Origin of the sequence: Streptosporangium fragile (assembly GCF_039534445.1) — a bacterium.
GTDB lineage: Bacteria > Actinomycetota > Actinomycetes > Streptosporangiales > Streptosporangiaceae > Streptosporangium > Streptosporangium fragile.
The window spans coordinates 1-57,671 of the sequence record NZ_BAAAVI010000042.1; the positions used below are offsets into that span (position 1 = coordinate 1).

At 72.5% G+C, this 57,671-nt stretch carries 44 protein-coding genes, 1 tRNA gene and 1 riboswitch (1 of these 46 running past the window's edge); of the genes, 19 read left to right on the plus strand and 26 right to left on the minus strand.

All coding sequences use genetic code 11. The features are described from left to right. Positions 1 to 81 precede the first annotated feature (81 nt). From ABD841_RS25375 to ABD841_RS25390, 4 genes are all read right to left on the minus strand, one after another. Complete coding sequence (locus ABD841_RS25375; RefSeq protein ID WP_344976741.1) at positions 82 to 333, minus strand: hypothetical protein; 252 nt, start codon at positions 331 to 333, stop codon at positions 82 to 84. Between the two features lie 148 nt (positions 334 to 481). Then, positions 482 to 1,963, minus strand: coding sequence for an alpha/beta hydrolase family protein (locus ABD841_RS25380; RefSeq protein WP_344976744.1), 1,482 nt, complete (start codon positions 1,961 to 1,963; stop codon positions 482 to 484). Continuing rightward, entirely contained in the window at positions 1,960 to 3,546 is a 1,587-nt protein-coding gene (locus ABD841_RS25385; protein ID WP_344976747.1) for a peroxidase family protein, read from the minus strand. The genes ABD841_RS25380 and ABD841_RS25385 overlap by 4 nt, the downstream gene beginning before the upstream one ends. A gap of 2 nt (positions 3,547 to 3,548) precedes the next feature. After that, positions 3,549 to 4,856: a cytochrome P450 gene (locus tag ABD841_RS25390; RefSeq protein WP_344976750.1), complete on the minus strand. Its 1,308-nt coding sequence runs from the start codon at positions 4,854 to 4,856 to the stop codon at positions 3,549 to 3,551. 249 nt (positions 4,857 to 5,105) lie between these two features. On the opposite strand from ABD841_RS25390, the gene ABD841_RS25395 reads away from it, so the two are divergent. The 4 genes from ABD841_RS25395 (at position 5,106) to ABD841_RS25410 (ending at position 11,252) form a co-directional block, all read left to right on the plus strand. Continuing rightward, entirely contained in the window at positions 5,106 to 6,053 is a 948-nt protein-coding gene (locus ABD841_RS25395) for an acyl-CoA desaturase (RefSeq protein WP_344976753.1), read from the plus strand. A 226-nt stretch (positions 6,054 to 6,279) separates the two neighbouring features. After that, the gene (locus ABD841_RS25400; RefSeq protein ID WP_344976917.1) at positions 6,280 to 6,750 is read left to right on the plus strand and encodes a nuclear transport factor 2 family protein; all 471 of its coding nucleotides are present in this window, start codon (positions 6,280 to 6,282) and stop codon (positions 6,748 to 6,750) included. A 165-nt stretch (positions 6,751 to 6,915) separates the two neighbouring features. Further along, complete coding sequence (locus ABD841_RS25405) at positions 6,916 to 7,824, plus strand: magnesium transporter (RefSeq protein WP_344976756.1); 909 nt, start codon at positions 6,916 to 6,918, stop codon at positions 7,822 to 7,824. Positions 7,825 to 8,030: 206 nt separating this feature from the next. Next, positions 8,031 to 11,252 carry an NB-ARC domain-containing protein gene (locus ABD841_RS25410; protein ID WP_344976759.1) on the plus strand — a complete coding sequence of 1,074 codons (3,222 nt, stop codon included), beginning with the start codon at positions 8,031 to 8,033 and terminating at the stop codon, positions 11,250 to 11,252. 105 nt (positions 11,253 to 11,357) lie between these two features. On the opposite strand, the gene ABD841_RS25415 is transcribed toward ABD841_RS25410, so the two are convergent. Further along, complete coding sequence (locus ABD841_RS25415) at positions 11,358 to 13,406, minus strand: hypothetical protein (protein ID WP_344976762.1); 2,049 nt, start codon at positions 13,404 to 13,406, stop codon at positions 11,358 to 11,360. Between the two features lie 422 nt (positions 13,407 to 13,828). On the opposite strand from ABD841_RS25415, the gene ABD841_RS25420 reads away from it, so the two are divergent. From ABD841_RS25420 to ABD841_RS25440, 5 genes are all read left to right on the plus strand, one after another. Then, positions 13,829 to 13,996 carry a hypothetical protein gene (locus tag ABD841_RS25420; RefSeq protein ID WP_344976765.1) on the plus strand — a complete coding sequence of 56 codons (168 nt, stop codon included), beginning with the start codon at positions 13,829 to 13,831 and terminating at the stop codon, positions 13,994 to 13,996. Positions 13,997 to 14,285: 289 nt separating this feature from the next. Then, a riboswitch (cyclic di-AMP (ydaO/yuaA leader) is annotated at positions 14,286 to 14,433 on the plus strand. A 10-nt stretch (positions 14,434 to 14,443) separates the two neighbouring features. After that, on the plus strand, positions 14,444 to 15,538 hold the full coding sequence (locus tag ABD841_RS25425) for a D-alanyl-D-alanine carboxypeptidase family protein (protein WP_344976768.1): 1,095 nt from the start codon (positions 14,444 to 14,446) through the stop codon (positions 15,536 to 15,538). Positions 15,539 to 16,314: 776 nt separating this feature from the next. Continuing rightward, the gene (locus tag ABD841_RS25430; RefSeq protein ID WP_344976770.1) at positions 16,315 to 17,931 is read left to right on the plus strand and encodes a pectate lyase family protein; all 1,617 of its coding nucleotides are present in this window, start codon (positions 16,315 to 16,317) and stop codon (positions 17,929 to 17,931) included. 212 nt (positions 17,932 to 18,143) lie between these two features. Further along, a complete protein-coding gene (locus ABD841_RS25435) occupies positions 18,144 to 18,950 on the plus strand; it encodes a neutral zinc metallopeptidase (RefSeq protein ID WP_344976772.1) in 807 nt (268 codons plus the stop codon). Positions 18,951 to 19,084: 134 nt separating this feature from the next. Beyond that, on the plus strand, positions 19,085 to 19,309 hold the full coding sequence (locus ABD841_RS25440; protein ID WP_344976775.1) for a hypothetical protein: 225 nt from the start codon (positions 19,085 to 19,087) through the stop codon (positions 19,307 to 19,309). Positions 19,310 to 19,427: 118 nt separating this feature from the next. Here the strand turns inward: ABD841_RS25440 and ABD841_RS25445 are convergent, their stop codons facing one another. From ABD841_RS25445 to ABD841_RS25470, 6 genes are all read right to left on the minus strand, one after another. Further along, positions 19,428 to 20,612 carry a vWA domain-containing protein gene (locus ABD841_RS25445; RefSeq protein ID WP_344976778.1) on the minus strand — a complete coding sequence of 395 codons (1,185 nt, stop codon included), beginning with the start codon at positions 20,610 to 20,612 and terminating at the stop codon, positions 19,428 to 19,430. Positions 20,613 to 20,631: 19 nt separating this feature from the next. Further along, on the minus strand, positions 20,632 to 21,801 hold the full coding sequence (locus ABD841_RS25450) for an AAA family ATPase (RefSeq protein WP_344976780.1): 1,170 nt from the start codon (positions 21,799 to 21,801) through the stop codon (positions 20,632 to 20,634). Continuing rightward, complete coding sequence (locus ABD841_RS25455; protein ID WP_344976783.1) at positions 21,798 to 23,465, minus strand: ankyrin repeat domain-containing protein; 1,668 nt, start codon at positions 23,463 to 23,465, stop codon at positions 21,798 to 21,800. Before ABD841_RS25455 ends, ABD841_RS25450 begins: the two co-directional genes overlap by 4 nt. Beyond that, on the minus strand, positions 23,462 to 24,595 hold the full coding sequence (locus ABD841_RS25460; protein ID WP_344976785.1) for a leucine-rich repeat domain-containing protein: 1,134 nt from the start codon (positions 24,593 to 24,595) through the stop codon (positions 23,462 to 23,464). The genes ABD841_RS25455 and ABD841_RS25460 overlap by 4 nt, the downstream gene beginning before the upstream one ends. Positions 24,596 to 24,597: 2 nt before the next feature. Beyond that, positions 24,598 to 25,974 (minus strand): SDR family oxidoreductase, encoded by a 1,377-nt coding sequence (locus ABD841_RS25465; protein ID WP_344976787.1) that lies wholly within the window; start codon positions 25,972 to 25,974, stop codon positions 24,598 to 24,600. A gap of 28 nt (positions 25,975 to 26,002) precedes the next feature. Beyond that, positions 26,003 to 26,075 (minus strand) — tRNA-Cys (locus ABD841_RS25470). A 117-nt stretch (positions 26,076 to 26,192) separates the two neighbouring features. On the opposite strand from ABD841_RS25470, the gene ABD841_RS25475 reads away from it, so the two are divergent. The 7 genes from ABD841_RS25475 to ABD841_RS25505 all read left to right on the plus strand — a co-directional run bounded on the left by ABD841_RS25475 (position 26,193) and on the right by ABD841_RS25505 (position 35,376). Further along, the gene (locus ABD841_RS25475; protein WP_344976789.1) at positions 26,193 to 26,678 is read left to right on the plus strand and encodes an NUDIX domain-containing protein; all 486 of its coding nucleotides are present in this window, start codon (positions 26,193 to 26,195) and stop codon (positions 26,676 to 26,678) included. 308 nt (positions 26,679 to 26,986) lie between these two features. Next, positions 26,987 to 28,675, plus strand: a complete 1,689-nt coding sequence (locus tag ABD841_RS25480) for a trypsin-like peptidase domain-containing protein (RefSeq protein WP_344976791.1) — start codon at positions 26,987 to 26,989, stop codon at positions 28,673 to 28,675. Then, complete coding sequence (locus tag ABD841_RS25485) at positions 28,672 to 31,008, plus strand: serine/threonine-protein kinase (protein WP_344976794.1); 2,337 nt, start codon at positions 28,672 to 28,674, stop codon at positions 31,006 to 31,008. Before ABD841_RS25480 ends, ABD841_RS25485 begins: the two co-directional genes overlap by 4 nt. Before the next feature lie 16 nt (positions 31,009 to 31,024). Then, the gene (locus ABD841_RS25490) at positions 31,025 to 32,455 is read left to right on the plus strand and encodes a VWA domain-containing protein (RefSeq protein ID WP_344976796.1); all 1,431 of its coding nucleotides are present in this window, start codon (positions 31,025 to 31,027) and stop codon (positions 32,453 to 32,455) included. 77 nt (positions 32,456 to 32,532) lie between these two features. Next, positions 32,533 to 33,624 carry a hypothetical protein gene (locus tag ABD841_RS25495; RefSeq protein ID WP_344976799.1) on the plus strand — a complete coding sequence of 364 codons (1,092 nt, stop codon included), beginning with the start codon at positions 32,533 to 32,535 and terminating at the stop codon, positions 33,622 to 33,624. After that, on the plus strand, positions 33,621 to 34,988 hold the full coding sequence (locus ABD841_RS25500; protein WP_344976802.1) for an ABC transporter substrate-binding protein: 1,368 nt from the start codon (positions 33,621 to 33,623) through the stop codon (positions 34,986 to 34,988). Before ABD841_RS25495 ends, ABD841_RS25500 begins: the two co-directional genes overlap by 4 nt. A 28-nt stretch (positions 34,989 to 35,016) precedes the next feature. After that, on the plus strand, positions 35,017 to 35,376 hold the full coding sequence (locus ABD841_RS25505) for a CU044_2847 family protein (RefSeq protein ID WP_344976804.1): 360 nt from the start codon (positions 35,017 to 35,019) through the stop codon (positions 35,374 to 35,376). 65 nt (positions 35,377 to 35,441) lie between these two features. Here ABD841_RS25505 and ABD841_RS25510 read toward each other — a convergent pair whose 3' ends face one another. Then, positions 35,442 to 35,687: a hypothetical protein gene (locus ABD841_RS25510; protein WP_344976807.1), complete on the minus strand. Its 246-nt coding sequence runs from the start codon at positions 35,685 to 35,687 to the stop codon at positions 35,442 to 35,444. 140 nt (positions 35,688 to 35,827) lie between these two features. Here ABD841_RS25510 and ABD841_RS25515 point away from each other — a divergent pair, with 140 nt between their 5' ends. Together ABD841_RS25515 and ABD841_RS25520 are read left to right on the plus strand one after the other, a co-directional pair. Continuing rightward, positions 35,828 to 36,742, plus strand: coding sequence for an NHL repeat-containing protein (locus ABD841_RS25515; protein ID WP_344976809.1), 915 nt, complete (start codon positions 35,828 to 35,830; stop codon positions 36,740 to 36,742). Positions 36,743 to 37,340: 598 nt separating this feature from the next. Beyond that, a complete protein-coding gene (locus ABD841_RS25520; protein WP_344976812.1) occupies positions 37,341 to 38,612 on the plus strand; it encodes a pectate lyase in 1,272 nt (423 codons plus the stop codon). 129 nt (positions 38,613 to 38,741) lie between these two features. Here the strand turns inward: ABD841_RS25520 and ABD841_RS25525 are convergent, their stop codons facing one another. The 14 genes from ABD841_RS25525 to hpaD form a co-directional block, all read right to left on the minus strand. After that, on the minus strand, positions 38,742 to 40,514 hold the full coding sequence (locus tag ABD841_RS25525; protein WP_344976814.1) for a M1 family metallopeptidase: 1,773 nt from the start codon (positions 40,512 to 40,514) through the stop codon (positions 38,742 to 38,744). A gap of 14 nt (positions 40,515 to 40,528) precedes the next feature. Then, on the minus strand, positions 40,529 to 41,296 hold the full coding sequence (locus ABD841_RS25530; protein WP_344976817.1) for an ABC transporter ATP-binding protein: 768 nt from the start codon (positions 41,294 to 41,296) through the stop codon (positions 40,529 to 40,531). Then, positions 41,283 to 43,151 carry a dipeptide/oligopeptide/nickel ABC transporter permease/ATP-binding protein gene (locus tag ABD841_RS25535; RefSeq protein WP_344976820.1) on the minus strand — a complete coding sequence of 623 codons (1,869 nt, stop codon included), beginning with the start codon at positions 43,149 to 43,151 and terminating at the stop codon, positions 41,283 to 41,285. Before ABD841_RS25535 ends, ABD841_RS25530 begins: the two co-directional genes overlap by 14 nt. Further along, the gene (locus ABD841_RS25540) at positions 43,148 to 44,119 is read right to left on the minus strand and encodes an ABC transporter permease (RefSeq protein WP_344976823.1); all 972 of its coding nucleotides are present in this window, start codon (positions 44,117 to 44,119) and stop codon (positions 43,148 to 43,150) included. The genes ABD841_RS25535 and ABD841_RS25540 overlap by 4 nt, the downstream gene beginning before the upstream one ends. 5 nt (positions 44,120 to 44,124) lie before the next feature. Beyond that, complete coding sequence (locus ABD841_RS25545; RefSeq protein WP_344976825.1) at positions 44,125 to 45,732, minus strand: ABC transporter substrate-binding protein; 1,608 nt, start codon at positions 45,730 to 45,732, stop codon at positions 44,125 to 44,127. A 243-nt stretch (positions 45,733 to 45,975) separates the two neighbouring features. After that, positions 45,976 to 46,911: an alpha/beta hydrolase gene (locus ABD841_RS25550; protein WP_344976828.1), complete on the minus strand. Its 936-nt coding sequence runs from the start codon at positions 46,909 to 46,911 to the stop codon at positions 45,976 to 45,978. A gap of 34 nt (positions 46,912 to 46,945) precedes the next feature. Beyond that, positions 46,946 to 48,424 carry a 5-carboxymethyl-2-hydroxymuconate semialdehyde dehydrogenase gene (gene hpaE, locus ABD841_RS25555; protein ID WP_344976831.1) on the minus strand — a complete coding sequence of 493 codons (1,479 nt, stop codon included), beginning with the start codon at positions 48,422 to 48,424 and terminating at the stop codon, positions 46,946 to 46,948. After that, positions 48,421 to 49,353: a 4-hydroxy-tetrahydrodipicolinate synthase gene (dapA, locus tag ABD841_RS25560; protein WP_344976834.1), complete on the minus strand. Its 933-nt coding sequence runs from the start codon at positions 49,351 to 49,353 to the stop codon at positions 48,421 to 48,423. The genes hpaE and dapA overlap by 4 nt, the downstream gene beginning before the upstream one ends. A gap of 37 nt (positions 49,354 to 49,390) precedes the next feature. After that, on the minus strand, positions 49,391 to 50,857 hold the full coding sequence (locus ABD841_RS25565; RefSeq protein WP_344976837.1) for a fumarylacetoacetate hydrolase family protein: 1,467 nt from the start codon (positions 50,855 to 50,857) through the stop codon (positions 49,391 to 49,393). A gap of 294 nt (positions 50,858 to 51,151) precedes the next feature. Continuing rightward, complete coding sequence (locus tag ABD841_RS25570) at positions 51,152 to 52,564, minus strand: aldehyde dehydrogenase family protein (protein ID WP_425582039.1); 1,413 nt, start codon at positions 52,562 to 52,564, stop codon at positions 51,152 to 51,154. Beyond that, positions 52,561 to 54,198, minus strand: a complete 1,638-nt coding sequence (locus ABD841_RS25575) for a thiamine pyrophosphate-dependent enzyme (RefSeq protein WP_344976840.1) — start codon at positions 54,196 to 54,198, stop codon at positions 52,561 to 52,563. Before ABD841_RS25575 ends, ABD841_RS25570 begins: the two co-directional genes overlap by 4 nt. Positions 54,199 to 54,214: 16 nt before the next feature. Continuing rightward, on the minus strand, positions 54,215 to 55,132 hold the full coding sequence (locus ABD841_RS25580; protein ID WP_344976842.1) for a PDR/VanB family oxidoreductase: 918 nt from the start codon (positions 55,130 to 55,132) through the stop codon (positions 54,215 to 54,217). An 11-nt stretch (positions 55,133 to 55,143) separates the two neighbouring features. After that, positions 55,144 to 56,310 carry a Rieske 2Fe-2S domain-containing protein gene (locus tag ABD841_RS25585; RefSeq protein ID WP_344976845.1) on the minus strand — a complete coding sequence of 389 codons (1,167 nt, stop codon included), beginning with the start codon at positions 56,308 to 56,310 and terminating at the stop codon, positions 55,144 to 55,146. 46 nt (positions 56,311 to 56,356) lie between these two features. After that, positions 56,357 to 57,202: a 3,4-dihydroxyphenylacetate 2,3-dioxygenase gene (hpaD, locus tag ABD841_RS25590; RefSeq protein WP_344976848.1), complete on the minus strand. Its 846-nt coding sequence runs from the start codon at positions 57,200 to 57,202 to the stop codon at positions 56,357 to 56,359. Between the two features lie 199 nt (positions 57,203 to 57,401). Here hpaD and ABD841_RS25595 point away from each other — a divergent pair, with 199 nt between their 5' ends. After that, positions 57,402 to 57,671: the 5' portion of a FadR/GntR family transcriptional regulator gene (locus ABD841_RS25595; RefSeq protein ID WP_344976851.1), read on the plus strand. The gene runs 456 nt beyond the window's last position; only the first 270 of its 726 coding nucleotides appear in the window; the start codon lies at positions 57,402 to 57,404; its stop codon lies off the right edge, out of view.

The following is a 57,671-nucleotide window of genomic DNA, read 5'->3' on the forward strand; positions in this document are numbered from 1 at the left end:
CGGTGACGCCCGCGCCCCGGGCGCCGGGTCGGCCCGCCGGCGGACCGGCCGCACCGGTGGTGCGTGACGGGGCTGTCCGGTTCACGCGCCGGCGCGCCGGCGACCCGCCCGGTCGGCGTAGACGCGCAGCCGGGCCGCGGCCTCGGCCAGATCACCGGAGGCCGCGGCGCAGGCGGCGATGTGGGCGTCCACGGTCTCCCGCAGCCAGTCCGGCGCGGCGCCGCCCAGCCGGTCCCCGATCTCGCGGAGGCGTTCGGCGCACTCGGCGAGAACGCGGGCGTCGGAGCGCAGGACCTCGGCGTGGGCGGCGATCGCTTCGGGGACGGCGGACATCCGGATGCTCCTTCGACGGGGTGGCCCGCTCCGGGACGTCCGTGCCCCGGAGCGTCTGGCGGGTCGTGACGGGCGTGGGAAGGGGCGGGAGTGGTCGAGGCCCGGTTCCCGGGGGCGCCGCGTCATGGACGAGCCGTCCGCCCGGTGATCAGCCGCGGCTCGGGACGCGTCCGGCCCCGGTCCCGCGTCCCGGCGCGCGGCGGAAGGGGCGGAAGGTAGGGCCCCCGGGGCGGGGAGCCTGGTCGAACAACCGGTAGACCTGCGAGCGGATGACCCGGCCCCGGTACGGCGCGAGCCGCCGGTCGATCCGGTCGCGGGCCTCGGGCAGGTCGTCCGTGAGGTTGGCGGTGTAGTGCTCGATGCTGTGGCAGATCGGGAACAGGTGGGTCGAGTCGAAGTAGTCGACGACGTACCAGTCGGGATGCAGGTCGAAACAGCCGCCCGCGCCCTGCCCGTCCAGGGTGGGGACGATGTCGTGCTGGTTGGTGACGCTGGCGACCCAGGTCCGCGGGTCCGCGGGTTTCTTGAAGTCGATCGGCGACCCGACGGCCACGACGTGGGTGACGGTGTGGCGGGCGCAGAACTCCGCGTCCTGCGCCAGGTTCATGACGGCCGCGCCGCCGGCGCTGTGCCCGATCAGGGCGAGCTCGGCGCCCGGCGGGACGCCGAAGTCCTCGACGGCTCTGCGCAGCGCGCGGCTGTAGGGGTTGCTGTCCAGTACGGCACTGCTGAAGGCGCCGAGCAGATCCTGCGGGGAGTCGTTGTCGGGGTGGCCGAGTCTCATGCCGGGGGCCTGGACGACGTGACGTACCACGCCGTCCGGGCCCGCCACGCTCTGGATGAGCATCCGCCCGGTCGTGCCGACGACGCCGATGTTGCGGAGGAAGTCGAGCAACGATCCCTCCGATCCCAGCCGGGCGAGCTCGGCGGGGTCCGGCTCCACCCGGCGGGCGGCCCCCTCCCCCGTGTCGAGGACCGCTATGGCCCTGTTGCTCAGGCCGGTGATCGGATCGGCGCTGGCGTACCCCTTCCCGGTCGCGATCAGCCATGCGGCGGTGTCGTTGAGCGGGTTCTCGTCCAGCAGGGCCCGCAGGGCGAGGACCTCGCCGAAGACCGGGGCGAGCTGGCTGAGGGTGCGGACCGCGCCGCGGTCCTTCAGCAGGGCGCGCAAGGCCCGGAGCGAGGCGAGGTCGCGGTCGCCGCCGGCCGCTTCGATGAGCCTGCCCAGCAGCGGGTCGTCGACCAGCTCCGGATGGTCCAGGGTCACGGCGGTGATCCGCAGCCGCAGCGAGGTCGCCACGACGAGGACGGCCAGGCTCTCCGCGCCCGCCACGGCACCGAGCTTGGCCGCGAGGCCGCCCAGCCGGCCGCCGGCGAGCGCGTACCCGAGTCCGTCCGGATTCGTCACCGCGCGCAGCAGGGCACGCTGTGCCCGGCACCCCTCCGCCGGGGCGCGTGGCAGGGCGCCGAGCACGGCACCTGCGGTGAGCGCCGCGGTGGCGTGGGCGGACGCCTCCCGGATCGCCACCCCGATGTCGGCCAGCTCGCGGGCCGCGGCGCGCAGCAGCTTCGCGACCGCGGCCGGATCGTCCTCCCCGCCGCTCTCCCGCACGGCCTCCCCGCCGTTCACCGCTCCTCCCGCCGGGTCAGGCTCACGAAGCGCGGCCGCGGGTCTTCGGGGACGTTGCGGTGGAGTACGTCCGAGAGCGTCCGCGTGGTGGCGATGATCTCCATCCCGGTCGGGGAGAACGTCTCGGCGTTGAACACCCGTGGCGCCAGCAACGGATTGGTCAGCGCCTGCGAGAAGGCGTCGATGGCGATGATCTTCGTGAGGAGCGGGGGCAGAATGGCGTTCGGGGCTCCCGGCTCCTCGGCGAACAGGCCGACGTACAGGTCCAGGTCGTCCACGCTCCGGTAGAGCTCGCGGAGCGCCCCGCTCACCCGGGCGTCGCCGGACACCTGCTCGAAGCGGCGCACGCGGGGGAAGCGGCAGTGCTCACGGTAGCTGTTGTAGGGGGCCAGGTTCAGCGCGCGTGAGTCGGCGATGCTGTCCACGTCCACCGCCCGCAGCACGGGGTCGGTGTTGAACAGGCCGATGCGGCCGGCGCGCTGCCGTGAGGCGTCCTCGAAGAGCCGGCCCAGCCCCGGGCCGGGGATGAGCGCGCCACCGACCAGGGTCTCCGCCATCGGGAGTTCCCGGCCGCCCACGGCCAGGGTGGAGGGGATCAGGCTGTGCCAGCGGTAGACGAGGTTGAACTCCACCGAGGCCCAGTTCTCCCGGTGCCAGGACGCCCGGGCCAGCGTGGTGGAGAGCCGCGGGTCCAGGGTGAAGCGGAAGTGGTACGGCGTGATGTGGTTGATGTACTCCTCCACCACCAGCTTGATGAGGAGCACGATGAGGATGTTGCGCGCGGTCTGGAACAGGCGTTCGTCGTCCCAGCGCGGATGGCGTTCGGCCAGGAGGCGGGCCACCCTGTTGTGCTCGCGCAGGAACAGCACCGTGAGCATGGTGAAGCCGATCTGGATGTTGCCGCGGTCGCTGCCCGTCGCGAACAGGGTGTCGCGCTGCGCGTCGGTGAGTTCGGCGAAGCGGATCACGCTCAGCGCGGAGAACTCGGGTTTGATCCGGCCCTTCTCGCAGAGGGGCGGCGGGAACTCCCCTCCGTTGACGAGCCGGCTCTTGAGCAGCCCGCCGTCGAAGGTCCGGAGGGCTGCGGTCGCCGCCTCGTCGAGCCCGTAGAGCTGGTTCAGGTCGATGTGGTGGTTCGAGCTGTTCTTGCGCGGGTCGCGGGGGACGTTCGTGTCGCCGCGGAGGAACCCGTCGGTGAACCACTGGGCGAAGTACGCGAACAGCACGGTGGACCGGGGGCACGGGATCATGGCGTCGCCGCGGGTGAACAGGTCCGCGGCGCGCTCGGGAGTGGGCCGGCCGTCCTGGTCCCCGGCGACCGGCGGCAGATGGCGCCCGCTGAACGTGCGGTCGGTCAGCGAGGCCCACGACGTGTAGTCGGCCATGGTGCTCAGCGGCTCGGGCCGCGGCGGCATCTCGCGGATCGCGTGGTCGATCAGGGAGGCGTTGAGGCGCCGTCGCACCGGCCCGACGCGCTGCGCGAGGTCCCAGAACGGCCGTCCGCGGGTCAGGGCCAGGAACCTGACGCGGTTGGCCGCGCCGTCGGTCGCGATGCTTCTCGCACTCGTTCTGCCGGACGCCACCGTCACGCCTCCTCACCGTCCCGGCCGAGTCCGAGGACGAACCGGTCGGGGAAGACGCCGTGGGCGCGGACGATCGTGCCCTCCGGCGCCGGGAGCAGGCGCACCCCGGGGCGCCGGAGCAGCCGGCGGACGACCTCGCAGATGACGACCCTGGCAGGGTGCACGCCGAGGCACGCGTGGTGGCCGTGACCGAAGTACAGCCGGTGGTGCCCCGGCCGGTCGAGACGGAACTCGTCCGGCTCCTCCACCACGTCCGGGTCGAACATGGCCGAGGCGGGTGCGGCGAGCACGAACGTCCCGGCGGGGATGACCGTCCGGCGCGGGGTGCCGGCGGCGAGGACGTGGTCGCGCTCGCACACCCGCGGAAGCAGTTTGAAGAACGGGTTGAACCGCAGCGCCTCCCAGACGTAGCGGTCGAAGCGCGCCGGATCCGGCTCCGCGGCGGCGTCGGCGGCCTCCGCCCGCACCCGGGGGCGGAGCATGATCTGCTCCACGGCCTCCGTCATGGCTCCCGGGCCGCTCTCCACGAAACCGAGGGGAAGTCCCGCCATGTTGATCAGCATTCGCTCGTCGCCGACGTCCACCCCCGCCGGGAGGGTCGTACGGATGAGGCGCGTGAAGACGTCGTCCGGCGGCACCCGTCCGGCCTCCAGGGCGGCCCGGCGTTCGGCGAGCAGCCCGCGCAGGTAGCGCAGCATCTCCCCGCCCGCGCGGACCGACTCGGCCTGGATCTCCAGGTCGCCCTGGAAGTTGGCGAAACCGTCGGTGATCACTGCTCTCGTCCACCGGGACAGGGTCGCCGGATCGGGTCCGGGAAAGCCGAAGTACTCGCCGCACACGCGCAGGGCGACGTGCCGGAAGAGCTCGCCGACGGCCTCGATCCGCCCTCGCGGCGCCGCGGCGTCCAGGGCCTCGTCCGCGATCCGCCCCGCCAGCCCGCGTACGTCCGCCGCGTCCTGGGGAGGGAGCATGACCTGCATCAGCCCCTTCTCCCGCCAGTTCATCGGCGTCGCGTCCCTCGACAGCATGAACGGTCCGCCCAGGGCCGCCTCCAGGCGCGGCCCGAAGGCCCGGACCGTGAAGACCTCCTCGTGGGAGAGCACCTCGGTGACGTCGGCGAAACGGGTCACGACGGTGAAGGCGGGCGTGACGAAGACCGGTCTGTGCTGACGGAGCTCGGCGAAGAAGGCACGCCAGTCCGTGCGCATCCATTCCCGGACGAGGGTGAGCGCGGACATCGGATCACGCGCCATGGCCGCGTCGTACCGTTCCAGATGGTCGCCCGCAGTCGCTCGATCGACAACAGCCATGCCGTAGGACCCTCCGTCTCATGTGTGAACCGACCGCTGAAGCCATGGCGAGCGGAGACGATCACTTTCCGTGGTCACAATCTAGGCAGGTGACGCATCGCTTCAGGATGGCTACCAAGCGCATTGTTCTGGATCCTGTGAGTAACCGACACATCACTCTGAGGTGACTGCCGCAATCCGGCCGGCCGGCCGTTGAATGGATGGCCGGGCCGCGGACCGGGCGGTCCTCACCGATCTCGGGGAGGCACCATGACCACGTCGGCCTTCCCGCCGGGCCGGCCGGAGCCGGGTCCGGCCGAGACCGTGGCGGTCCCGGCCGGGCGCCGCACCGCCTACCTGATCGTCCTCGTCATACTGCCCGTGCTGATCCTGGCCGTGGCGGTCCCGGCCGTCTGGGGGTGGGGAATCGGCCCGCGCGACGTGGTCATCGCCGTCGTCATGTATCTCGTCAGCATCTTCGGCATCGCCATCGGCTACCACCGGCACTTCACCCATCGCGCCTTCAAGTGCCGCAGACCACTGCGCATCGCGCTCATGCTGGCCGGTGGCATGGCGCTCGAAGGCCCGATCACGCTGTGGACGGCCGAGCACCGCCGCCACCACAAGTACGCCGACCGGCCCGGCGACCCGCACTCACCGTGGCGCTACGGCGACAGCGGCCTGGCCCTGCTGCGCGGCATGGCGCACGCCCACGTCGGCTGGTTCTACACCGCGCGTCATCGCTCCAGCCGGCAGCACTGGGTGCCGGACCTGCTGACCGATCCGGACGTCCGGCGGTTCGACGCGGCCTACCCGGCCGTCGCGGCGCTCTCGTTCCTGCTCCCCGCCGCGGCGGGAGGACTGTGGGCGATGTCGTGGACCGGTGTGTGGACCGCCCTCTTCTGGGGCGGGCTGGTCCGCTACGCCGTGGTGCACCATGTGACCTGGTCGGTGAACTCCATCGCCCACACCTTCGGCGAGCGTCCCTTCAGGACCAGGGACCGGTCGTCCAACGTCCGGTGGGTGGCGTTCCTGACCCTCGGTGAGGGCTGGCACAACTGGCATCACGTCGAGCCGACCTGCGCCCGCCACGGGGTGCTCGGGGGCCAGCCGGACCCGAGCGCCCGGGTGATCCGCTGGCTTGAGCGAGCGGGCTGGGCGTACGACGTGCGCTGGCCCGACCCCGGGCGCCTGGCCGCTCGCCGGGTGAGGACGTGACCGTCGCGGCCCCACGCGCGGCGGCCGGGTGAAGGCCGACCGCCTCGGGGTCCGCCCCCGGACCCTGCCGTCTCCTCATCCGGATGCTCCTTCCCCGGGGAACGGCCGGTGTCACGGACGCCGGCCGTACTCCGCCACCACACCCACATCAATGCTAATTATGTATATTGATTGGGCCTCACTGGTGGCTGCCCCGAGGGACGCGGAGGAGAGAAAAGCCGTGACCATGTCGACGGATGACGAGATCGCCGCTCTGACGGCGCGGCTGCGGCGCCTGGAGACCGCGGAGGCGGCCAGGGCGCTCACCGCGAAGTACGCGCTCGCCCTCGACCGCAAGGATTTCGACGCGCTCGCGGACCTGTTCACCGGCGACGCCGTGCTGCGCGCGGGCCCGAAGACGTGCGAAGGCCGCGAGGCCGTGATGGCGTTCTTCCGGCACGCCCTCGAGGTGGCCGATCCGTCGGCGAAGAAACACTTCGTCGTGAACCAGCGGGTGACGCACACGGCACCGGGCGAGGTGCGTGTCGACTCCTACTTCCTCTACACGGCGGTCGGACCGGCGTCCGTGCTCGGCTGGGGAACCTACGCCGACGTGGTGGGTGTCGACGACGACGGCCGCGCGCGCTTCAGGGAGAAGAGCATCGCCGTCGACGTGGCCGCGGACGTACGGGAGGGATGGGCGACCTCTCCGCTATGATTCCCCCGTTCGGAACGGTCAGGGTGTGGTTGTCGTCCCCCTCCGCGAAGGGGGACGAGAAGCCGCCCCGCAGAGGGTGGAGGAGTCACGACGACTTCCCCGTTCACCGGAACACGTGAAGAGTTCACCGGTAAGGCGGGCGAGCACGCCGTCACCGCCGTACCGGTGTTCGCCCCCGCGACGAAAGCGGGTGACGCCTGGACCCGGATGCTCGGCAGACGCTTCGACAGCGCCTCCGACATCGTGGTGGGCGACGGCGACGGCCGTCTCTACGGCCTGGTGAGCGTCGAGCGGTTGCTCGCCGCCGATCCCGGCGCCACCTTGGCCGAGCTGGCCGATCGCGATCCGCCGGTCGTGGCCCCCGGCATGGATCAGGAGATCGCCGCCTGGCACGCCGTGCAACACGGCGAGAGCAGCCTGGCGATCGTCGATCCCTCCGGGAGGTTCAAGGGTCTGGTCCCCCGCCGCCGGCTGTTGCGCGTCCTGCTCGAGGAGCACGACGAGGACATGGCCCGGCTCGGCGGCTACCTGAGAGGGTCGAAAGCGGCCGGGAGCGCGGCCGAGGAGTCCATCGGCAGGCGGTTCGCCCACCGGATGCCCTGGCTGCTGCTGGGGCTGCTCGGCGCGATGATGTCGGCGGGCATCGTCGCCTCCTTCGAGGAACGCCTGGCCGCCAACGTCGCCCTGGCCTTCTTCCTGCCCGGTGTGGTCTACATGGCCGACGCGGTGGGCACGCAGACCGAGGCGGTCGTGGTGCGCGGTCTGTCCGTGGGCGTGTCCATCCGCCGCCTCACCCGCGGGGAGAGCATCACCGGTCTCATCATCGGCGCCGCCATGGCCCTGGCCTTCTTCCCCTTCGCCCTGCTGTACGGCGACCCCCGGGTGGCGCTGACCGCGGCCGTCTCCCTGTTCGCGGCCTGTTCGGTGGCGTCGGTGCTGGCCATGGCGCTCCCGTGGGCGCTCAACCGCCTCGGCCGCGACCCCGCCTTCGGCTCCGGCCCGCTGGCGACGGTCGTCCAGGACCTGGTCTCCATCACCGTCTACTTGCTCACCGCGATGCTGATCGTCACCTGAGGTCGCACCGCCCGATCCCGGCCGGTCCCGCGGTGGTGGACATGCCGGCCGCGGCAGGCGCGGCTCGGGTGTCCCGCCTGCCGTCGTCGTGGTGGTGGCGGCGAGATCTCGCGGCGGGCCTAGGGTTGACCTCGGTCGTCCATGTCCCTCCGCCGGGCCGCGAACCGGTCCGGCCCCACAGACCGGCAAGGGGTTGAACCACGCAGATGTCGCCCAGGCGGTACGTCAAGCGCCCCGGACTGTCCACCGAGGTCATCCGCCTGGTGACCGGCCGGGCGGGGAAGAGGCGGCCGGTGGCCCTGGTCGGGATGGGCGGGTCCGGGAAGTCCGCCCTGGCCGCCGACGTCTGCGGGGCCGGGCGGGTACGGCGCCGTTTCCCCGACGGGGTGATCCGGCTGGAGGTCCGGCCCGAGCAGGACCCGGTGACGCTCCTGGCCGATATCGGGCGGCGGTCCGGCCTGGCGGCCACCGGGCGGGGATTCGCCACCCTTGCGCGGGGCCGGGACACGCTGGCGGCGGCGTTCCGCGGTAAACGGCTGCTGATCGCTCTGGACGGCGTACGGGATCGGGGCCCGCTGGACGCGGTGGAGGTCTTGCCGGACACCTGCCGGGTGCTGTTCACCACGCGCCTGTCCGGATTGGCCGAGGCCATGGACGCCGCCGAGGTCCGGGTGGGCGAGCTGACCCGGGACCAGGCTCTGCGGCTGCTGGGGGCCTGGACCCGGGAACCGGTCGGAGAGCTGCCGCCGGAGGCACACCGGTTGTGCGCGCGGGTGGGGAACCTGGCCCTGGGCGTGGCGATCACGGGTGCGATGGTCGCCCGCGGTCATTCCTACACCGACGTCCTGGCGTTGATCGAGCGCGACCCGGCCCGGATCCGCGCGGAACTGGATCCGCGGTACCACCATGACGCCCTGTTCGCGGCGGTCGGCGCGAGTGTCGACGAGCTCCCGGCACCGGACCGGGCCGGATACGCGCAACTGGCCGTCTTCGCCGGCCGGGGGCCGTTCCCCCGTGAGGCCGTCCAGGCGGTCTGGGGGGCGGAGATGTCCGGGCCGCGGACCGGCGAGCTGCTGGCCGGCCTGGTGGGCCGTTCCCTGTTGAGCAGCCCCGAGGACGGCTGGTATGTCGCGCACCGCCTGCAGTACGACGTCATGGCGCGGCGGCTGACGCCCGACGGGCTCGTCGCCGCCCACAACAGGTTGCTCGACGGCTATCGCGAGACCTACCCGGACGGCTGGACCGGCTCCGCCGCCGACCGTTACCTGGGCTCCGCGCTCGCCGGTCATCTCGCCGCGGCCGGACGGCATGACGAACTCCACGCCCTGCTGGCCGACGTGCCGTGGATCCGCGCGCGCCTGCGTCATGGAGTCCTGCCGGAGCTGGTCTCCGACTACCGGTACGCACACGACACCCTGTCCCCGCACATCGTGCGGGCCCTGCGGCTGTCGGCCCCCGTGGTCACCGCCGATCCCGACCGGGTCCGCGTCCAGCTGACCAACCGGCTCCACGGTCATCGCGATCCCGCCGTCGCCGCGTGGACGGTCCGGAACGCCTCGGATGACCTGCCCGGGCCATGGCTGACGGCGCCGGGTCCCGTGCTCACGCCTACGACGGGAGCGTTGGAGGGCGTGCTCACCGACCACGGCGGCCGGGCGGTGCCGTCGGTGGCGGTCACCCCGGACGGGAGCCGGGTGGTCAGCGGCGGCGGCGACGGGACGATCCGGATCTGGGACCTGGACACCGGACGGCAGCGGGCCGCGCTGACCGGCCACACCGGCACGGTGAGTTCGGTGGCGGTCACCCCGGACGGGAGCCGGGTGGTCAGCGGCGGCGGCGACGGGACGATCCGGATCTGGGACCTGGAGACCGGACGGCAGCGGGCCATGCGGGCGGACCACGGCGGCTGGGTGTATTCGGTGGCGGTCACCCCGGACGGGAGCCGGGTGGTCAGCGGCGGTCACGGGCCGATATGGGTGTGGGACCTGCGAAGCGGGCGGCGGCGGGCCATGCGGGCGGACCACGGCGGCTGGGCGGTGCCGTCGGTGGCGGTCACCCCGGACGGGAGCCGGGTGGTCAGCAGCGGCGGCGACGGGACGATCCGGATCTGGGACCTGCGAAGCGGGCGGCAACGGGCCGTGCTGACCGGCCACACCGACGCGGTCGCGGTGGCGGTGACCCCCGACGGACGCCGGGCGATCAGCACGGGCGGCGACAGGACGGTGCGGGTCTGGGACCTGGACACCGGACGGCAGCAGGCCGCGCTGACCGGCCACACCGGCTGGGTGGGGCCGGTGGCGGTCACCCCCGACGGGCGCCTGGCGGTCAGCGGCGGCGGCGACAGGACGGTGCGGGTCTGGGACCTGGACACCGGACGGCAGCGGGCCACGCTGACCGGCCACACCGGCGAGGTGTGCTCGGTGACGGTCACCCCCGACGGACGCCGGGCGATCAGCGGCGGCAGCGACGGGACGATCCGGGTCTGGAACCTCGGAACCCGGCAGCGGCGGACCGTGTCCACCGGCCACACCGGCCGGGTGTATTCGGTGGCGGTCACCCCGGACGGGAACCGGGCGATCAGCGGCGGCGACGACGGGACGATCCGGATCTGGGACCTGGACACCCGGCGGCAGCGGGCCGTGCTGACCGATCGCGTCGGCTGGGTGCACACGGTGACCGTGACCCCGGACGGGAACCGGGTGGTCAGCGGTGACGGCGGAACGGTGCGGGTCTGGGACCTGGACACCGGACGGCAGCGGGCCACACTGACCGGCCACACCGGCTGGGTGCACGCGGTGGCGGTCACCCCCGACGGGCGCCGGGCGATCAGCGGCGGTGAGACGGTGCGGGTCTGGGATTTGGACACCGGACGGCAGCGGGCCGCGCTGACCGGCCACACCAGCGGGGTGTTCGCGGTGGCGGTGACCCCGGACGGGCGCCGGGTGGTCGTCGGGGGCCACGGGCCGATATGGGTGTGGGAGCTGGACACCGGACGGCAACGGGCCACACTGACCGGCCACACCGGCGCGGTGCACGCGATGACGGTCACCCCCGACGGGCGCCGGGCGATCAGCGGCGGCGACGACGGAACGGTCCGGGTCTGGGACCTGGACACCGGACGGCAGCGGGCCACACTGACCGGCCACACCGGCGCGGTGCACGCGGTGACCGTGACCCCCGACGGGCGCCGGGCGATCAGCGGCGGCGACGACGGAACGGTCCGGGTCTGGGACCTGGACACCGGACGGCAGGCGGCGGACTGGGCGGGAGAGTACCCGGTCGTGGCATGCGGCGTGGTGGCGGGCGGAACGCTCAAAGTCGTGGTGGGACAGCGGATAGGCCCGCCCTACCTGCTCGAACTCCACGATGCCCGCACCGGGGGCGGGGGTGAGAGCGACGGGAGGGAGCTCCGCCGCACGACTGAGTGACGTGTCCGGGGACGGACAGGAGGAGGTCACTCCACCGGCAGCCTCCGCGGGCGGTTCGGGGGACCACCCGCGGCGCTCGGCGGCGGCGTTTCGTGACGCGGGCGCTCACTGCCGGGACAGGGCACGGGTGATGCCGGTGGCGATGGTGGTGACCAGCACCCAGCCCGCGATCACCAGGCCGTAGGCGACCCACTGGGTGGCACCGGCGGGCTGGAATGCCTTCTCCTGCCCGAAGTCGATCAGCGGGAACAGCAGATCCAGAACGTAGACGACGGCGTTGAACGCGGGGCCCTCACCGGGTTTGGCCCGGGGCGGGCTGTTCACCGCGAACACGACGGCGCCGGCGACCAGCAGGGCCAGAAACCACAGGGCGGCGCGGACCGGGCGGTAACCGTACCCGACGGTGACATCCTGCAGCAGGCCCCAGGCGCGGGCGTACGGCGGGAGCCCGGCGCGGCGGCGTCGCTGTTTGACCAGCAGGACCGTACGGGCGTCGACGTCGTGGCCCAGCCGCCGGTAGGTGGTGGCGAGCTGCTCGTACGGCTGCGGCACGTATCCGTCCGGGCCGGACCGCAGCCAGGCCAGCCGTTCGGCGGCGGGCGGCATCGGGTCCAGGGCGTCGTAGGTCAGGCCGTCCTGGCGGCACGCTGGCCAGGTGGCGGGGTCATCACGGATCACGCCGATCCTGGCGTGCCGCAGGTCCACGACGCCCTCGGGGGCCTTCACCGGCCGCAGATCCAGCTCCCGGGCCTCCAGCTGCCAGGCCGCCAGCGCCCTGCCCCCGGGAGCGGACAGGGTGGCGCCGTTGAGGGACAGGCGCCGGCCGACGCGGGCGCCGGTCAGTGTGAGTTCGCCCTCGGCGGTGAAGCCGTGCCCGCATTCCAGGCCGCCGCCGATGCTCGCCCCGGCGGCGTCGAGTGCCCTGCCGCCGGGATTGGCCAGGTGGGCACCACCGAAGTCGGCGAACGTGCCGACATGCGCGTCGGCGAGCCGGACCTCGCCCTCCGCCCGGAAGCCTCCGGAGCACGACAGCCCGCCTCCGACCGTGACGCCGCCGGCGTCCAGGGCGATCCTGCCGGCCGGGCTCGAATCCGGCGTGGTCAGCTGTGCGCCGGTCAGGTTCAGCGACCCGGCGATACGCGCCTGCGACAGGTCCACCCGGCCGCACGCGGTGAGCTCGCGCGCCTCGAGGGTGCCCTCGACCTGGAGTTCGGCGGCCTGGAGCGCGTCCCCGCCGGGATGGGTCAGGGTGGCGCCGTCCAGGCTGAGCTCCCGATCGACCCGGGAGTTGGCCAGCCGTACGATGCCCGTCACGGTGAATCCACTGCCCAGGTACAGTCCGCCCTCGGCGGTGATGCGGGAACCGAGCAGGGCCATCCGACCGGGATGGGCGATCGTGCTTCCGGTGAAGCTGAACGGCCCGGTCACCCGGGTGTTGCGCGCTCTGACCATCCCGGTGACCCTCATCCACCGGCAGAAGACACTGCCGTCGGCGACCAGCCCGTCCAGCACGAGCGCCGGGCCGTCGGCCGGGGCGAAGCGCGCCTCATCCATGATCACAGTGCCGGTCACCCGGGCGTCGGACAGCCGGACCTGGCCCACGGCTCTCAGCCCGATCGCGGACAGGCCGCGGCCCGCCTGCAGCCGGTCGCAGTCGACCGCGCCGACCCGCGCGTGGCTCAGCGTGAGGCTTCCCGTCACCTGGGTTCCCCGCAGTTCCAGCAGGCCGGTGCAGACACAGGCCTCCAGCCGCAGGTGCCCGTCGATCTGCGCGTTGGATCCCGACAGACCCGGCAGATGAGAGCGTTTGAAGCTCAGCTGCGAACACCGGGCCCAGTACAGGCTCGGATCCCGCTCGAAGAAGCACGACAGGAACCGAGCCGAGTGACGGACCGTGGAGTAGGCGAGGTCCACCCGCTCGGTGATCCGGGCCCCCTTGAGCCTCATCGCCGGGATCCGGTGCGACCGCGGCGCCTCCTCGCTCATCAGCAGAGCGGCGATCACCCGGCCACGGACCGTCCGCTCCGCGCCCCAGGCAGCCCCCGCCGCCGGGTCGTCCTCTGCCGGATCCCCGGTCGTGAAGTCGACCTCCTCCCCGTGTGGAAAGGCCTCCCACACCCGGAGCTCGGCCTCGGACAGATCCTCAACACGCACGTCGTCCCCTCACCCGAACGCGGTCATTCCCTTGATCACCTATGCCATGTCGAGGATTACCATCCGGCGCTCCGTTGACGCCATCCTTACCATCGCGTTGGCGGCCCGGGTCGGCCCGCGCGGGGTAAGCCGTCACCGGGCGCGGGGTACGCGCCGCCGGCGGCTCCTCCGCTCCCCGAAGGACCGCGCACCGGCCGGGCGGGGAATCCGGGCGTGTTTCCGGCGCCCCGGGCGGCGTACGAGCCGCGTCGGCGCGGAGGGCCGGCGGCTGCGGCGGCCCCGCCGGGCGACCGCCGGTCAACGTCTCCCCTGTCCGGGCCGCGGCGCAGACGCGATCACCCCGCCTCGCCGGGCAACCCGCCCGCACGGAACCGTATCCTTGGAGCAGCCTCGCCTCTCATCCCACACAAGCGGTGATCTTCATGTACGAGATCGTCTCGGCTCTGGCGCCTCCCGCCATCGTCGCCACTGTCTTCCTGCTCGGCGTACGGGCGGTCCTGAAGCACGAGCGGGCGGACCGGGCGCGGGAAAGACGCCAGCCCGCCGGACCTCCCGTGAAGCTCGCGAAGGAGACCGGCTCCGAGGAGTAGGACGCCGGAAGGCGACGCCCGCTCCGGGCCCGTCGGAGGGGTACGCGGCCCGGAGCGGGCGATCCGTTCTCCGCGGTGGCGGGGCGACGCGGGGTTCGGGGGGATCAGGCCGGGCCGCCGGTCCCCGCGCACGACAAGACGCGGCACCTTTTGTCCCATTTGCGGATTTATGTGCGGTTATATTACTTTCTAGGGAATCGCGGCAGACGCAGGCACGACCATCCGGCCGCACCCGTTGCCGTTTCGTTGCCCGGACCGTGTGTCCCCGGCGGGCCCTTCCCGCCGGGACGGCGCACGGCCGCCGAATCCGCACCTCGCGGAGCCGGGGACCCATCCCTTCGGGGTGAATCGGAGCGCCAGCCCCCGAGCTGCGCCCCGTAGGGCACTTCCCAGCCCGAACCCGTCAGCTGACCCGGTAGGCGGCATGGAAGCAAGGACCAACCCATCATGCCCAAGCACCGGCTTGCCTCCTCCCCGAAGAACCGCCTGAACCTCTCCCCGGACCGCCCGGACTTCCCGGAGAACCGGCTGGGTCTCCCGAAGAACCGGCTGGGTCACGCACTCGTGGGCGCCGTCGTCGCCGTCGGTACCGTGGCCTCCGGTGCCGCCACCGCGCAAGCCGCCACCGTGCAGACCGGCGCCCCGCAGACCGGCGCCGCCACCGTGCAGACCGGCGCCCCGCAGACCGGCGCCGGGACGCTCCTCCCGCTGACCCCGCCCGCCGGCGGTGAGGCCGCCCGCAGCAAGGCACCGGCGGTGCTCGGACGCGCGGCCTATCTGGTCGACGCCTCGACGGGCGACGTCAGGCTCAGCAAGGGGGCCGACCGGCGAATGCCGGTGGCCAGCCTGACCAAGGTGATGACCGCATACATCGTGCTCAGGGAGGCTAGGCCGACGGACACGGTCACGATCACGCCGGAGGACGTGTGGTACGCACAGGCCGGTGGAGGCACCAGCGCGTACCTGCGCGTGGGAGACCGGCTCTCCGTCGAGGACCTCCTGTACGGCCTGATGCTTCCCTCGGGCGCGGACGCCGCCCACGCGCTGGCCCGCGCCTACGGTCCCGGGGTCGCCGGATTCACCGCGAAGATGAACGCCACCGCGCGCGAGCTCGGGATGCGCGACACCAGGTACCTCAACGCCGACGGGCTGCCCACCCCCGAGGGCGAGGGCTATTCCACCGCGCGGGACCAGACCCGGCTGGCCGAGATCGCGCTGCGCAACCCGGCCCTGGTGAAGATCACCTCCACCCGGCGCCACACGACCCCCAGGACAGCCGATCACCGCGCCTACACCTGGCACAACACCAACAAGCTGCTCGGCTCACCGGGCGCGCTCGGCCTGAAGACGGGTTTCACCCGCGCCGCGGGCTACAGCCTGGCCTTCGCCGCCGACAGCCACAACCACCGGCTGGTCGGCGTGATCCTCGGCGAGACGGTCTCCGGCCGGCGGTTCCAGACCGCCCGGGCACTCCTGGACTGGGCGGCGCGCGAGACGACGGCGGGCGACGGCCGCGGCGGGAGTGCCCGGAACCACCGGTGACGGGCGACGTCGGCGCGCTCCCGGGAGAGCCCGACGGCGCTGTCCGGCGGCCCGCGGAAGGTGCTGGTGATCTTGCCCTACGGCGTGCCGTGCGGCGTAGCCGATGAGTGCCTGCCCGCGTCGGCGAAGGCGTAGCCGGCGCCGGCGGGCACCCGCAACCCGCCCTCGGCCGCCTGCGGCAAGCGCGTCGAGGCGCCCGGCGGGGGGCGACGGCGACGCCGGCGCAGAGGGCGCTCACCGAACGGTCGAAGGCGGTGGGGCCGCCCGGCGGGGGCGCCACCCGCCCGCCGGGCCGTACCGCCCCGGCGACGGGGCCGCCCCGGGAAACCTCCGCGTGTTCGCGGGGAAATTTTCGCGTTACGTCCCACCCGGGCGGACGGGTTCTCACCTGGAAGAACGCGTTCCCGCCGGGCGGGTGGCCGGGCTGCCGCCCGGACGGGGACGAACTCGGCGCTTGACCCGTCCCTTACCGGGGGCGTACAAGTGCGAAAAGAGTTGGATAGCGCTTTCCCACCCTTCATCCCCGGGCGCCGCCCGGGACCCGTCCGCACGTGCTCCGGCGGAGGCCTGACCCTGTCCAAGGCCTGCGCCGGCGGTGGCGGACGGGCTCCGGCGACGCCCGGCGGACACCGTTCGCCAGGGCCTCCGGCCATGCCGGCACGTGACCGCGGAGCGCGGCCACGCCGACGTCACCGGTTCGGGCCCCGGCGCAAGGCCATGGTCCGACCGGGCCGGAGCACGGCCCGGTCGGCACTGACGGAACTGGAGGTTCCACGGTGCGCAGAAGGAAAGAGCTCCGCGCCAACTCACTGCTCGCCGCGCTCGCGGCGGCCCTCGCCGTCATGGTGCTCGGGGCGATGGCGCTGCTGGCGGTGCCCAGCGCGTTCGCCGCAACGCTGTTCGGCGACGATTTCGAGGACGGTAACGCCACGGGTTGGTCGAAGTCCGGGGGAAGCTGGTCGGTGGCCGCCGACGGCTCCCAGGTTTACCGGCAGTCCGGCACCGGCGCGGACGCCCGCGCGGTGGCCGGCGCCGGATGGTCGGACCAGGCGGTGCAGGCGCGGGTGAAGCCGACCGCGTTCAACGGCGCCGGCCGGCACGTCGCGGTGCTGGCCAGGGCGCAGAGCACCAGCAGTTACTACTTCCTCGGATTGAGCAACGCGGGTTCGGTCGTCCTGGGCAAGCGGACCAGCGGCGGCCCGACGACCCTCGCCTCGGCTCCGGCGACGGTGACCGCGGGCACGTGGTACACCCTCAGGCTGGAGGCGTTCGGCACGACGCTGCGCGGCTTCGTCAACAACGTCGAGGTCGTCACGGCGACGGACGCCACCTTCGCCTCCGGCAAGGTGGGCCTCTCCGGTTACTACGCGAGCGCCTCGTTCGACGACGTGCTGGTGACCGACGTCGGCGGGCCGAGCAACCCGCCGACCAGCCCCACGGTCACACCGCCGCCCACGGGTACCTGCCCCACCTCGGGTGCTCCCACCGGGTTCGCCTCGGTGAACGCCTGGGGCCAGAACGGCACCACGGGAGGCGCGGGTGGCCCGACCGTCGAGGTCGACACGGCGAGCGAGCTGATCTCCGCGATCGGCCAGAGCGGGCCCCTGAACATCTGCGTGCGCGGGATGATCACGGTTCCGGCGGGGATGCACAACGTCGCCTCGGACAAGACGATCGTGGGCGTCGGCTCCGACGCCGGCATCAGCGGCGGCGGGCTCAACATCGGCCTCCCCCTCGACGCGGCGGTCACCTCGCCGCCCGCGAACGCCGTGCACAACGTCATCATCCGCAACCTGTCGTTCCGGAACGCCACCGACGACTCGATCAACGTGCAGATGTTCTCCCACCACGTCTGGATCGACCACAACGACCTGTGCTGCGGGTACGACGGGCTGATCGACATCAAGCGCGGCTCGTCCTACGTCACCGTGTCGTGGAACCACCTGCACAAGCACACCAAGAACATGCTGCTCGGCCATGACGACAACAACGACGCGCAGGACGTCGGCCGGCTGAAGGTCACCTACCACCACAACTGGTTCGACCAGACGCCGCAGCGCAACCCGCGGGTGCGGTTCGGTGAGCCGGTGCACGTGTTCAACAACTACTACTACTACAACACCGACACCGGGGTGGCCTGCCAGGCCGACGCCGGGTGCATGGTCGAGGGCAACTACTTCGACCGGGTCGAGGAGCCGGTGACCAACTCCTACGCCGGCCCGGACGGCAGGTGCGTCGCGCGCAACAACGTGTTCGTCAACGAATCGGGCCAGCCCGACTGCAGCGGCAGCGTGGAGGAGCCCAGCACCTACTACAGCTACACCCTGGACGACCCGAACTCCGTGAAGGCGATCGTCACCGCGGGCGCCGGGGTCGGCAAGATCGGCGGCTGACCCCTCGGCACGAGGTCCTGGCGGGCGGCCGCTCCGGCCCCCGCCAGGAACCGGAGGCGGGTCACCGGCGCGGCCGTCCATGCCCGCGATGCGCCGGGGCCGCCCGGGGAACACGCGAGGGCCGGCTCGAACGGCTCCGCGGAACCCGCCGGGGTCCGCTGCCGCCCGCCGGGTGACGGCCGGGCCCCGGATCGGCTCTAAGCTGTCCGATCATGCGCTTCCTCCCGTCCGGCGCCGGTTCCCGGCGGCCGCTCCGACGCCCGGCCGCCGTCACCCGATGGGCCCTCCTGGTGACCGTGTTCCTCACCGCCCTGCCCTCCGGAACCGCACAGGCCGATTCGCCCAAGAAGTCGTTGGTGAAGACCGGCAAGCTGGCGGTCACCTCGTGCCCGGAACCGCCGATCATCGACAGGGGCATCCCCCGGACGCGCGAGTACCTCGCGGCGGCCGTGAAATGCCTGAACACGTCATGGTCCGCCCACTTCGCCCGCGCCGGGCTGAGGTTCCGCACGCCCACGGTCCGCTTCTACGAAGAACCCGAGCGGCGCGTGTGCGGAGTGCGCTGGCCCGTCAACGCGGCGGCCTTCTACTGCACGGAGAAGGCCACGCTGGTGTTCCCCCTCACCGGCCACTGGATCGAGGACCGGACCGACCTGTACCCCCTCAAGGTGGCGGCTCACGAATACGGCCACCACCTGCAGAGCCTCACCGGCATCAGGGACGACTACGAGGCCCGCGTCCGCTCCGACCGCACCCGTCAGGCCGAGCTCGGCCGCCGCTACGAACTCCAGGCGGACTGCCTGTCAGGCGTGTTCCTGGGCAGCGTACGAGGTTCCCTGCCGCGCACCGGGCAAGACTGGGAGGCGCTGTCCGAGGCGATCCGCGCCAGCGGCGACGAGGGTGACCACCGCACCCACGGCAGCGGCGCCAGCCGGGTCCGCTGGTTCGAGCGCGGCTACCGCGCGGTCTCCCCCGCCGCCTGCGACACGTGGACCGCCGCGCCGTCCCGGGTGTCCTGAGGGGCGAGTGTCCTGAGGGGAGGGTGTCCCGAGGGGCGGGTGTCCCGAGGGGCGGCGGGCCGTACCGCCGGACCGGCCCCGGGGCGCACGCCCGCGGGTTTCCGTCTCGGGGAGCCGACGCGCATGATGGACAGGTGTCCTCTTCGACCGGTCCCGGCGGCAGCGGCGCCGACCATCCCGTCGCCGTCCTGCGGCGCTGGGAGGAGTTCGGCGCCGTGTGGCGCGTCGTGTCACGCGACGCGGAACAGGTGACCATCTCACTGTGCCAGTGCGACGGAGGGGAGGAGGTCGGGCGGATCGTGTCGGGTGATCCGGCGCTGCTGACGTTCCTCGGAGAGCGCACCGGCAGCCACGAGTGACGCCCCGGCCGGGCCGCGCGGGCTCGTCCCGTCGGGAGTCTCGGCATCCACTGCGAGGTCGCGGCCGGCCGGGCCGCGCGGGTTCACCCCCTCTTGCAGGGCTCGGGGCGGGCGGCGGTCAACGGCCCCCCGCGGAACGGTCGCCGATGCGTACGGTCTCGACCCAGTGTGGCGGAGCCGGGGGCGCGTGGCCGATCAGCGCCCCGATCAGCCGGCAGGACGGGTTCTCCTCCGGCCAGGGCGTGTAGCCGTCGGTGAGCACGATCACGACGTGCGGCCGGTCCGGGGCGGCGAGCGCCGCGCGGACGCCGACGCGCATGTCGGTCCCGCCCCCGCCGGCGAGCTCGACCTGCTCCGCCGAGGTCACCCGCGACACGGTGTGCACGTCGGCGTCGCAGGCCAGCACGGTGACCCGGTTCCCCCGGACGCCGACCTCGCGGAGCACCCCGGTGACCTCCGCGAGCGCGGCCGCCAGGTCGTCCTCGCCCATCGAGCCGGAGGTGTCGATGACGATCGCCACCCGCGGCAGCGGCCGGCGCAGGCTCGGCAGCACCACCCCGCGCAGCGCCGCCGTCCGGCGCGACGGGCGGCGGTAGGTGTAGTCGACCGCGCCGCCCGCCCAGGCGACGGCCTCGCGCACCGCCCCGGCAAGGACGGTACGCCAGTCGACGACCGGCTCCAGCACCTGCTCGGCCCAGCGCTGCCAGCCCGCCGGAAGCCGCCCGCGGCTCCGCTCGTGCGCCCGCATGGCCTCGGCGGTGTGGCGGCGCAGGGCCTCGGCCTCGACCGGGCTCACGGCGGGCACTCCGTCGCCGATCTCCCAGTCACAGGAGTGCCCGTGCGCTCCGGAACCGCAGTCGAACTCGATCAGGTACTCGGGCAGGTGCGGCAGGTACTCCTCGAACAGCAGGCCAGCCTTCAGGCCGAAGTCGCCGGGTGCGACCCGCCCGGCGGGCAACGCCAGCCCGTCGGCGAGAAGGTCGTCGTTGATCTCGCAGTCCTGCGCGATGTTGATCCGCAGGTGGTCGCGCTGCAGCTCCGCGGCGAGCCGGCCGGCTCGCCCGTGGTGGTCGCGCAGCAGGTGCGCCACCTCGTGGATCCAGACGCCGGCGAGCTCCGGGACCGGGGTCGCCTCGACGAACGCCGGCGAGACGTGGCAGCGCCAGTGCCGGTCGACGCCCATGGTCGGTACCCGGCCGCTCGGCACGATCGTCAGGGCGTACAGGGCGGAGGCCAGATACGGCCGGTCGACGGCGGCGCGGTAGCGGGCCGCCAGCAGCTTGGCGCGGTCGAGCTCCGTCACGGCTCCGTCCATGGCCCGGTCAGAGCGCCCCGGACAGGTGCAGCAGGGCCATGAACGCGTCGATGCCGTCGGGCACCGGCCAGTCGGTGTCCCGGAGCGCCGCCAGGTCGACGGCCGCCCGCGCCGCCACGTCCGGCACGCCCGCGTCGACGGCCTTCGCGAGCACCGCCCAGCCGGCCTCCCACCGGGTGCGCGTGAGCTCCCCCTGGACGGCGGCGACCACCGCGGTCAGGAAGGCCAGCTGCCGGTCCCCCCGCTCGGGCAGGGCGAAGGCGTCCGGGTTCACCAGCACCCGGTCCGGGTCCGGCAGGTCGAGCTCCGCGAGGTAGGACAGCAGCTCCATCCCCGCGCCGTCGCCGACCGCGCCGACCACGGCGGCCGACACCGCCTCCCGGCTCGCGCCGGTGGCGTATCCGGTGGCGAGCAACCGCAACGCCATCTCCCAGGTGCGCGGGGACGGCCACGCGCCGCCCCGCCCTTCCGCGTCGGACGGCAGGTGGTGCGCCAGGCCGGGCCGCGCGGTGAGGAACCCGGAGACCGCTCCGCGGGCGCGGGCCACCGCGCCGGACACCTTCGCGGGGTCCACGAGCGGGACGGGCGCCGCCGGCCAGATCCCCGCCATGCCCCGGGCGACCGTGCGCGGGTCGTGCGTCCAGCGCAGGTGGACGAACCGGTTGGCCAGCGGCGGGCTCAGGTGCCAGCCGTCGGCGGCGCTGGACGGCGGGTTGGCGGCGGCGACGACCCGCACCGGCTCCGGCAGGGTCAGGCTGCCGACGCGGCGTTCCAGCACGACGCGCAGGAGCGCCGCCTGCACCGCGGGCGGCGCCGAGGACAGCTCGTCGAAGAAGACGAGGCCGCGGCCCGCTCCGGCGAGCCGTACCGCCCAGTCGGGCGGTGCCATCGGGACGCCGGTGACGGCGGGGTCCGCGCCGATGATCGGCAGTCCGGCGAAGTCGGAGGGTTCGTGCACGCTGGCGATGACGGTCTCCAGCGGGACGCCGAGCCCGCGGGCGAGCTGTTCCATCCCCGCGGACTTGCCGATGCCGGGCTCGCCCCAGAGCAGGACGGGGAGGTTGGCCGTGACCGCGAGGGCCAGCGCCTCCAGCTGCGGATCGGTCCCGACCTCGGTGCGGGAGGCCCGCACCCGGGCGTTGAGCTCGTCGGCCGCGCCGAGAGGGCCGGCGTTCACTCGTCCTTCTCGTCCCGGTCGGGGAACCACGTGACGACGGATCCGAGGCCGGGGGTGATCTGCCTGGCGAGGAAAGCCAGCTCGGCCCGCTTGTTCCAGCGGATCAGATCGCGGATCGACCAGCCCCGGCAGTCGACCACGTCGATGCGCGCGCCGGCGGCGAGCAGCGCTCTCACCAGGGCCTCGGATCCCCGGGTACCGACGGCGACGTGCAGCGCCGTGCGCTGGTTGTGATCGGTCGCCTCCAGGTCGAGCCCGGCGTCCAGGAGCCGGGGCAGCAGCGGTTCGTGGTCGAGCAGGTGGAGCGCGTGCAGGAGAGTGCGCCCGCGCCCGTCACGGGCCCTGGGGTCGACCCCGGCGTCGAGCAGCCGCAGCACTCCCGGCGTGTCACCGTGCTGGGCCCGCAGGAACAGCTCCCGCCGTTGCTCGCGCAGTGCCCTGGGCAGCCGTCCTGTCCCCTTCGCCCAGGCCTCCTCCACGGCGAAGCACCCGGCGACCGCCCCGCCGAGCACCCTCAGCGCGCGCTCGCGCCGGCGTTCCGCGTCGTCGTGCGGCATGGACAGGTCCGGCCCGACCTCGTGCCACTCACCCCGGCAACGGACCGGGAACGGGGACGTCCGGACGGCCTCGGCAGGTCCCCGGGCCGGAGTGGTGGCGGCGGGGAAGAGCGCGGCGTGCACCAGGGGGTGCAGGGCGTCCGGGCTCATCCGGCCGGTGCGCAGCAGGTCGAGGTCGGGCAGCCGCCGCCAGCGTGCTTCGGCCATGACGGGAATCTCGTTGGCCGCATCACTGTCCGCCACCCGCACCCGTGCCCCGTCACGCCCGGCCTCGACCTGGAGCCGGTACCGCCATCCGTAGCTGATGATCGCGCTGCCGTGCCCGGTCAACCGGACCTCTTCGGCCAGGCGCGTCAGCGCCAACGGCATGCCCGCCAGCACTTTCGGCAGGTCCGACGGCCGGGGCCGGCGCTCCGCCGGCGGGATGTGGGCCAGCTCGATCCCCGCGGCCGCGCACGCCGCTTCGACGTCCCCGCGCTCGTGCAGTCCGGTGACCCACTCCGTGTTCTCCGCCGGGTCGAGGCTCGGGCCCGACGGCAGTTCCTTCTCCGCCCGCGGCGTGCCGTCGGCGTGGAAGAAGGGTGCCCTGGTGGACCCACCGCACCGCGCCAGCAACTCGCCGGTGCGGCGGGCGTCCCACAGGTGCCTGGCGCCCGTCCAGTCATGGCGCGAGCCCCGGGGGACGGAGCCGAACGCCAGCGTCAGCCGCTGCGGCCCGTCGACCAGTCTCAACGGCACCGTGTGCAGCCAGGGCCCAGGCCGTTCACGCGTCGGCGGCGCAGCCCGGTCGAGGCCCGCCAGGATCACGATCTCGCCGGTCCCGATCGTCGTGCGTCCGCCCAGGGCCCGCGGCAAGTGCCAGCGCAGCAGGTCGGGCGCGAGGTTCAGCAGGTCGTCCTCGATCGCGGCCGCGGCCTCCGCGCCGTACTCGGCCGCGATGTCGCCGAGATCGAACGCGATATCCACGTTCGCCGCCGCGCACGCGCCCCGCCAGTCTCCCGCGAGCCGCCGCTCGGTCGCCTGCTCGATCATCCAGCGGGGTACGGCGTAGCGGCGGACGCGCTGCCAACTGGAAGCCTCGTCGGGCGGGAAGAGCCTGGAGATCACCGGTAGACGCTGCCGATCGCGTGGAGGTCGGGGTGCGCGGGCGCGGACGGCCGGAGGCGGTGCGCCAGGGCGCGCTTCACCTTCCTGGGCAGGCCGGGCCCCAGCCCGACGTACTCCAGCCGGGTGTCCTCCGTGACGGCCGCCAGCAGCGTCTTCGCCCCCCGCCCGGTGAAGGAGGTGTGGCGCAGTTCGAGCCGGCGCAGCGGGCTGCCGGGGAGCGCGCCGGCCAGTGCGGTGACGCCGGCGTCGCCGGTCCGGTTGCAGGGCGCGCCGAGGGCGCGTTGCGACGGGGGCCGGCCGAGGTCCAGGGTCTCGATGCCGTCGAGGGCGTCCGCCAGCGCGCGCACGCCGCCGGGGCCGATGCCGTTCCCGCCCAGGCCGAGCCGGACGGGCCGGGCGGGGTCGGCCCCGGCGGCCAGCGCCGCCGCGCCGGTGTCGCCCAGGTGGTTGGCCGAGAGGTAGAGCTCGCGTACCCCGGCGTCCCGGATCAGCGCGGCGAGCAGGTCGGCCGCGTCCGGGCCGAGCCCGTTCCCGCCGAGGAAGAGCCGCTCGACGGGCCGTGGCCGGTCCGGCAGGACCGCCAGCAGGGCGCGCAGCCCGTCCGGGGTCAGCCCGGTGTTGACCAGGTCGAGGGTGCGGATCGCCGTGTTGCGGCGCAGCATCCGGGCGAGCGCGTGGACCCCGGCGTCGCCGATCGGGTTGCGCTTGAGCCAGAGGGCGCGGACGCCGTCGTCGTCGCTCAACTGTTCGGCGAGCGCCGCGGCGCCGTCCGCGTCGATCCGGTTGCAGCCCAGGTAGAGCGTCTCGAGACCGTGCCCGCCGGCAAGCGCGCCGGCGACCGCGCGGGCGCCTTCGGAACCGATCCCGTTGGTGCCGAGCAGCAGGTGCACGGCGTGGGCGGAGGCTACCGCCGCCGGGAGGAGCCTGCCGACGCCGTCCGGGCCGAGCCCCTGCTTGCACAGGTCGACCCGGCCGTCGGGCTGGAGCGTGCCGAGCGGGAACGCTTCGGCGGCCTCGACCGGCCGTGTCTCGGCCAGCCGGGCGATCAGGGGGTCGAGGGCCGCCGCGTCGGCCGGTGGGACGTCCGGGTGCTCGATCGCCGGGCACCGGACGGGCGTCGGTTCTGTCATCGTCACCACTCCACCGCTCGATAGTCCTTGAGGAACAGGCCGGAGACGGGCTGACCTCCCACTCCCCGCACGATCGGGTCGTAGATCCGCGCCGCGCCGTCGACGACGTCGAGCGGGGGACGGAAACCCGCCTCGCGCTGCGCGGTCTTGCTCGGGTGGGGCCTCTCGTCGGTCACCCACCCGGTGTCCACGCTGTTCATGTGGATGCCGGCCGCCGCGTAGTCGGCGGCGGCCGTCCGGGTCAGCATGTTCAGCGACGCCTTCGCCATGTTGGTGTGCGGATGGCGGACCGTCTTGTGCTCCCGGGAGAAGCTGCCCTCCATCGCCGAGACCTGGACGATGTAGCGGTCGGGCCACGGCGACGCCTCCAGCAGGCCGCGCAGCCTGCCGGTGAGCAGGAACGGCACGAAGGCGTTGACCACCTGCGCCTCCATCCACTCCGCGGGCTCCACCTCGTGCAGCCGCAGGGTCCAGCTGTTGCGCTCGCGCAGGTCCAGCGGCTGGCCGGTCTCGTCCTTGCGGCCGGTGGGGAAGAGCACCTCGGCGGCGCTCTCCGGCAGGTGGCGGCCGGTGATCTCCGGCAGATGGCGGCCGGCGCCCGGCAGCGGCCTCGCGCCCGTCTCCAGGAGGTCGACCGAGGCGGCGGCGCCGGTCAGCGGCAGGGCCTCGGCCGCCCGGGCCTCCCGGTGGTACGCCGACGGCCTGCGGATCGTCTGCGCCGCGTTGTTCACGAGGATGTCGAGGTGGTCGAAGCGCCGGTGCAGGTCGGCGATCAGCCCCGCCACCGCCGGGAGGTCCAGGAAGTCGACGCCGTGCACGTGCAGCCGGTCCAGCCAGTCCGCGGAGTCCGGCACCGCGGCGAACCTGCGCGCGGCGTCCCGGGGGAAGCGCGTGGTGACGAGCACCTCGGCGCCGTCCCGCAGCAGCTTCAGCGCGACATGGAAGCCGATCTTGATCCGGCCGCCGGTGACGACCGCCGTCCGGCCGCGCAGGTCACAGCGGGCGTGCCTGCGTGCCAGGTTCTCCTCGGCGCAGGGGTCGCACAGGAGGTGGTAGTCCTGGCGCACGTACCGGTACCGGGCCTTGCAGACGTAGCAGCGGTGCTTGCCGGTCAGCTCGCGCCGTACCGCCGGTGGGGTAGCGTGCTCGGGCGCCGGGCTCGGATCCTGCTCCCGGAAACGCTCGGCGGCGGCGATGGCAGCCCGGTCCTGCCGGAGCTGATCGGCGCGCCGCGCGGCCTTGCGCCATTTCTTGCCTGCCCGGTAGAGCCGCGTGGTGGCGTCATGCACCGCCCGCCACCGCGGGTCGTCGGGATCCGCCGCCTCGGCCTGCTCCAGCACCCGGAGACATACGTCGAGCTCCGCCGGGTCGGGCGCCATCACTCTCCTTGGCAGGGGGACAGGGCGGCAAGGCCGGTCGGATTCGAACCGACGTCCTCCAGCGTGCCGCTAGGGCGCGACGACCTCTGCGCTACGGCCTTGCCGCGCGGCAGCTTACCGAACTTCCGGCACCCACGAATCGGGAACAACTTCTTAAATAGGGATAATTGCCCCGATTGCCATATATATCAATTTTTTTCGGTAATCTCGCGATTGTGGTGACCAGAAACTCGCACTGCTCCTTCTGCGGCACGGCCTACGCCCCGGACCAGGCCTGGCCGCGGACCTGCTCCGCCTGCGGGAACACCTGCTACCTCAACCCGCTGCCGGTCGCGGTGATGGTGCTGCCGGTGGACGAGGGCCTCCTGGTGATCCGCCGGGACGTCGAACCGTACCGCGGCGCGCTCGCCCTGCCCGGCGGTTTCATCGACATGGGCGAGTCCTGGCAGCAGGCGGCCGTCCGGGAACTCCGGGAGGAGACGGGCGTCGTCGTCGACGCGGCCGAGGTCCGGCTGTTCGACGTGCTCAGCGCCCCTGACGGCACCGTGCTGATCTTCGCCCTGGGGCCGCGTACCGGCTCGGCCACCCTCCCACCGGTCACGCCCACGGCCGAGACGACGGAGTGGCTGTTGATCGACCGGCCGCAGGAGCTGGCGTTCCCGCTGCACACACAGATCGTGGCGCAGTACTTCGCCGCCCGATGAAAGGACGGTGCCGGAACAGGCGGGGAAACCGTACGCACCCCCACCAATTCACCCCACCGATATGCCTGAAATGCGCATTAAATCCCTTAGCGCAGGCACCCACGGCGGGGCATTGTCACCACACATAACGCCACATACGGGCCGGTCATTATGGGTGACACCACAATGCGCGGCCACTTGATCTACAATCCCTTTTCGAGTCGGGCACAGTGGATTACCGCTGCCCCCGAAAGGAGACACCGGATGGTCTGCCGGCTCGATCGTCGCTGAGAAACAGAGACGTCCCCCCCGGTCGACCGGAGTCGATCATGATGCGCTCGACCGAGGCCGCCAGCGCCCCGCACCCGTGGCACGTGCGCATCCGGGATACCGTCACCGGACAGATCCTGGGCGCCGGAATGCTGGTGGGCACCCGGCATGTGCTGACCTGCGCCCATGTCGTCGGCCCCGACCGGGATCCGCCCGATACAGACGTCACCGTGGAATTCATCACCCGCCCCGAGGCGACGACCACGGGCCGGGTCGAGGACGACTGCTGGGTTCCCAGCAGGGAGAAAGGCGAGGGGGACGTCGCCCTGCTCAAACTGGCCGAGACCCAACCCGAGGGGTGCGGCGCCCCGCTTCACAGACGGGCGATTCTCCTGGGAGCCGAGGTATACGCGCAGGGATTCCCCAGCGGTCACGCGAACGGTTTGGGAGCCTTCATGAGACTCGCCGGCAACTGCGGCCCTCGCGGCGAATGGGTGCAGATGAACGACTGGAGTCCCGGCCGACCGGCCAGGGGATTCAGCGGCGCGGCCGTCCTCGACAGCGGCACCGGCCAGGTGGTGGGCATGGTGGTCAGCAGGCACGTCGGCGATCCGGCGGACATCGCCTACATGATCCCGGTCGAGACCATCGTGCGGTACCTGCCCCCGGTCGGCAGATGGGCACGCGGACACACCGCGGTCGACCGGGAGACCGCGCAGAAGTTCAACCCGCGGGTCCCGGACGTCGAATTCGGTCAGCAGGTGACCGACTGGCTCGCCGCGCCGAGCAACGTGCGCGTGATCACCACCGGCGGCCGTGACTCGGAACGGGCGGAGACGCTGCGCAGCGTCATCGTGTCGTCCGATCGGGAACAGCGCCCCTCCGACGAGGTGCTGGCGGCCGCGCCACCGGGGACCGTCTCCCCGGCCGCCGGCCTCGATCTGGCCGTCGACGCGTCGGGCAGGACGGTGGAGGAGGTCTCACAGCGCGTCCTCGACCGGCTCGGCATCCGGCCCGGCTCGCCCGGCGGCGCGACGGACCGGGTACGCGACGGTGTCCCGCCCATGACCATCGTCGTGTACGGCATCGACGACGCCGGCGACCCGATCTCCCTGGTCGATCGTCTCCTGCGGCCCCTCGCCGAACAGGGATCGCGCCTGTTCCTGGTGTTCCACCGTGACTCCTCCCCGGTCCTCGACCAGGCCCGGTCGCTGGAGTCGGAGGCGGCGACCGCCGAGCGCGAACGCGTCCGGCGGCTCCTCGGCGAACTGACGGCCAAGGTGGCCGAACTCGAGACCGCCGAGAAGAGGGCGGTGCGGCGCTGGCGGGAGATCGCCCCGCGCGTCGCCGGTGTGCCGGACCCGCCCGATCTCGCGGCCTCGTTCCGGCTGCGCCTGCTCCGTCCTCCGGACTCCGCGCCGGAGGACGGCTGGACCGTGGGCGAACTCCACGCTCTTCTGCGCCGTAGGGACCGCGCGTCAGCGCGGGTCGAGGAGTTCGGCCGGACGATCGAGGAGTCGCTGGCCCGCAGGAACGAACTGCGCAGACGAGCAGAGGTCGACAAGGCGGTGGCCGCCGGCGCGGGCCTGGCCGAGGACATCGCACTCGGCCGGCTCTACGACGAGGCGCACCGGCTGCTGTGGGACGAACGCCCGTGTGACCTGGGGAGAGCCGAGGCGGCGGTCAGACGCTACGAAGCGGCGATCAGGCACAGGCGCGCGAACAGATCCGGGGAGGCCGAGAAGTGAAGCCCTGCAAGCGCCCCGGCTGCGACGGAACCGTCGACGACACCGGCTACTGCGACACCTGCGGCCATGAGGACGCACCGGACTCGCACGCGGATCCGCAGTCCCCGCCACCGCCCGGCACGCCGGAGTCTCCGTTCGGACCGCGACGGCCCACCGGCGGGGAGAGCGCGCCCCGGGCGCACTCGGTGTCCGGCATGGCCGGCGGGCTGATCTCGCTGCCCGAGCTCCTGCCGGAAGATCCGCGGAGCCGCGTCGATCCGGACCCGAGACCACCCGCGCACGGGCGCCCCTGCGGGAGGAAGGGATGCGCCGGGACCATCGGAGGCAGCCACTTCGGGCAGCCGGCCCTGCTCGAGGGTTTCTGCCCGGCCTGCGGCACCCCGTACTCCTTCAGGCCGAAGCTGCGACCCGGTGAGATGGTCGGTCAGTACGAGGTGGTCGGCTGCCTGGCCCACGGCGGTCTCGGCTGGGTCTATCTCGCCAGGGACACCAACCTGGACGGCCTCTACGTCGCGCTCAAAGGACTGATCAACACCAACGACGAGGTCGCGGCCCAGCTGGCGGTACGTGAGCGGCGGTTCCTCACCGCCATCCATCACCCCAACATCGTCCGCATCTTCAACTTCGTCACCCACCCCGACCCGCGGACCGGTGAAGAGACCGGTTACATCGTGATGGAGTACGTCGGCGGGCAGTCGCTGCACAAGATCGCCGCCGGCGAGAACCTGCCCATCGAACAGGTGATCGTCTACGGCCTGCAGATTCTCTCGGCCTTCGAGTACCTGCATGATTTCACGGACACGGGCTCGGGCCGTCACGGCCTGCTCTACTGCGACATGAAGCCGGACAACGTCATCCACACCGGGAAGCAGATCAAGCTGATCGACCTCGGTGCGGTGCGCTGGATCGGGGACACCCACGCCCCGCTGGTCTACACCCACGGATTCCAGGTTCCCCGGGAGGAGATCGAGACGTACGGGCTGACCGTGCGATCCGACTTCCACACGGTGGGCCACACCCTGCGGGAACTGCTCCGCCTCGGCCCCGGGCAGGGCGCGGCCGGGAAAGACCCGGCGGACCTGGGCGTCGAATCGTTCAACCGTTTCCTGGACCGCGCGACCGGGCCCTTCGACAAGCGCTTCTCCTCCGCGGCGGAGATGTCGGAGCAACTGCGCGGCGTACTCCGGGAGATCCTCTCGCTGCGGGACGGGAACCCGCGCCCCGAACCCTCCGCGGTCTTCGCGCCGACCGCGGCGCTGCTCGACGCCGGGCTCGGAGCGGTGCCACCGCTGGAGCGCTGGACCGATCCGGCCGGTCGTACGCCCCGGCTGGATCCCGGCATGCCCACCCCGTCCGCGGTCGCCGTCCGGCTGCCGACACCGCAGGTGGATCCGGCCGACCCCGCGGCCGACTTCCTGGCGAACGTGAGCGCGGGCGACCCCAGCCGGCTCATCGACAAGCTCGGGACCGTCCAGGTGGAATCGGCCGAGGCGCAGTTCTTCATGTGCCGGGCCCACCTCGAACTGGCCAGGATCGATCTCGCCGAGCAGTGCCTGGCCAGGGCCGAGGAGTTCCTCGGCCGCTCCGCGTCGTACGACTGGCGGGTGGCCTGGCACCGCGGGCTTCTCGCGCTCGCGAACGGCCAGGTCGACCTCCCCGGAACCGAGGCCGGCGCCGTACACGAGTTCGACGCCGTCTACACGGCGCTGCCGGGCGAGGACGCGCCGAAGCTGGCGCTGGGTTTCTGCGCCGAACACCTCGGCCGGCCGGAGCAGGCCGAGCGCTACTACCAGGCGATATGGCGACGCGACCGCTCGCAGGCGAGCGCGGCCTTCGGGCTGGCGCGCATCCGGCTGGCCGCCGGGGACCGGGCCGGGGCGGCGAAGGTCCTCGATCAGGTGCCTCAGGTCTCCCGGCATTTCGACGCGGCCGGGATCGCCGCCGTCCGGATCTGCTCCGGCTGGCTTCCGGCCGGTCCCGCGGACAGCCGCCTGCCCGGCGCCGCGGACCTCGACCAGGTGATCGACCGGCTGGCGGCCCTCTACCTGGACGGCGGCGACCAGGACGGTGACGCCCGCGCCCGGCTCACGGCCGCCGTCCAGGAGGTGGTGCTGGGGTGGGTGCTGGCGACAGGGGGCGTGGAGGCCGCGTCCATAGCCGGGCGGAAACCCGGGCGTGGCGCGCCGATCCTGGCCGACCCGGCCGACGAGACGCACCAGCGCCTGCTCCTCGAGGCCTCCTTCCGCAGGCTCGCCCGGCAGGCGGGCAACGCCGACGACCATGACGTGCTGATCGATCTCGCCAACACGGTTCGCCCGAGAACGCTGCGATGAGGGAGAACAGAAACGGATGAGCACCCGCCCCGCTTTCACCCTCGAGGTGGGCCAGAACAAGTACCTCCCGGCCATGGCCGATGAGATGCACGCCATTCTCACGGTTCGCGCGGAAGGCCTCGACGGCTCCGGCCCCACGGTGGCCGAGGTCATCCTCATCGACTCCTCCGGTTCGATGGGCATGCCGAGCACGAAGATCGCCGCAGCGCGGCGGGCGAGCGTCGCGGCGATCGACACGCTGCGCGATGAGGCGTTCTTCGCCATCGTGGCCGGTACGCACGAGGCCACGATGGTGTATCCGGCACAGCCCCGGCTGGCCGTCGCGACCCCGGAGAGCAGGGCCGCGGCGAAGGCCGCCGTGCTGCGGCTCGCCGACTACGGGGGGACGGCGATGAGCACCTGGCTCAGCCGCGCCCGGGAGATCTTCGCCACCCGGCCGGCCATGATCAAACATGCGATCCTGCTGACCGACGGCCGGAACGAGAGCGAATCGAGAGCCCGGCTCGACGCCGAGCTCGACGTCTGCGAGGGGATTTTCTCCTGCGACGCCCGGGGCATCGGGGACGGCTGGGAATCCGACGAGCTGCTGCGCATCGTCACCAAACTGCGAGGTACGGCCGATGCCGTACGCGAGGACTTCGACCTGGTGGCCGACTTCCGGGAGATGACGCGATCCGCCATGCGGAAGGTCGTCCCCGATCTGCGTGTCAGGTTCCAGCTGCTGCCCGGCGCCGGCATCCGCTTCGTCAAGCAGGTCTTCCCGGTGGAAACGGACCTCACGGAGCACCTGCGGATCGGCGACCGGACGGCGGAGTTCGCCACGGGGCCCTTGGGTGAGGAAGACCGTGAATACCACGTCTGCTTCACCGTCGACCCGACCGGCCGCGCGAACGGCCGGGATCTGCGGCTGGCACGGGTGGATCTGGAGGTCGACGAGGTGGGGGCGCCCGAGGTCGAGGTGCCCGGCAAGGGGACCCCGATTCTCGTTCACTGGACCGACGACCCGGTCCTGTCGTCCCGGATCGACTCGAAGGTCGGTCACTACACCGAGCACGTGGAGCTCAGGGAGACGATCAACGCCGGCTGCCGGGCCTATGAATCCGGTGACCTCCAGGAGGCCGGACGGGCGTGGGGCCGCGCCGTCAAGCTCGCGACGGAGTTGCAGAACGAGAAGAACCTGGAGCGGTTGTCCCACCTCGTTCACATCGTCGACGCCGCCCGGGGAGAGGTGCGTCTCAAGCAGGCCATCGAACGCCGGGACCTGAAACTGCTGGAGCTCAGCTCGCGGTTCTCGACGGTGAGCCCCGGGGGGCACGCCCCGCGTCCCCGCCCGGGACCGGAGGAGAAACCGGTGGCCACGGGTCTCCGCTGCCCGAACTGCGACCGCATCACACTCTCCACCCACAGGCACTGCGAAGGATGTGGCACCAGGCTGGAGGATCGGTGAACTCGGCCCTTCCGTCCCGGCCTCCGGCGACGCCGCCCGTCCCGGCCGTGTCGCCGCCCGGACCATCCGGGGGCGCGGTGCCCAAGAGCACGACACGCAGAACCCTGGGCCGGCTGCGGGCCGGGCTGATGATCGCGACGGTCGCGCTGCTCGTCACCTCCGTCTGGCTGTTCCAGGGGGTGCATCAGACCGTGACCGCCGCGGGCTCCACGGCGGTGCCCGCGATCCTGGAGATCTCGAACGCCCAGCAGGCGCTGGCCGCCGCCGACCAGGCCGCTGTCGGCGCCTTCCCCGAGAGTTCGGGGACCGTCACGCTCCCGGCCGAACGGGAGTACAAGAAACAGATCCAGATCGCCGGCCTCAACCTGGCGCAGGCCGCCGAGGACAACGCGGCCGAGGAAGCCGACGGGCTGCAACTGGCCCAGGGACTGCTCGTGGTCTACACGGACCTGATCGAACAGGCTCAAGAGCACTACCAGCGGGACAACCGCGCCGTCGGCGCGACGTACCTGTGGTACGCCTCCCACCTCCTGCACGGGAAGGGCGGCATCCTCGAGGTGCTGGACGACTTCCGGGAACAGCAGCGGTCATGGCTGGAGCAGCGGTTCCCGTCCACCTGGATGATGCCGGTGGCCACGATCGGCTGGGCCGTCTCCCTCCTCGCGCTGCTGGTCCTGCTCGGCACGGCGCAGCTCTTCCTGCGGCGGCGCTTCCGCCGGACCCTGAACGTGTGGCTGCTGGCGGCCACCGTGCTCGTGGCCGGTCTGGCGCTGACGACCTGGCGGGCCCAGGTTTCCAAGAGCCAACTCGACGACGCCCAGCGGACGGTGTGGTCGGTGGTCGCGGACAGGCAGGCCCAGGCGGACGCGGAACGCCGGTCCGGCAACGAGCGGCTGACGCGGCTGTTGTCGTCCGAGTGCGGCGCGGGCCTTCTCCGGTGCGGCCCTACCGTCCGGCAGGCGCTCGACGCTCCGCGGGGCGGCGGCGGAGCCGTACCCGACCCGCCCGAGGTGGCCGAGAGCAGCAGGCTGGCCGGCAGTCAGATGACGGAGGCGGCGGAGTACTCCGGCCTGGCGTTCCTGATCCCGCTCCTGTCCGTCGTCATCGGCGCGCTGATCTGGGGCGGTATCCATCCGCGCATCAACGAATACAGGTACCAGCCACGATGACACGACCGAGATTGCGCACGATCACCGCCGGCCTCGTCGGCCTGTCGGTACTCGCCGTCGCCGGGTGCACGCCGCTGACCGGGAACCGGACCGTGTCCGTGCTGGCGACCTGGACCGGGACCGAGGCCGACGACTTCGAGAAGGTGCTCGACGCCTTCAGCGAGAAGACCGGCATCCGGTACGAGTACACCGGGACGCGTGCGCTGGACGAGACCCTGCAGTCCAATCTGCGGCGAGGGACCCCTCCGCACGTCGCGATCCTGTCGAGCACCGGCGACCTGGCGCGATACGCGCGCAGCGGTGACCTCGTCCCGCTGGGCAGGGTGCTCTCCTCGGCGCGGCAGGACGAGTACAAACGCTCATGGCTGCTGCCGCTGAAGGGTGAGATCTACACCGTTCCCATCAAGGTCAATCTCAAGAGCATCATCTGGTACAACCCGTCGCGGTTGCCCGGGCCGACGCCCCGGAGCTGGGAGGAGCTTCTCACTCGCAGCCGCACGATCGCCGACCGGCGGCAAACCCCCTGGTGCATGGGGATGCGCGACACGTACTCGTCCGGCTGGCCGGGAACGGACTGGATCGAGGACATCCTGCTGCACCAGGCCGGTCCCGAGACGTATCGGCAGTGGGCCGCGGGCACGCTGAAGTGGACCTCCCCCGAGGTGGAGAACGCGTGGAAGACCTGGGGAGAGATCGTGGCCACGCCGGGCTTCGTCCACGAAGGCCCGATGGCCGCGTTGCTGACCGACTTCGGCGACGCGGGCCGGGCGATGTTCGCCGATCCGCCCGGCTGTTTCCTGGAACACCAGGCCTCGTTCATCACCGGCGTCTACCGGGCGGAGGGCGGCGCCGGCGGGGCGCCCGAGGCGGGCAGGAAGCTTCCCGAGCCGGAGAAGGACTTCGACTTCTTCCCGTTCCCGTCGTTCGATCGGAACGGCGGCGATCCGGCCGGCCAGCCGGTGGTGGCCTCCGCCGACCTCGCCGGGATGTTCAACGACACGCCCGAGGCCCGGGAACTGATCGAATTCCTGGCGAGCGAGGAGGCGCAACGGAACTGGCCCGGCAGACGAGGCGGCGGCGCCTTCTCGGTGAACCGGAAGGTACCGCCCGACGCCCATCACCCTGACGACCGCATCGGACGGCGCATCGCCGAAGCCCTGGGCTCGGCGGACGCGGTGTGCCTGGACGCGTCGGACCTGATGGCTCCCGCCCTGCGCGACGCGTTCAACGGCGCCGTCCTGGAGTATCTGCACGACCCGAAGCGGCTCCGTCCCCTGCTCGCGGAGCTGGACAAGGTTCGGACGCAGTCGAATCCGACCGAGCAGGAGCAGAAAGAACTACACGACCTCTCGTGCACCGGATGATGTCCACCGATCAGAACGGAGTAGCCGCATGACGGAATGGGTGCGTTTCGAACTCGCCGACGAGGAGGGATCGATCCTCGTCGAAATGGACCCGGAGCCGGGCCTGGAGCGTCTTTCCCGCAGGGGAGACGGTTTCACCCAGGCGAAAATATCGTTCGAAAGCGCCCTGGCCAACGTGCGTGACGCCGCGTCGAGCGCCCTGCAGCAGTTTCGGACGATGGCCGCCCCGCCGGACGAGGTCGAGATCCAGTTCGGCATCAAGCTGAGCGCGTCGGCCGGAGCCGTGATCGCCAAGACCGGGACCGAAGGGCACTTCGACGTGAAGATCAAGTGGCAGCGGGAGACCCGGCTCAGGGTCCGCTCGGAACCCGAGACCGGTGAGCGCTGACCGGCCTTCAGGCCAGGGTGAAGCGGACTCTCCCGCGTAGCGGGGCGGGAAACGCCGATCCGCCGTCAAGGAGCGGCGCTGATCACCGCCTGGAGCCTCCGGGCTTCCCGTACCGGCCTGCCGGCCCCACCGCGGCCTGCCACCGCGGCGAGCGCGGGGATGTCGGCGCGCGCCCCGGTGAGCGTGGCCGCCTTCACCGCGACCGCGAGCAGGTCCCCCAGTCCGGCTCCGGGTTTCTCGCCGGTGCCGGGAAGCAGCGGCGGCAGAGCCTCGGCGAGGACCGGCCACACCTCGGCATGCGCCCCGGCCATCACCGCCTCGTCCAGGGCGGTGGTGATCCGGTTGAGCCTGACCAGGCCGGCGTCGAGCAGCGGCGGCCGTTCCTCCGGATCCGCTGTGAAAGCGCATTCCAGGCTGTTCCCGCCCCGGCCGGGGCAGACATCATCGGACCATGAGAACAGCGATGATCACGACCGCACTCTGCGCGCTGCTCGTCACCCTCGTCGGCGCGCCCGCCCGCGCGGCCACCCTGCCCGAAACGTTCGCGCTGCCCGACGGCTTCCAGCCGGAGGGGATAGCGATCGGCCCCGGCCCCTACGCCTACTTCGGGTCGCGGGCCACCGGCTCCGTCTACCGGGCCGACCTGCGCACCGGCAAGGGAAAGATCTTCAGCCGGGGGCCCGGCACCCCGTCGCTCGGACTCAAGACCGACGGCCGCGGCCGGTTGTTCGTCGCCGGAGGCACCGGCGGCGACGCCCGGGTCATCGACACCCGCACCGGGACGGTCATCACGTCCTACACCTTGGCCACCTCGTCCACGTTCGTCAACGACGTGGTCCTGACCGGTGGCGCCGCCTGGTTCACCGACTCCACCAGTCCCGTCCTGTACAAGCTTCCGCTCGGCCGTGACGGCGCGCTGCCCGGCGCGGCCGTCACGGTGCCGCTCACCGGTGCCATCCAGTACGGCACGGGCATCAACGCCAACGGCATCGCGCCGAGCCCCGACCGCAGGTCCCTGCTCATCGTGCAGTCCAACACCGGCAAGCTGTTCGAGGTCGACCCGGCCACCGGCGCCACCACGGAGGTCGACCTGGGCGGCGAGACCCTCGCCAACGGCGACGGGCTCCTGCTGTCCGGCCGCACCCTGTATGTCGTGCAGAACCGGTTGAACACCGTGGCCGTGATCCACCTGAGCCGCGACGGCTCCAGCGGCCGGGTCGTACGGCGGCTCGCCGACGGCCGCTTCGACGTGCCCACCACGATCGCGGCCTTCGGTGACCGTCTCTACCTTCCCAACGCCCGCTTCACCACCCCGCCCACCCCCGACACCCCGTACAACGTGGTCGCCGTCCGCACCGGCCGCTGACCGCCTGCCTGAATCCGCCCCGGGCCCGCGCGGAGCGGCCGCGGCGCCGGTGTCCCACCGCCGCGGCCGCTCACCGGGCCGGCCCTGTCGCCCGGTGGTGCCCTGTCAGGTGGCCGGGGCCTGTCCTCACAGTGATCCGGGTCGTACGGGATCACCCCCCGGGCGATCCGCCGGCATGGGCTGTCAGGCCCCGGGGCAGTTCATGAAAGTTTCATCGTGTGCCCGGCAGGGCATGCGGTTCGTCTTCCCGCTTCCGCCCTTCTGAGCTCGGTGAACGCCCGGTTTCCGGCTACGGGGCCGCCTTTGCCGCCTCTGCCGGTCCGTGGGGGCTTCAGGTCGGCGGTCCTGTGTGGTTGACTCGCCCCAACATGCGGAAAGCGCTTACCAGCCCGGAAAGCACTTCTCCCGCATGTCGGTAAGCGCTTACCTGCGTGGACGAAGAGTAAAGCTCTCGGACACACGCATGATGCCGCCGGACCGTGCGACAGCGCAGGCTCCGCGGACACCGCCCCTCGATCGACGCGTGCCCCCGGAGCGCTGTCACGGACGTGCGCCGGCAGCGCGGCCCGGAAACACACATCCCCGACTGGAGCTGGACATGGGAAGACACACAAGCCCCGCCAGGAGGTGGGCGATCACGCTGGCCGCCGGCCTCATGACGACGGGCGGGCTGGTGACCGTGCTCGCCTCACCCGCCACGGCGGCCCCCTCCAACGGCAACTACACGCTGGCCAACGGCGGCAGCGGGCTCTGCGCGACCGTACCCGGGCAGAGCACCGGTGACGGCGTGCAGCTCACGCAGACCACCTGCGCCGACGCTACGGGACAGATCCTCACGATCACCGCGGTGAGCGGGGGCTACCAGCTGAAGGCGGCGCACAGCGGCAAGTGCCTCGGGGTCCGCGACGCCTCCACCAGCGCCGGCAAGCCGGTCCAGCAGGAGACCTGCACCGGTGCCGCCTCGCAGACCTGGGAGCTCACCGCCTCCGGGTCCGGCTACCGGGTGGTCAACGCCAACGGCGGCAAGTGCCTCAACGTCAAGGACAACTCCACCGCGTCCAACGCCCTGCTCCAGCAGAACTCCTGCGACTCGGCGGCCACCAAGCAGTGGACGCTGCGGTCCGCCGGCAGCGGCGGCGGCCCCTCCCCCAGCCCGAGCGCCACGCCCACCGTGACCCCGACCAGCGGCGGCGGCGACGGCAGCGGCTCCTGGCCCGGCGACACCGGCAGCGTGCACCAGACGTCGACCCGGAACGTCGGGACGTTCTTCGACGGCGGCATGAAGCGCTACTACGGCATCGGCGACGGCGGCCAGGGCGAGGGCCAGGACCCGATGTTCGTCGTGGCCAACGGCGGCACGATCCAGAACGTCATCATCGACGCCCCGGCCGGTGACGGCATCCACTGCGAAGGCTCCTGCACCATCCGCAACGTGTGGTGGAACGACGTCGGTGAGGACGCCGCGACGTTCAAGAGCTCCAGCTCCTCGGCGACCTACCTGGTGGACGGCGGCGGCGCCAAGTCCGGCTCGGACAAGGTCTTCCAGCACAACGGCGCCGGCACGGTGACCATCAAGAACTTCCAGGTACACAGTTCCGGCAAGCTGTATCGCGCCTGCGGCAACTGCTCCAGCTCCTACCAGCGGCACGTGGTGATGGACGGCGTCACCGCCCGCTCCACCAAGGTGCTGGCGGGGATCAACACCAACTGGGGCGACACCGCGCGCTTCAGCAGGATCACCGTCTACGGCAGCGCCACCGTCTGCGAGAAGTACAAGGGTGTGCCCAAGGGACAGGAGCCGACCAAGATCGGCTCCGGAGCCGACGGGGTCCACTGCATCTACTCCCCGTCCGACGTCACCTACAAGTGATCCCGACCCGATGGACCCGGTACGGTCCGGCCCCGCTGCGGGGCCGGACCGTACCGCTGCCGGAGATCTTCGTGACCCGGCACCCACGGTGTTCGCGCCCCGGGGGGCCGGTCCGGCCGCGGCCCGGCGTCAGGCCGGCTGCCCCTCGGGCGCGGCCTGGGCGGACTTCTCCAGGCGGGCCGTGATGACGGTGGTCGCGATCGGGTGGTACCTGCCGCGGTTGCGGGCGAAGCACTCCTCGGCCGGCCCCCGCGTCGCGGGATCGTCGGCGAGCGCGTCGTAGAGCGGCTTGAGGAACTTCAGCCGCCCCACCCTGCCCAGCAGGTCGATCGCGGCCGGTACGGCGGGCGCGTACCCGGAGCGGAGTGCCACGAGCAGCCACAGCCGCAGAATCTCCTGGTTGGCGCTCGCGGTCAGGGCGAACCGGGCGTCGAGCTCCTCCATCAGCTCCGCCGGCAGCGGCGCCCGCAGCCCGGCCAGGTACGCCTGCCACTCGTCGGCGCTCCACCGGCCGGCGGTCTCCTCGTCCGGCGCGGCCTGGCCGATCGCACGCACCGCGTCCAGCAGCGGGGAGACGATCGCCGGCGCGTCGTCGGGAAGTCCGGTGCCGAACAGCCACTCGTCGTAGTCCACGGCGTCGGACAGCTCGGCCCGGGCGTGGGCCACGACCTCCTCGCCGGTGAGCGACCGGAACCGGAAGGTGTCCAGGTAGTCGCGCAGGAACCGGCCGAACCGGTCGGCGCCGACGCTCTCGGCGATGGCGCGCAGGAACAGGTAGCCCTTCTCCAGGGCGACGTACGACGAGGCGACGTCAGGGTTCACCCCGTTCAGGCGCAGGCGCAGGCGGGTCAGCTCGGGCCGGTCGGCGAGGTAGCGCAGGTCCGCCTCCAGGTCGCTGCGGCCCACCGCGGCCTGGAGTTCGGTCAGGTCCCGGCCGACCATCCGGGAGGTGATCTCACGCTCGGCGTAGATCGTGAAGCCCTCGTTGACCCAGAAGTGGTCGAGGGACGCGGCGGTCACCAGGTTGCCGGTCCAGGCGTGCGCGATCTCGTGCGCGAGGAGGCCGACCAGAGAGCGGTCGCCGGTGATCAGCGTGGGGGTGAGGAAGATGAGCTGGGGGTTCTCCATACCGCCGTACGGATAGCTGGGCGGCAGCACGAGCAGGTCGACGCGGTCCCAGGCGTAGGGGCCCAGGATCTCCTCGGCGGTGGCCACCATCCGCTCGACCTCGGCGAACTCCCAGGCGGCGGCCTCCAGCACGGACGGTTCCGCCCAGACGATGCTGCGCGGCCCGATCTCCTTGCCGTCGAGCCGCCCGACGGCGAGCGCGAGGAGGTAGGAGGGCATGGTCTGGTCCTGGCGGAAGCCGTACACGCCTTCGTCGCCGGAGGTGGAGACGGAGGTGGAGGTGGCGGACATGAGCGCGGTCAGCTCGGCCGGGACGCGCAGCGTGGCCTCGTACGAGAAGCGCACGGCGGGGGTGTCCTGGATGGGCACCATGGAGCGGGCGTGGATGGTCTGGCACTGGCTGTAGAGGAAGGGGTGGGTGCCGTCGGCCGTCTGCTCGGGCACGCACCACTGGAGCGCGGTCGAGCCCGGTGAGGTGCGGTACGCGATGCGGACGGTCCCGGCGCCGTCGGGCAGCTCGATCCGGAGCCGGGACCCCATGACGGGGTCGGGGTCGGCGAGCTCCCAGGCGACCTCGGCGCCCCCGGCGGTCACCGAGGTGATCTCCAGGTCGCGGGTGTCCAGGTCGATCGGGCCGGGCCGGGCTCCGGCCAGGCGCAGCTCGGCCACGGCGTCCAGCACCCGGGAGGTGAAGTCCGCCCGGACGTCCCACCTCAGGTGCTCGACGGTGGGCTGGGTGTCGTCGCGGTAGGAATGCGGGTCGGGCAGTGCCACGGGGTCTCCTTCGATCAGCCGGCGAGGTGGTCGCCCGGCGCCGGCAGTCTCGGCACCGCGTCGACCAGCTCGCGCGTGTAGGGGTGGCGCGGTGAGCCGACCAGCGCGTCGGCCGGGCCCGTCTCGACCACCCGGCCGAGGTTGAGCACGGCGACGTCGTCGCTGACGTAGCGCACCACCGCGAGATTGTGCGAGATGAAGAGCATCGACAGGCCGAGCTCCCGCCGGATGTCGCGCAGCAGGTTGAGCACCGCGGCCTGGACGGAGGCGTCGAGCGCCGAGGTGATCTCGTCGGCCACGAGCATCTCGGGGCGCGCGGCGAGCGCCCGGGCGATGGCGACCCGCTGCCGCATGCCACCGGACAGGTCGCCCGGGTGCCTCCCGGCGACCTGGGCGGGCAGGCGTACCAGGTCGAGGAGGCGGGCGGCCTCCGCGGCGCGGTCGCGGCGGGCGAGCGGGGTGTGGACGGCCAGGACCTCCTCGATGGACTCGCCCACGGCCATCCGGGGGTTCAGCGAGGCGTAGGGATCCTGGAAGACCATCTGGACGCGCCGGTCGGCGGCGCCCCGCACCTCGACGCCGTCCAGGCGGATCGAGCCCGCGGCCGGCCGGACCAGGCCGGCCACGGCACGCGCGACGGTCGACTTGCCCGATCCGGACTCACCGACCAGACCGAGGACACCTCCGTCGGGGACGTCCAGGTCGATGCCGTGCAGGACGGTGACCGCGGACCTGCCGCGCCCGTAGCGCACGGTCAGCCCGCGGATCTCAAGCGTTCCCATGGACCGTCTCCTTGTGCGCGCGGGGGCAGGCGAGCCTCCGGCCCCCGTCCAGTGTGAGGAGCGGCGGATCGTCGTCCTCGCACTCGGGCGCGGCGAGTCCGCAGCGCGGCGCGAACGCGCATCCGGCGCCGAACTCCGCCGGGGTGGGGGGCCGCCCGGGGATGGTGGTGAGCGGCAGCGACCTGTCGGTGTCCAGGTCGGGCAGCGCGCCGAGCAGGGCCCGCGTGTACGGGTGCGCCGCCCGGGGCAGGGCGGCGACGTCTATCTCCTCCACGATCCGCCCGGAGTACATGACCAGGAGCCGGGTGCACAGACCGGCGAGCAGCGCGATGTCGTGCGAGACCACGATGGCCGCGGTGCCGTGCTCGCGGGACGCCTCGGCGATGAGCCGCAGCACGTGCCGCTGCACGGTGACGTCGAGGGCCGTGGTCGGCTCGTCGGCGATGATCAGTTTCGGCCGTTCCATCTGCGCCATCGCGATGAGCGCGCGCTGGCGCATGCCGCCGGAGTACTCGTGCGGGAACTGCGCGGCCCGCCGTTCGGGATCGGCGATGCGCACGCCCGCCAGCCGTTCGACGGCGAGCCGCCACGCGGACGCTCTCGGCGTCCCGCTGTGGTGCTCGACGACCTCGGCGAGTTGCCTGCCCACCCTGAGCGCGGGGTTGAGCGAGGTCATCGGGTCCTGCGGGACGAATCCGAGCCGCGTGCCGAGCAGGCCGCGCAGTTCCGCCTCGGTCCGGCCGCGCAGGTCGTGCCCGTCGAAGGTGAGCCGGTCCGCGTGGACGGCGGCGGAGGCGGGGAGCAGCCCGGCGACGGCGAGCGCCGTCACGCTCTTGCCGCTGCCGGATTCGCCGACGATGCCGACGATCTCGCCGGGCCGCACCCGGAAGGTGACCTCGCGCACCGGGGTCACGCCGCCGGGGAACGTCACCCGGAGCCCCGCGACGTCGAGCAGGACGTCGTCGTCCCGCTCCTCCGCCGCGAGCGGCGCGGGGCGCTCCCGTACGGCGCGGCGGGGCGCGGTGGACCCGGCGTCGCCGCGGACGGCCTTGGCGAGGGTCTCGCCCAGCATGCTGAAGGCCACTCCGGCCAGGACGATCATCACGGCGGGGGCGAGTGCGGCGGTGGGCGTGGTGTAGATGGCGCTGAGCCCCTCCCCCAGCATGCGGCCCCAGTCGTAGTCGGGCGCCTTCACGCCGATGCCGAGGAAGCTCAGGCTGGACAGCGCCAGCAGCCCTCCGCCGACGGAGATCGTGGTGTTGAGGATCAGCGGCTCGGCGATGTTGGGCAGGACGTAGCGCAGGAGCTGGCGGTGGCGGGGTATGCCCAGCACCTTGGCGGCGGCCAGGTACTCCGAGCCGCCGACCGAGGCCGACAGGGTCTGCGCCAGGCGGGCGAACGACGGGACCATGGTCAGCGCGAGCGCGATCACGGAGGCCGTGGTCCCGGTGCCCAGCATGATCGCGACGAACATGGCGAGCAGCAGGACGGGGAACGCGAGCCACACGTCGATGACGGCGGCGAACCAGCGGCGCACCCTGGGCCCGAACGCGGTGGGCAGGACGCCCAGCGCGGTGCCGGCCACCGCCCCGGCCAGCGTGGCGACGAGCGCCATGGCCAGCGAGAGCCGGGTGGCGACGAGCGCGCGGGCGAGGATGTCACGCCCGAGGTTGTCGGTGCCCAGGGGGTGCCCGGGGCCCGGCCCCTGGTTCATCGCGCCCGGGTCGACGAGGTCGGCCCGCTCCCCCCACAGCGGTGGCGCGACCACGGCGAGGACGACGAAGGCCGCCACCAGGATCAGGCTCGCCACACCGAGCGGACCGGTCAGCGCGGCGCGCCGCGAGCGGTTGCTCATGCCGCCTCCTCCCTCAGGGTCGTACGACGGTCGAGCAGGCCGAGGAGGACGTCCACGATGAGGTTGGCCACCAGGACGACGACCGCGTAGACCAGCGTGATCCCCTGGACGAGGCCGTAGTCCTGCAGCTCGATGGACTGGACGATCACCGAGCCCAGGCCGGGCCAGTTGAAGACCTTCTCGACCAGGACGCTGCTCACGATGAGGCCGGTAACCATGGTCCCGCCGAGGGTGAGCACGGCCGTGAGCGTGTTGGGCAGGACGTGCCGGAAGTAGATCAGGCGCGGGGACAGCCGTTTGCCTCTGGCGGTGCGCACGTAGTCGGCGCCGAGAGCGCGCAGTGACTCGGCCCTGGCGATGCGGGTGAGCACCGCCAGCGGCACGATGGCGAGCGAGAGGACCGGCAGCACGTATGAGCTCGGCCCGGTGATCCCCGCGACGGGGAAGACGGGCCAGGTCACCGCGAAGAGGAAGACCAGGCCGACGGCGAGCAGATACTCGGGGATCGCGTGGAAGAAGCTGGTCACCGCGGTGTAGCCGAGTTCGAGCCCGCGCCGCCTGCCGTCCCGGGTGAGCACCGCGACCAGCAGGCCGGTGGGCACCGCGAGCAGCAGGACCAGGCCGAGGGAGAGCGCGGCGAGCTGGACGGTGCCCGGCAGCCGGGTGGCGACCACCTCGGCGACGCTCTGGCCGTTCACGAAGGAATGGCCGAGGTCGCCGGTGAGCAGGCCGCGGATGTACGCCGCGTACTGCGTGAGCAGCGGCTGGTCCAGGCCGAGCGCGGCCCGCCTGGCCGCGACCAGTTCCTCGGGCGCGGTCGGCCCGAGCGCCGTGCGGATCGGGTCGCCCGGGGTCAGGTGGACCATGGCAAAGGAGATCGTCACGACGACGAGGACCGCGACGAGCAGGCGCGCCAGCCTCCGCGCGAGGAAGGCCGCCGCGCCCGCGGGAACTCGCTTGACCTTCAAAGGTCTCAGCCCTTCAGCATCCGGATGCTGGTCGGCACGATCAGGCCCTTCGCCATGCGGAACTCGGCGCCCTTGCCGAAGTAGGAGTTGGTGTTCACGACGACGGGCACCAGGTCGGCCTCCTTGAACAGGGCGCGCTCGGCGTCGATCCAGTCGCCGCAGCTCGCGTCGCCCTCCTTGCTCTGGGCCGCGGTGGACAGGCGCCGGTACTCGGCGTTGTCGGTGCCGGAGAAGTTCCCGCCGTTCGGCGGGGTCGGCCCGGACAGGATGCCGGTCCACATCGAGGGCAGTTCGGTGTCGATGGGCGTCCAGGAGACATCGAAGTCCCTGGTCTTGAACAGCACGTCGGTCACCTGGGCTCCGGCCGCCGGCTTGGGGGTGACCTCGACGCCGACGGCCTTCCACTGCTGGGCGAGCAGTTCGACCGCGGACGCCAGCGAGGCGCCGTCCCTGGTGGGGTAGAGAAGGGAGACGGTCAGCCGCTTGCCGTCCTTCTCCCGCACGCCGTCGGCGCCGGGCTTCCAGCCGAGCGCGTCGAGCGCGGCCTTGGCGCCCTCCACGTCGTGGGCGGGGACCACGTCGTCGACCGGGCGTCCGGTGCAGGGCGGCGGGTCGGAGGTGACCAGGGTGGTCAGCGGCCGGCCGAGCCCGGCGGAGCTGACCTTGCCGAGGGCGGAACGGTCCATCGCCATCGCCAGAGCCTTGCGGACACCGGCGTCGGCGCCCGGCCTGCCCTCGGTGTGGTTGAAGAAGACCAGGCCGGGCCGGGTCGGGATGTCCACGGTCGTCACGCCGGGGATGGCCGCCACGCGGGTCCGGTCGGGGCCGTTGACGTTGGCGATGGTGAGCTGGCCGGACATCAGCATGTTGGCGGCCGTGGTCTGGCTGGGCACGACCTGGAGCACGACCTTGGCGGGCAGGCCCTCGGCCTTCGCGGTCGCGCCGTCCGGTCCCCAGGCGTAGTCCTGGCGGAGTTCGAGGGTGTAGCTCTGGCCCGGCTTGACCTCGGTCAGCTTGTAGGGGCCGGTTCCTTCGGCGGTGGCGGTGACCGCCTTGGGGTCCTTCAGCGCCTTGGCGCAGGCGATCGGCATCAGGCCGACCATCCGGGCGAGGAAGCTGGCGGGCTCCTTCGAGGTGATCGTGACGGTGCCCGCGGCGTCGTCGTGCTCGACCCGCACGCCGGCCGGAACGTACGCGCCGATGAACGGCGAGCCGTTCTCGGTGTCGGCGACGAAGCGGAAGTTGTCGGCGACCGTCCCGGCGGTCAGCTCGGTGCCGTCCGCGCAGGTGACGCCCTTCCTGAGGGTGAACGTCGCCTCGGTGGGGGTGGACTCCCACTTCTCCGCGAGCTGGGGGACGAGCTTGCCGTCACCGGTCATCCCGATGAGCTGGTCGTAGGTGAAAGCGTTCACCGTCGCGGCCTCGCCGGTGGCGTTGAGCAGCGGGTGCAGGCTGCCGGGGTCCGCCGGGATCGCCATGGTCAGGGTGGCCCCGGTGGCGTAACCGCCGCCGCCCGAAGCGGTTCCCGCGGTGGAACCCGCGGAACCGCCGCACGCGGTCAGGGTCAGCACGCTCAGTGCCAGGAGGGCAGCCGTGCCATGGGTCCTCTTCACACGTGTCTCCTCACAGCGTCTGTCCCGCTCGGGCCGGGACGCCTCCGCGGCGGGTCCCGCCGGGGATTTCACGACGGGGACCCGCGCAGCCCGACCGGATGGGGGATCGAGAGGGATCAGATGGCCCCGCTTCAGGCGAGACCGTTTAATTGATTAGTATGATTCCCTAGATTTAACCGGGTGTCCATAGTTAAGGACGGTGCGCGTGTTAAATACAGCACTGCCCTTTGTTGCGTCCCGGTGTCAGCCGCGCAGCGCCCGGCGCAGCGCGGCTCGCATCTCCTCGACCTGCCGTACGGAGACGGCGGCCGCGCGGATGACGTAGGAGCCGTGGAACGTCCCCGCGTACTGGTGGATCTCCACCGGCACCCCGGCCTGGAGCAGCTTCAGGGCGTACAGCAGGCCCTCGTCGCGGAGCGGGTCGTGCTCCGCCGTCTGGACGTACGCCGGGGGCAGCCCGGCGAGGTCCTCCGTGCGGGCCCGCGCGGGAGCGGCGTAGATCGGCACGTCGGGGCCGCGGTCCTCACCGAGGTAGTACCTCCAGCTGATCTCCGCCAGCGGCTTGTTCCACATCGGGGTGTCGACCGACGCCAGCATGGACGGGGTGTCCAGCCGGTCGTCCAGCTCGGGGATGAGCAGGAGCTGGAAGCAGATCGCGGGGCCGCCCCGGTCGCGTGCCAGCAGGCAGAGCGCGGCGGACAGGCCGCCGCCCGCGCTGCTGCCCGAGACCGCGATGCGCGTGGCGTCGATGCCGAGCTCCTCGGCGTTGCCTGCGGCCCACACCAGCGCGGCGTAGCAGTCCTCCAGGCCGGCGGGGTACGGGTTCTCGGGGGCGAGCCGGTAGTCCACGGAGATGACGACCGCGTCGGCGGCCAGCGCGAACCCGGCCGCGTCGGCGTGTTCGGCCTCCACGCTGCCGACCACGAAGCCGCCCGAGTGGAAGTAGAGGGCGGCGGGCAGCGGGCCCTCGACCCCGATCGGCGTGTAGATCCTCACCGGGACGTCCGGGCCGCCGTCGGGACCCGGGATGAGCCGGTCCTCGACCTTCAGCCGGTCGATGCCCTCGACCTCGACCTTCTTCGCCCGGACGGACGCCGTCACGTGGGCGCGCGCCGCCGCCGGGTCGGAGAAGTCCGCCTTCGGGACGCCGGCCAACGCGGCCACCAGCTCGGGATCCATATTTTATCTCCTCATTTGTGGACGAATAGCTATATCAGGCGCCGAACCGGGGCACATGGGTCTCCCCCATGGCAACGTGCACGATCTTCGGCTCGGTGTAGAGGTCGATGCTGTGCCGCCCGCCCTCGCGGCCCACACCGCTGGCCTTGACTCCGCCGAAGGGCGTACGCAGGTCGCGGACGTTGTGCGAGTTGAGCCAGAGCATCCCCGACTCCACCGCGTCGGCGACCCGGTGGCCCCGCTTGAGATCGCCGGTCCACACGTAACCGGCCAGGCCGTACCGGGTGGCGTTGGCCAGCGCGATCGCCTCCTCCTCCGTGTCGAAGGGGGTGACGCAGACGACCGGGCCGAAGATCTCCTCGGTGAAGATCCGCATCCGCGGGGTAACGTCGGCGAAGACGGTCGGCCGCAGGAAGTTGCCGCCGGCCAGCTCGGCGGGGACCGTTCCCCCGGCCACCAGGCGGGCGCCCTCCTGCGTGCCGATCCGCACGTAGTCCAGCACCCGGGCGTGGTGCTCGGGGTGGATCAGCGCGCCCACCTCGGTCGCGGGGTCGCCGGGCGGGCCGACCCGCACGTTGTCCGCGCGCCCGGCCAGCCGGGCGGTGAACTCCTCGTACACGGACCGCTCGACGAGGATCCGCGACCCGGCCGTGCACCGCTCGCCGTTGAGCGAGAAGATCCCGAAGACCGCGGAGTCGAGGGCGGCCTCCAGGTCGGCGTCCGCGAACACCAGCACGGGGGACTTGCCGCCGAGCTCCATGGACAGGGTCTTGAGATGCTCGGCCGCGCTCCTCATGATGATCTTGCCGGTGGTGGTCTCACCGGTGAACGAGATGACGGGCACGTCCGGGTGCTCCACCAGCGCCGCCCCGGCCTCCTCGCCGAGGCCGTGCACGATGTTGAACACCCCGGCGGGGACGCCCGCCTCCTCCATGATCTCGGGGAGCACCGAGGCGCTGAGCGGCGACCACTCCGCGGGCTTCAGCACCACCGTGCACCCCGACGCCAGCGCGGGCGCCAGCTTCCAGGTCTCCAGCATGAACGGCGTGTTCCACGGGGTGATCAGGCCCGCCACGCCGATCGGCTTGCGCGTCACGTAGTTGAGCTGGCTGCCCGGCACGCTGTACGCCTCGTCGCCGGAGGCGACGATCACGTCGGCGAAGAACCGGAAGTTCTCCGCGGCGCGGGCCGCCTGCCCGCGCGCCTGGGTGATCGGCAGACCGGTGTCGTGCGCCTCCATCTCGGCGATCACGGCCCCGCGCGCCTCGATGGCGTCGGCGATCCGGTTCAGGACCCCGGCCCGTTCGCGGGCCCGCGCCGACGGCCACGGCCCGTGCTCGTACGCCTCCCGGGCGGCGGCCACCGCGCGGGCGACGTCGGCGGCCTTGCCCGCCGCGACCCTGGTGTACGGCGTGTTGCGCACCGGTTCGAGCACGTCGACGGCGGCGCCGTCCAGGCTCGGCACCCGGCGTCCGCCGATGTAGTGCTCGATCAGTTCCGGGTGGTCGGTCATCGGTGGTACAGCTCCTTAGCGAGCAGGTCGCTCCCCTGCGCGAGGAAAGCGTCGATCTTGGCCAGGCCCGCCGCCGTGGGCGTGACGAGAGGCGGGCGCACGTGGCCGGACGGGATGAGGCCCCGCTTTTCGAGCACCGCCTTGGCCGGTGCCGGGTTGGTCTCCACGAACAGCAGGTCGACCAGGGGGTGCAGGGCGTAGTGCAGGTCGAGGGCGGTCTCGGTGTCCCCGGCCGTCCACGCCTCGTACATGCGGGCGACGGCGCGCGGCGCGATGTTGGCGACCGCGCTGACGAACCCGGCACCGCCGAGCGCGAGCAGCGGCAGGCAGAGCAGCTCGATGCCCGACCACATCAGGAAGTCGCGCCCGCACTTCTGGAGCACCCGCGAGAAGTGCTCGAAGTCCTTGGTGGTCTCCTTGATGCCGACGACGTTGTCGTTGTCGCGGCGGATCCGCGCCACGGTGTCCGGGTCGATGTCGACCGCCGTCCTGGACGGCACGTTGTAGATCACGATCGGCAGGTCGGGGAACTCCCGGGCCACGGTGGTGTACCAGACGTACAGCGCCTCCTGGGTGGGGCGGGCGTAGTACGGCGTGATCACCAGGGCCGCGTCGGCGCCGAGATCGCGGGCGGCCGCGGTGATGCGGAGGGTCTCCTCCAGCTTCGCCGACCCCGTGCCCGGCAGGAACGGCACCCGGTCGGCCACGACCTCGGCGGCGGCCTCCATCGCGGCGATCCGCTCCTCGGCGCTCTGCGCGCCGGGCTCTCCGGTCGAGCCGCCCAGGGAAACGCCGTGCGAGCCGGATTCCAGCTGCCAGCGCACCAGGCCGCGCAGCGCGTCGAGGTCCACGTCGCCGCCGGCGGTGAACGGGGTGACCACGGGGGCGACGGAGCCCCGGATGGAAGCGGGGTCTGATCGGAACTTCACGTCATCTCTTCTCACGAAATAAGGGGAAACAGAGGGATCAGTCGGAAACGGGGTTCGCCGCGGCCCAGGCTTCGTACGCGGCCCGCCATCGCGGGCCGATCGGGTAGAGGCCGTCGACGCTCTCCCCGGCGGCGACCCGCTCGTAGACGAACCGCTCCTGGCGTTCCTGCTCGACCGCCTCGGCGGTCACGTCCACGGCCAGCGCGGGCGGGATGACCACCACGCCCTCGGCGTCGCCGACCAGCAGGTCTCCCGGCATGACGAGGACTCCCCCGCACGCCACGGGCACGTTGCCCGCCAGGGGGACGTGCCTGCGCCCGAGCACGGCGGCGTGCGGGACGCCGTAGTACGACGGCAGGTCGAGGGAGGCGAACGAAGGGCTGTCGCGCAGCCCGCCGTCGGTCACCACGCCCGCGGCACCGCGCCGCAGCGCGCGCAGGGCGAGGATGTCGCCGAGCGTGCCCGCGCCGTGGTCGCCGCGCGCCTCGATGACGAGCACCTCGCCCGGCCGGATCTCCTCGACGGTGCGCTTCTGCGCGTTCATGCCTCCGCCGATCTCGGCGAAGACGTCCTCGCGCAGCGGGACGTACCGCAGGGTCCGCGCGAAGCCCACCATCCGCAGGTCGGGGCGGGCGGGGCGCACGCCCTCGATGAAGTGGTGCTCGACGCCCTTCTTCCGCAGCACGCTGGAGAGCGTGGCGGTGGACACCGTGCGCAGCGCGGCCAGCGTCTCCTCGGGCACCACCGGCCGCGCCGGACCGGTGGCCGGTACGGCGGCCGTACCGGCGGCCAGTGCGGCGCGGCCGCCGAGGGCGGCCTCCCGGTCGGCGGCGGAGACGCGGGGCATCGCGCCGATCGGCTCCAGGTCGTGGCCGGCCTCGACGATCTCGTTGCGCAGCCGGCCGGAGTTCTCCAGCTCGACCTCGACGACGTCGCCCGGCCGGACCACGGTCGACCCCGCGGGGGTTCCGGCCAGGATGATGTCACCGGGTTCCAGCGTCATGAGCCGGGACAGGTCCGCGACCAGGACCGCGAACGGGAACAGCAGTTCCCCGGTGGACGCCTCCTGCACCAGCTCGCCGTTGACCCAGGTGCGCAACGTGAGGCGGCCGGGGTCCACCTCGCGGGCGTCGAGCAGGGCGGGGCCGACGGGGGTGAACCCGTCGGAGCCCTTGGCCCGGACGTTGGATCCGCGGTCGGCGTGGCGCAGGTCGTAGACGCCGAAGTCGTTCGCCGCGGCGTAGCCCGCCACGTGCCCGAGCGCGTCGGCGACACCCACCCGGTGCGCCCGTCGCCCGATGACGACCGCGATCTCCCCCTCGAAGGCGAGGTACGCGCAGCCGCGCGGCCGTACCACGGGGGCGCCCGAGTGGCTGAGCGACGAGGGCGGCTTGAGGAAGTAGGAGGGGGCCTCGGGGAGACGGCCCCGCTCCTCGGCCCTGCTCCGGTAGTTGAGGTGCACCGCGATGATCTTCGACGGCGCGAGCCCCATCGGATGTGTCACGGGAAGTGCTCCTTGTCGCGACTCGGCCTCGGTGGTGCGGCTCGACCCGGGGAGAGCCGAAGGCGTCCTCGGACCCGACGGTCACGGGGCCCGGGGGACGGTCTCCGGGCCCGGGGACGCCGGGCGGCCTCGGCCGGGCAGGACCGGGCTCCGAAGCGCTTCACCGGCCCGGTGATCCGGACCCCTGCGATCCCGGCCACCCCGGCCAAATCAATGATTATGATTAACGGTTCGTTGTTGTGATCGTGCGCGGGACTACGGCACGACTCGTGACGTCTCGGGTGACGCCTCCGGTCAGGTGCCGACCACGGTCTTGGTCTCCAGGAACTCCTCGATGCCGTAGCGCCCGCCCTCGCGGCCGACACCCGACCGCTTGTAACCGCCGAAGGGCGCCGCCACGTTGAGCCCCGCCCCGTTGACGCTCACCATCCCGGTACGCAGGCGGCGGGCCACCGCGAGCGCCCTGGCCGGGTCGGCCGACCACACCCCGCCGGACAGCCCGTACTCGGAGTCGTTGGCGATGGCGACGGCCTCCTCCTCGGAGGCGTAGCTCATGATCGAGAGCACCGGGCCGAAGATCTCCTCACGCGCGATCGTCATCTCGGGACGCACCCCCGAGAAGATCGTCGGTGTGACGTAGGCGCCCGGCCCGTCCATCGGGGTGCCGCCCACGAGGAGCCGCGCCCCTTCCGAGATCCCGGCGGAGACGTAGCCCTGGACGATCCGCTGCTGCCGCCGCGACGCCTGCGGGCCGATCCTGGTGGCCGGGTCGGACGGCGGGCCGGGGACCCACCCGGAGGCCGCCTCGACCGCGAGCCGTTCCACCTCCTCCAGCAGGTGCTCGGGGACGAGCAGCCGGGTGAGCGCGGCGCAGATCTGCCCGGCGTTCGCGAAGCACCCGCCGACCGCCTGCGGGACGACGGACGTCAGGTCCGCGTCGTCGAGCACGATGCCGGCCGACTTCCCGCCGAGTTCCAGCGTCACCTTCTTGATCGTGCGGGCCGCCAGCTCGGCCACCCGCGCCCCCGCCCGTACGGATCCGGTCAGCGTGACGACGTCGACCAGCGGATGCGCGGCGAGCGCCTCCCCGGTGACCGGCCCGTCGCCCGGCACCAGGTTGAACACACCCGCGGGCGCCCCGGCCGCCTGGACGATCTCGGCGAAGACGTAGGCGTCGAGCGGTGTCAGCTCGCTGGGCTTGAGCACCACCGTGCATCCGGCCACGAGGGCCGCACCGGCCTTGAGCGCGATCTGGTGCAGCGGGAAGTTCCACGGGGTGATCGCCGCGACGACGCCGGCGGGCTCGCGCACGACCAGGGCGCCGCCGAGGACCTCCTCCGTGACGTAACCGCGCCCGGCCTTGACGATCTCGTCGAGGTCGGCCAGCGCCACGCCGAGCTGCGCCTGCCTGGCGAAGGTGATGGGCGTGCCCATCTGGAGCGTGAGCAGCCCGGCCAGCTCCTCGCGCCGCTCCTCGACTCCGGCCCTGATCCGCTCGACCAGCGCGACCCGCTCCGCCATCGGCACCCGGGACCAGTCCGGGAACGCCGCCGCGGCGGCCCGTACGGCGGCGTCCACGTCCTCGGCCGAGGCGACCGGGACCCGTCCCGCCACCCGGTCGGTGGCCGGGTCGACCACGTCGAGCGTGCCGTCGCCGCGCGGGGCGGTCCACTCGCCGCCGATCAACAGGTCTTTGCGCTCGATCACGGTGCCTCCAACGGCGCGGGGCGCGGGACGCCCTCGTGGATGAGATGCCAGGGGCCGGGGAACTCCCCGACGGGAGCCTCGACGAGCACCGGCTCGCCCGCGGTGAGCGCCTCCTTCAGCACCACCTCCAGCTCCTCGGGGCCGTCCGCCCGGGCGGCGGCGACGCCGAAGGCGTCGGCCAGCTTGGCGTAGTCGGGGTTGACCAGGTCGCTGGCGAAGTAGCGGGCGCCGAAGCGGTTCTTCTGGATCCGCCGCACGTTGCCGAAGAAGCCGTCGTTGAAGACCACCGTCACCGTGGCCAGGCCGTACTTCTTCGCCGTGGAGAGCTCCTGCAACGTCCAGGAGAAGCCGCCGTCGCCGGTGATGGAGACGACCGGCCGGTCCGGGTCGGCCGCCTTCGCGCCGAGCGCGGTGGCGAAGCCGTACCCCAGCGTGCCCTGGTAGCCGGGGGTGAGGAAGGTGCGCGGCCGGTAGACGGGGAAACAGGTGTTGGCGGCGTAGCCGACCTGGGTCAGCTCGCTGACCAGCACCCCGTCGTCCGGGAGCGCGGCGCGGATCGCCCGCAGGTAGGCCCGCTGCGGGGCGATGTCGGCGTACTGCTCCTCGCACCAGGCCCGCACGGCGTCGAACTCGGCCGCGCGGGACTCGCGGGCCGCTCCGCGCAGCTCCTCGGCCAGCGCCGCGAGTACCAGCCGCGCGTCGCCGTGCACCGCGAGGTCCGGGGTGCGGGGCTCGCCGAGGTCGGCGGCCTCGGCGTTGACCAGGACCAGCCGGGCGCCGGCTGTGTCCGGCTGCGCGCCGAAGGCGGTCACGAAGCGGGTGCCGACGGCGAGCACGACGTCGGCGTCCTCGCGCAACCGGCGGAACGCCAGCGCGTCGAACGCGAGCGGGTGCCTGGCGGAGATCGCGCCCCGGCCGTTCTCGCTCACCACCACCGGCGCGTGGAGGATCTCCGCCAGTTCGCGCAGCTCGTCCGACGCGTCGGCGGCGATCACCCCGCCACCCGCGTAGATCACCGGTTTCCGGGAGCCGCGCAGCAGCTCGGCGACGGCGTCGATCAGCTTGTGGTCGGGGACGACGGGCGCGTGCGGGGCGGCGCCGGGGATCTCGACGTCGGCGCTCGCGGCGAGTACGTCCGGCGGGATCTCCAGGCCGACCGGGCGGGGCCGGCCGGAGCGCATCTCGGCGAAGGCGCGATGGACCAGGCCGGGGATGTCCTCCGGACGGTACGCCAGGCCGCTCCACTTGGTGAGCGAGCGCAGGACGCCGCTCTGGTCGGGGATCTCGTGCAGCGCGCCGAGCCCCCTGCCGATCGCCTTCGAGTCGATCTGGCCGCAGACGTAGAGCAGCGGCGAGGAGCAGGCGTACGCGGTGGCGAGGCCGGCCAGGCCGTTCAGCATGCCCGGTCCCGGCACCACCATCGAGACGCCGGGCCGGCCCGTGGAGCGGGCGTAGCCGTCGGCCATGTAGGAGGCGGCCTGCTCGTTGCGCGCGCAGGTGAAGGCGATGTCGTCGGCCGCGTGGTAGAGCGCGTCCGCGGCGTGGTCGAGTTGCACGCCGGGGATGCCGAATATCCGGCTGACGCCGTTGGCCGCCAGCGAACGGGCGAGAGCCTCGCCGCCCGTCATGTTCATGGGTCTCCTTGGGGATTCATCGGTCGAGGACCAGGCGGGGCGAGCGGCAGCGGGAGACGCAGACGAACATCGTGTCGCCGGCGGCGCGCTCGGCCTCGGTGAGCACGGAGTCACGGTGCTCCACCTCGCCCTCGATCACGGTGGTCTCGCATGATCCGCACACGCCCTCCAGGCAGGAGGTGGGAACCTCGATCCCCGCCTCCTCCAGCACGGAGAGCACGGTGCGGTCCGCCGGGACGGGCAGGCTGACGCCCGAGCGCTTCAGCACCACCTGGAAGGCGCCGGGCTCGGCGGCCTCGGGCCGGGGACGCGGGCTGAACCGCTCCAGGCGCACACCGGGCACGCGCTCCTCCATCGCGGCCAGCAGCGGCTCCGGGCCGCAGCAGTAGACCGTCGCGCCCGGTGCCCCGGCCAGCGCCGCGTCCAGGTCCAGCGGGCCGTGCTCGTCGTGCGGCCGGACCGTGACGTGCCCGCCGTACCGCGCCAGTTCGGGCAGGAAGGCCATCGACGCCCGGGTGCGCCCGCCGTACAGCAGGCGCCACGGCACACCGGCCGCCGCGGCGGCGCGGGCCATCGGCAGCAGCGGTGTGATGCCGATGCCCCCGGCCACGAACAGGTAGCTCTCGGCGGGGACCAGCGGGAAGTTGTTGCGCGGGCCGGAGAAGCCGACGAGCGCACCGGGCCGGAGCGTCTCGTGCACGAAGGCCGAGCCGCCCCTGCTGTCCTTCTCCCGCAGTACGGCGACGCGCCACGAGAAGGGGTCGGCCGGGTCGCCGCAGAGGGAGTACTGCCGGGTCGGGACGCCCTCGGCAACGAGGTCGACGTGCGCGCCCGGGGCCCAGCGGGGCAGCGCGGACCCGCCGGGGTCGGCCAGGGTGACCGAGAGGACGCCGTCGGCCTCCCAGGTCATGGCGCGCACCCGGAGGGTGTTCATCGCGGCCGGGCTCATTCCGTCATGAAGGCGGCCGCGTCCAGCTGGATCAGCGCCTTCTCCTCGTCGAACGCCACGCCGACCGGGTCATGGCCGGCGGCCACGGCGTCGATCTGCCGCTTGAGGAACCTGCGGAGCATGACGACGCCCCGGTCGGTGGTGCCCAGGTGCTCGGCCGCGTGGACGGCGATGTCGCCCTGGCTCTTCTGCGCCTCGTAGTCGCCCGGCATGCGCTGGTGCTCCTCCTCGGTCAGCTCCGCCCAGGGGCGGCCGTCGAAGAGCGTCCGGATCCTCGCGACGGCCTCGGGGTCGCGGGTGCGGAAGACCGAGTAGATGCGGAAGGTGGTGTCGTCGATGGGCACCACCCAGCCGATGGAGTCGGCCGGGCCGAGCACCTCGAGGCGCGGGTTGGGCACGACGCGCAGGTTGGGGAAGACCACCTGGGTGCGGCGCCGGTAGACGCGGCCGTCGTCCAGCCGCCTGTCCTGGATGCTGCGCACGCCGTGGTCGGTGACCTCCCACTCCACCTCCGGCAGCACGCCCATCTCCTTGACGAACTGCACACCGGAGAACGAACCATGCAGGATGGGCGCGTGGAAGGGGTCCATCACGTTCTCCCAGTGCTGCAGCCAGTTGAAGTCCACGATGACCGGACCGCCCGAACCGACGCTGCGGTCGTCGGCGACCAGCTTCTCGCCCTCCGCCAGGTCCTCGAAGATCGAGAAGCGCGGGAAGACCGGCATCCGGTCCGGCGGGCCCATGTAGGCGAAGATCAGTCCGGCCCACTCGTGCAGCGGGTACCACGGCTGGCGGACGCGGTCGCGGTGGCGCCCGCCGTCCGGCTCGCACGGCTGGTCGAGGCAGGCGCCGTCGGTGCCGAACAACCACCCGTGGTAGCAGCAGCGGATGCCCTCGTCCTCGACCCTGCCGTAGTAGAGCGAGCTGCCGCGGTGCGCGCAGTTGGGGTGGACCAGTCCCGGCACGCCCCTGCGGGTGCGGAACAGGATGAGGTCCTCGCCGAGGATCCTGATCGCGCGGGGCGTGGTCGTGGCGTCGCCGGCCAGGCCGACCGGCTGCCAGTAGCGGCGTAGCAGCTCTCCGGCCGGGGTGCCGGGCCCGACGAGCGTCAGCTCGGGGTTGTACGCGGCGGCGGCGCGGCCGTAGGCGGTTCCCGTCAGCATGCGGGCTCCTTTCGAAGAGTCGGGAAGGTGAGCGGGGACGCCGGGCTCACAGGGAGAAGTCGACATTGGCCTGGCCGGTCCCGGTGCTGCCGAAGAAATCGCCGATCAGCTCGCCCCGGCCCCGGTAGTCCTCCCAGCCGAGCGCGCCGAACAGCATGATCGTGTCGCCCATGCCCGCCTCGCCGTGGCAGCGCTTGGCGTACTCGGGGAGCATCGCGAGGAACTCGGCCATCCGGCCCTCGCGCCACAGCTCCAGCACGCGCAGGTCGACCTGGCGGTTGAACTCGTTGGTGTGCGCGTTGAGCCTGGTCTCGGAGATCGCGTTCGGCGGGAACTCGTGCGACAGCGAGCCGCTGGCCAGCAGCGCCACCCTGCGGTCACCGGCCTCGATCGCCCGGCGCAGCGCCCGGCCCACCTCGCGCTGCTCCTCCAGTGAGGCGTAGATGTTGACGCCCATCGACAGCACCGCGAGGTCCCCGCCGGGATTCATCAGGTGCATCGGGACGAGCGTGCCGTACTCGAAGCCGAGGTCGGGGATGTCGTGGGCGAGCGCCTTGAGCCCGCTCGCCCGGATCTCGGCGGCGGCCAGCCGGGCCAGGTCGGGCGCGCCGCGATAGTCGTAGCCCAGCCCCGAGATGAAGTGCGGCAGTTCGTGCGAGGCGTAGCTGCCCGCGATCCGCTCCCGGGCGTTCAGGTGGAACCCGGCGTTGTTCTGCCAGTGCACGTCCATCACGAGGAAGGTGTCGGCGCCGCGCTCCCGGGCCCGGCGGCCGAGCTCGGTCAGGCCGTCGACGGCGTTCTGCCGGATCCCCTCGTGCTTGGTGCCGGTCTGCAGCGACAGCCAGATGGACGGCACATGCGTGATCTTCGCCGCGAGGACGATCGAGCCCATCGCACTCCCTTCCATGCCCGGGCGGGACGAGGTCCCCCCGATCGATCGACGACCGATTAACCTAAATCATTGCTATGATTACAGTCCTCCAAAGGAGCATGTCAACCATTTGTATGATTTGTGTGATTGCCTGACGCGCGGCCGACACGGAACGGCCCTACAGTTGACGGACCGCCAGACCACCTGGAAAGAAGCCCACATGCAGGACGCAGACACCGTCACCCAGGTAACTTTCGACCGGAGCGACGCGCGGTCGTCGATCGCCGAGACGCTGGTCGAGCGCATGGAGGAGGCCATCCGCAGCAGCTCTCTCGGTCCGGGCCACCGCCTCGGCACCAAGGAGGACCTGCGCCAGCAGTTCGGCGTCGCCTCGGCGACGCTCGCGGAGGCCATCCGCGTGCTCCGGCTGCGCGGAGTCCTCGACGTACGGCCGGGGCCGGGCGGGGGGATCTTCGTCGCCGAGCAGTCG

Excerpts from the sequence above, each read along its gene's own strand:
- ABD841_RS25375 (WP_344976741.1), bottom strand. The coding sequence starts at position 333 with ATGTCCGCCGTCCCCGAAGCGATCGCCGCCCACGCCGAGGTCCTGCGC.
- ABD841_RS25390 (WP_344976750.1), bottom strand. The coding sequence starts at position 4,856 with ATGGCTGTTGTCGATCGAGCGACTGCGGGCGACCATCTGGAACGGTAC.
- ABD841_RS25395 (WP_344976753.1), top strand. The coding sequence starts at position 5,106 with ATGACCACGTCGGCCTTCCCGCCGGGCCGGCCGGAGCCGGGTCCGGCC.
- ABD841_RS25400 (WP_344976917.1), top strand. The coding sequence starts at position 6,280 with ATGTCGACGGATGACGAGATCGCCGCTCTGACGGCGCGGCTGCGGCGC.
- ABD841_RS25410 (WP_344976759.1), top strand. The coding sequence starts at position 8,031 with ATGTCGCCCAGGCGGTACGTCAAGCGCCCCGGACTGTCCACCGAGGTC.
- ABD841_RS25420 (WP_344976765.1), top strand. The coding sequence starts at position 13,829 with ATGTACGAGATCGTCTCGGCTCTGGCGCCTCCCGCCATCGTCGCCACT.
- ABD841_RS25425 (WP_344976768.1), top strand. The coding sequence starts at position 14,444 with ATGCCCAAGCACCGGCTTGCCTCCTCCCCGAAGAACCGCCTGAACCTC.
- ABD841_RS25435 (WP_344976772.1), top strand. The coding sequence starts at position 18,144 with ATGCGCTTCCTCCCGTCCGGCGCCGGTTCCCGGCGGCCGCTCCGACGC.
- ABD841_RS25460 (WP_344976785.1), bottom strand. The coding sequence starts at position 24,595 with ATGACAGAACCGACGCCCGTCCGGTGCCCGGCGATCGAGCACCCGGAC.
- ABD841_RS25465 (WP_344976787.1), bottom strand. The coding sequence starts at position 25,974 with ATGGCGCCCGACCCGGCGGAGCTCGACGTATGTCTCCGGGTGCTGGAG.
- ABD841_RS25480 (WP_344976791.1), top strand. The coding sequence starts at position 26,987 with ATGATGCGCTCGACCGAGGCCGCCAGCGCCCCGCACCCGTGGCACGTG.
- ABD841_RS25490 (WP_344976796.1), top strand. The coding sequence starts at position 31,025 with ATGAGCACCCGCCCCGCTTTCACCCTCGAGGTGGGCCAGAACAAGTAC.
- ABD841_RS25500 (WP_344976802.1), top strand. The coding sequence starts at position 33,621 with ATGACACGACCGAGATTGCGCACGATCACCGCCGGCCTCGTCGGCCTG.
- ABD841_RS25505 (WP_344976804.1), top strand. The coding sequence starts at position 35,017 with ATGACGGAATGGGTGCGTTTCGAACTCGCCGACGAGGAGGGATCGATC.
- ABD841_RS25510 (WP_344976807.1), bottom strand. The coding sequence starts at position 35,687 with ATGGCCGGGGCGCATGCCGAGGTGTGGCCGGTCCTCGCCGAGGCTCTG.
- ABD841_RS25515 (WP_344976809.1), top strand. The coding sequence starts at position 35,828 with ATGAGAACAGCGATGATCACGACCGCACTCTGCGCGCTGCTCGTCACC.
- ABD841_RS25520 (WP_344976812.1), top strand. The coding sequence starts at position 37,341 with ATGGGAAGACACACAAGCCCCGCCAGGAGGTGGGCGATCACGCTGGCC.
- ABD841_RS25530 (WP_344976817.1), bottom strand. The coding sequence starts at position 41,296 with ATGGGAACGCTTGAGATCCGCGGGCTGACCGTGCGCTACGGGCGCGGC.
- ABD841_RS25535 (WP_344976820.1), bottom strand. The coding sequence starts at position 43,151 with ATGAGCAACCGCTCGCGGCGCGCCGCGCTGACCGGTCCGCTCGGTGTG.
- ABD841_RS25550 (WP_344976828.1), bottom strand. The coding sequence starts at position 46,911 with ATGGATCCCGAGCTGGTGGCCGCGTTGGCCGGCGTCCCGAAGGCGGAC.
- hpaE (WP_344976831.1), bottom strand. The coding sequence starts at position 48,424 with ATGACCGACCACCCGGAACTGATCGAGCACTACATCGGCGGACGCCGG.
- ABD841_RS25575 (WP_344976840.1), bottom strand. The coding sequence starts at position 54,198 with ATGAACATGACGGGCGGCGAGGCTCTCGCCCGTTCGCTGGCGGCCAAC.
- ABD841_RS25580 (WP_344976842.1), bottom strand. The coding sequence starts at position 55,132 with ATGAACACCCTCCGGGTGCGCGCCATGACCTGGGAGGCCGACGGCGTC.
- ABD841_RS25585 (WP_344976845.1), bottom strand. The coding sequence starts at position 56,310 with ATGCTGACGGGAACCGCCTACGGCCGCGCCGCCGCCGCGTACAACCCC.
- hpaD (WP_344976848.1), bottom strand. The coding sequence starts at position 57,202 with ATGGGCTCGATCGTCCTCGCGGCGAAGATCACGCATGTGCCGTCCATC.